Origin of the sequence: Capnocytophaga sp. oral taxon 903 (genome assembly GCF_013394785.1) — a bacterium.
Lineage (GTDB): Bacteria > Bacteroidota > Bacteroidia > Flavobacteriales > Flavobacteriaceae > Capnocytophaga > Capnocytophaga ochracea.
Genome location: NZ_JABXYW010000002.1, coordinates 893,529 through 951,199 on the forward strand (window position 1 = coordinate 893,529; position 57,671 = coordinate 951,199).

General features: G+C 39.2%; 49 protein-coding genes and 1 other RNA gene (2 of these 50 cut by a window edge). 18 read left to right on the forward strand and 32 right to left on the reverse strand.

The window, feature by feature from the left end; all coding sequences use genetic code 11:
* Nucleotides 1-1,409: the 5' portion of a multiheme c-type cytochrome gene (locus HW279_RS03760; protein WP_178958016.1), read on the reverse strand. Its footprint begins 547 nt before the window's first position; only the first 1,409 of its 1,956 coding nucleotides appear in the window; the start codon lies at nucleotides 1,407-1,409; its stop codon lies off the left edge, out of view.
* 195 nt (nucleotides 1,410-1,604) lie between these two features.
* On the opposite strand from HW279_RS03760, the gene HW279_RS03765 reads away from it, so the two are divergent.
* Both HW279_RS03765 and HW279_RS03770 read left to right on the forward strand, forming a co-directional pair.
* The gene (locus HW279_RS03765) at nucleotides 1,605-4,661 is read left to right on the forward strand and encodes a SusC/RagA family TonB-linked outer membrane protein (RefSeq protein WP_178958017.1); all 3,057 of its coding nucleotides are present in this window, start codon (nucleotides 1,605-1,607) and stop codon (nucleotides 4,659-4,661) included.
* 12 nt (nucleotides 4,662-4,673) lie between these two features.
* Complete coding sequence (locus HW279_RS03770) at nucleotides 4,674-6,209, forward strand: RagB/SusD family nutrient uptake outer membrane protein (RefSeq protein WP_178958018.1); 1,536 nt, start codon at nucleotides 4,674-4,676, stop codon at nucleotides 6,207-6,209.
* A 101-nt stretch (nucleotides 6,210-6,310) separates the two neighbouring features.
* Here the strand turns inward: HW279_RS03770 and HW279_RS03775 are convergent, their stop codons facing one another.
* The 8 genes from HW279_RS03775 to HW279_RS03810 all read right to left on the reverse strand — a co-directional run bounded on the left by HW279_RS03775 (nucleotide 6,311) and on the right by HW279_RS03810 (nucleotide 13,502).
* Nucleotides 6,311-7,681, reverse strand: a complete 1,371-nt coding sequence (locus HW279_RS03775) for an SLC13 family permease (protein ID WP_178958019.1) — start codon at nucleotides 7,679-7,681, stop codon at nucleotides 6,311-6,313.
* Nucleotides 7,682-7,720: 39 nt separating this feature from the next.
* Nucleotides 7,721-8,251 carry a mechanosensitive ion channel domain-containing protein gene (locus HW279_RS03780; protein ID WP_178958020.1) on the reverse strand — a complete coding sequence of 177 codons (531 nt, stop codon included), beginning with the start codon at nucleotides 8,249-8,251 and terminating at the stop codon, nucleotides 7,721-7,723.
* A 6-nt stretch (nucleotides 8,252-8,257) separates the two neighbouring features.
* Nucleotides 8,258-9,826, reverse strand: a complete 1,569-nt coding sequence (gene rny / locus HW279_RS03785; protein WP_106096176.1) for a ribonuclease Y — start codon at nucleotides 9,824-9,826, stop codon at nucleotides 8,258-8,260.
* 233 nt (nucleotides 9,827-10,059) lie between these two features.
* A complete protein-coding gene (locus HW279_RS03790) occupies nucleotides 10,060-10,350 on the reverse strand; it encodes a cell division protein ZapA (protein ID WP_002674145.1) in 291 nt (96 codons plus the stop codon).
* Between the two features lie 2 nt (nucleotides 10,351-10,352).
* Complete coding sequence (locus HW279_RS03795) at nucleotides 10,353-10,646, reverse strand: hypothetical protein (RefSeq protein ID WP_106096175.1); 294 nt, start codon at nucleotides 10,644-10,646, stop codon at nucleotides 10,353-10,355.
* A gap of 366 nt (nucleotides 10,647-11,012) precedes the next feature.
* Nucleotides 11,013-11,759 carry a ThiF family adenylyltransferase gene (locus HW279_RS03800; RefSeq protein ID WP_178958021.1) on the reverse strand — a complete coding sequence of 249 codons (747 nt, stop codon included), beginning with the start codon at nucleotides 11,757-11,759 and terminating at the stop codon, nucleotides 11,013-11,015.
* A 168-nt stretch (nucleotides 11,760-11,927) separates the two neighbouring features.
* Nucleotides 11,928-12,350 carry a ribose 5-phosphate isomerase B gene (gene rpiB / locus HW279_RS03805; RefSeq protein ID WP_009422432.1) on the reverse strand — a complete coding sequence of 141 codons (423 nt, stop codon included), beginning with the start codon at nucleotides 12,348-12,350 and terminating at the stop codon, nucleotides 11,928-11,930.
* A 21-nt stretch (nucleotides 12,351-12,371) separates the two neighbouring features.
* On the reverse strand, nucleotides 12,372-13,502 hold the full coding sequence (locus HW279_RS03810; RefSeq protein WP_178958022.1) for a DUF4434 domain-containing protein: 1,131 nt from the start codon (nucleotides 13,500-13,502) through the stop codon (nucleotides 12,372-12,374).
* 789 nt (nucleotides 13,503-14,291) lie between these two features.
* Between HW279_RS03810 and HW279_RS03815 the strand changes: the two genes are divergently transcribed.
* From HW279_RS03815 to HW279_RS03835, 5 genes are all read left to right on the forward strand, one after another.
* Nucleotides 14,292-15,242 (forward strand): PhoH family protein, encoded by a 951-nt coding sequence (locus HW279_RS03815; protein WP_178958023.1) that lies wholly within the window; start codon nucleotides 14,292-14,294, stop codon nucleotides 15,240-15,242.
* A 322-nt stretch (nucleotides 15,243-15,564) separates the two neighbouring features.
* Nucleotides 15,565-17,883, forward strand: a complete 2,319-nt coding sequence (locus HW279_RS03820) for an outer membrane beta-barrel protein (RefSeq protein ID WP_178958024.1) — start codon at nucleotides 15,565-15,567, stop codon at nucleotides 17,881-17,883.
* A gap of 652 nt (nucleotides 17,884-18,535) precedes the next feature.
* A complete protein-coding gene (gene cysD / locus HW279_RS03825) occupies nucleotides 18,536-19,435 on the forward strand; it encodes a sulfate adenylyltransferase subunit CysD (protein WP_002674358.1) in 900 nt (299 codons plus the stop codon).
* Between the two features lie 108 nt (nucleotides 19,436-19,543).
* Nucleotides 19,544-20,038, forward strand: a complete 495-nt coding sequence (locus HW279_RS03830) for a TlpA family protein disulfide reductase (RefSeq protein WP_178958025.1) — start codon at nucleotides 19,544-19,546, stop codon at nucleotides 20,036-20,038.
* A gap of 67 nt (nucleotides 20,039-20,105) precedes the next feature.
* A complete protein-coding gene (locus HW279_RS03835) occupies nucleotides 20,106-20,771 on the forward strand; it encodes a DUF4377 domain-containing protein (protein ID WP_178958026.1) in 666 nt (221 codons plus the stop codon).
* A 74-nt stretch (nucleotides 20,772-20,845) separates the two neighbouring features.
* Here the strand turns inward: HW279_RS03835 and recA are convergent, their stop codons facing one another.
* The 18 genes from recA to HW279_RS03925 form a co-directional block, all read right to left on the reverse strand.
* Entirely contained in the window at nucleotides 20,846-22,015 is a 1,170-nt protein-coding gene (recA, locus tag HW279_RS03840) for a recombinase RecA (RefSeq protein ID WP_009410503.1), read from the reverse strand.
* A 68-nt stretch (nucleotides 22,016-22,083) separates the two neighbouring features.
* Nucleotides 22,084-22,410, reverse strand: a complete 327-nt coding sequence (locus HW279_RS03845; RefSeq protein ID WP_009422344.1) for a nucleotide pyrophosphohydrolase — start codon at nucleotides 22,408-22,410, stop codon at nucleotides 22,084-22,086.
* Nucleotides 22,411-22,514: 104 nt separating this feature from the next.
* Entirely contained in the window at nucleotides 22,515-23,414 is a 900-nt protein-coding gene (gldN, locus tag HW279_RS03850; RefSeq protein WP_178958027.1) for a gliding motility protein GldN, read from the reverse strand.
* A 13-nt stretch (nucleotides 23,415-23,427) separates the two neighbouring features.
* A complete protein-coding gene (gldM, locus tag HW279_RS03855) occupies nucleotides 23,428-25,008 on the reverse strand; it encodes a gliding motility protein GldM (RefSeq protein ID WP_178958028.1) in 1,581 nt (526 codons plus the stop codon).
* A 36-nt stretch (nucleotides 25,009-25,044) separates the two neighbouring features.
* Nucleotides 25,045-25,710: a gliding motility protein GldL gene (gene gldL / locus HW279_RS03860; RefSeq protein WP_009420586.1), complete on the reverse strand. Its 666-nt coding sequence runs from the start codon at nucleotides 25,708-25,710 to the stop codon at nucleotides 25,045-25,047.
* 58 nt (nucleotides 25,711-25,768) lie between these two features.
* The gene (gene gldK / locus HW279_RS03865; protein WP_002674370.1) at nucleotides 25,769-27,145 is read right to left on the reverse strand and encodes a gliding motility lipoprotein GldK; all 1,377 of its coding nucleotides are present in this window, start codon (nucleotides 27,143-27,145) and stop codon (nucleotides 25,769-25,771) included.
* A 276-nt stretch (nucleotides 27,146-27,421) separates the two neighbouring features.
* The gene (locus HW279_RS03870; protein WP_178958029.1) at nucleotides 27,422-29,548 is read right to left on the reverse strand and encodes a prolyl oligopeptidase family serine peptidase; all 2,127 of its coding nucleotides are present in this window, start codon (nucleotides 29,546-29,548) and stop codon (nucleotides 27,422-27,424) included.
* 126 nt (nucleotides 29,549-29,674) lie between these two features.
* A complete protein-coding gene (locus HW279_RS03875) occupies nucleotides 29,675-30,268 on the reverse strand; it encodes an outer membrane beta-barrel protein (protein ID WP_009422379.1) in 594 nt (197 codons plus the stop codon).
* 1,103 nt (nucleotides 30,269-31,371) lie between these two features.
* Nucleotides 31,372-31,962, reverse strand: coding sequence for an outer membrane beta-barrel protein (locus HW279_RS03880; RefSeq protein ID WP_178958030.1), 591 nt, complete (start codon nucleotides 31,960-31,962; stop codon nucleotides 31,372-31,374).
* Nucleotides 31,963-32,121: 159 nt separating this feature from the next.
* Complete coding sequence (locus HW279_RS03885; RefSeq protein ID WP_255495765.1) at nucleotides 32,122-33,483, reverse strand: WD40/YVTN/BNR-like repeat-containing protein; 1,362 nt, start codon at nucleotides 33,481-33,483, stop codon at nucleotides 32,122-32,124.
* Between the two features lie 119 nt (nucleotides 33,484-33,602).
* The gene (ygiD, locus tag HW279_RS03890; protein ID WP_178958032.1) at nucleotides 33,603-34,400 is read right to left on the reverse strand and encodes a 4,5-DOPA dioxygenase extradiol; all 798 of its coding nucleotides are present in this window, start codon (nucleotides 34,398-34,400) and stop codon (nucleotides 33,603-33,605) included.
* A 10-nt stretch (nucleotides 34,401-34,410) separates the two neighbouring features.
* Entirely contained in the window at nucleotides 34,411-36,159 is a 1,749-nt protein-coding gene (aspS, locus tag HW279_RS03895) for an aspartate--tRNA ligase (protein ID WP_178958033.1), read from the reverse strand.
* A gap of 78 nt (nucleotides 36,160-36,237) precedes the next feature.
* Nucleotides 36,238-37,044: a type I methionyl aminopeptidase gene (gene map, locus HW279_RS03900; protein WP_178958034.1), complete on the reverse strand. Its 807-nt coding sequence runs from the start codon at nucleotides 37,042-37,044 to the stop codon at nucleotides 36,238-36,240.
* Nucleotides 37,045-37,115: 71 nt separating this feature from the next.
* Nucleotides 37,116-38,735, reverse strand: a complete 1,620-nt coding sequence (pgi, locus tag HW279_RS03905; protein ID WP_178958035.1) for a glucose-6-phosphate isomerase — start codon at nucleotides 38,733-38,735, stop codon at nucleotides 37,116-37,118.
* Nucleotides 38,736-38,993: 258 nt separating this feature from the next.
* Nucleotides 38,994-39,443, reverse strand: coding sequence for a hypothetical protein (locus HW279_RS03910; protein WP_002674390.1), 450 nt, complete (start codon nucleotides 39,441-39,443; stop codon nucleotides 38,994-38,996).
* Nucleotides 39,444-39,501: 58 nt separating this feature from the next.
* A complete protein-coding gene (locus HW279_RS03915; RefSeq protein WP_178958036.1) occupies nucleotides 39,502-40,653 on the reverse strand; it encodes a restriction endonuclease in 1,152 nt (383 codons plus the stop codon).
* Nucleotides 40,650-41,606 (reverse strand): DNA cytosine methyltransferase, encoded by a 957-nt coding sequence (locus HW279_RS03920; protein WP_178958037.1) that lies wholly within the window; start codon nucleotides 41,604-41,606, stop codon nucleotides 40,650-40,652. Before HW279_RS03920 ends, HW279_RS03915 begins: the two co-directional genes overlap by 4 nt.
* 273 nt (nucleotides 41,607-41,879) lie before the next feature.
* Nucleotides 41,880-43,169: a M23 family metallopeptidase gene (locus tag HW279_RS03925; protein WP_178958038.1), complete on the reverse strand. Its 1,290-nt coding sequence runs from the start codon at nucleotides 43,167-43,169 to the stop codon at nucleotides 41,880-41,882.
* A 658-nt stretch (nucleotides 43,170-43,827) separates the two neighbouring features.
* Here HW279_RS03925 and HW279_RS03930 point away from each other — a divergent pair.
* Together HW279_RS03930 and HW279_RS03935 are read left to right on the forward strand one after the other, a co-directional pair.
* Nucleotides 43,828-44,688, forward strand: coding sequence for a hypothetical protein (locus tag HW279_RS03930; protein ID WP_178958039.1), 861 nt, complete (start codon nucleotides 43,828-43,830; stop codon nucleotides 44,686-44,688).
* Nucleotides 44,689-44,766: 78 nt separating this feature from the next.
* On the forward strand, nucleotides 44,767-45,492 hold the full coding sequence (locus HW279_RS03935; protein WP_178958040.1) for a molecular chaperone DjiA: 726 nt from the start codon (nucleotides 44,767-44,769) through the stop codon (nucleotides 45,490-45,492).
* Nucleotides 45,493-45,519: 27 nt separating this feature from the next.
* Here the strand turns inward: HW279_RS03935 and ffs are convergent.
* Nucleotides 45,520-45,618: signal recognition particle sRNA small type (gene ffs, locus HW279_RS03940), an RNA gene on the reverse strand.
* 159 nt (nucleotides 45,619-45,777) lie between these two features.
* Here ffs and HW279_RS03945 point away from each other — a divergent pair.
* The 7 genes from HW279_RS03945 (at nucleotide 45,778) to HW279_RS03975 (ending at nucleotide 52,747) form a co-directional block, all read left to right on the forward strand.
* Nucleotides 45,778-46,257 (forward strand): CAP domain-containing protein, encoded by a 480-nt coding sequence (locus HW279_RS03945; RefSeq protein WP_178958041.1) that lies wholly within the window; start codon nucleotides 45,778-45,780, stop codon nucleotides 46,255-46,257.
* 29 nt (nucleotides 46,258-46,286) lie between these two features.
* Nucleotides 46,287-46,859, forward strand: a complete 573-nt coding sequence (locus HW279_RS03950) for a TatD family hydrolase (RefSeq protein ID WP_178958042.1) — start codon at nucleotides 46,287-46,289, stop codon at nucleotides 46,857-46,859.
* Between the two features lie 101 nt (nucleotides 46,860-46,960).
* Nucleotides 46,961-47,155: a 30S ribosomal protein S21 gene (gene rpsU, locus HW279_RS03955; protein ID WP_178958043.1), complete on the forward strand. Its 195-nt coding sequence runs from the start codon at nucleotides 46,961-46,963 to the stop codon at nucleotides 47,153-47,155.
* Nucleotides 47,156-47,686: 531 nt separating this feature from the next.
* Nucleotides 47,687-49,915 carry a ribonuclease R gene (gene rnr, locus HW279_RS03960; RefSeq protein WP_178958044.1) on the forward strand — a complete coding sequence of 743 codons (2,229 nt, stop codon included), beginning with the start codon at nucleotides 47,687-47,689 and terminating at the stop codon, nucleotides 49,913-49,915.
* A gap of 177 nt (nucleotides 49,916-50,092) precedes the next feature.
* Nucleotides 50,093-51,097 (forward strand): hypothetical protein, encoded by a 1,005-nt coding sequence (locus HW279_RS03965; RefSeq protein ID WP_178958045.1) that lies wholly within the window; start codon nucleotides 50,093-50,095, stop codon nucleotides 51,095-51,097.
* 310 nt (nucleotides 51,098-51,407) lie between these two features.
* Complete coding sequence (locus HW279_RS03970; protein ID WP_178958046.1) at nucleotides 51,408-51,959, forward strand: hypothetical protein; 552 nt, start codon at nucleotides 51,408-51,410, stop codon at nucleotides 51,957-51,959.
* A 122-nt stretch (nucleotides 51,960-52,081) separates the two neighbouring features.
* The gene (locus HW279_RS03975; RefSeq protein WP_178958047.1) at nucleotides 52,082-52,747 is read left to right on the forward strand and encodes a LysE family translocator; all 666 of its coding nucleotides are present in this window, start codon (nucleotides 52,082-52,084) and stop codon (nucleotides 52,745-52,747) included.
* Nucleotides 52,748-52,845: 98 nt separating this feature from the next.
* On the opposite strand, the gene HW279_RS03980 is transcribed toward HW279_RS03975, so the two are convergent.
* The 3 genes from HW279_RS03980 to HW279_RS03990 form a co-directional block, all read right to left on the reverse strand.
* Nucleotides 52,846-53,361: an OmpH family outer membrane protein gene (locus HW279_RS03980; protein WP_178958048.1), complete on the reverse strand. Its 516-nt coding sequence runs from the start codon at nucleotides 53,359-53,361 to the stop codon at nucleotides 52,846-52,848.
* A gap of 385 nt (nucleotides 53,362-53,746) precedes the next feature.
* Complete coding sequence (locus HW279_RS03985) at nucleotides 53,747-54,565, reverse strand: class I SAM-dependent methyltransferase (RefSeq protein WP_178958049.1); 819 nt, start codon at nucleotides 54,563-54,565, stop codon at nucleotides 53,747-53,749.
* 115 nt (nucleotides 54,566-54,680) lie between these two features.
* Nucleotides 54,681-55,013, reverse strand: a complete 333-nt coding sequence (locus tag HW279_RS03990; RefSeq protein ID WP_178958050.1) for a hypothetical protein — start codon at nucleotides 55,011-55,013, stop codon at nucleotides 54,681-54,683.
* Between the two features lie 181 nt (nucleotides 55,014-55,194).
* Between HW279_RS03990 and HW279_RS03995 the strand changes: the two genes are divergently transcribed.
* Both HW279_RS03995 and HW279_RS04000 read left to right on the forward strand, forming a co-directional pair.
* Nucleotides 55,195-55,986, forward strand: a complete 792-nt coding sequence (locus HW279_RS03995; protein ID WP_178958051.1) for a hypothetical protein — start codon at nucleotides 55,195-55,197, stop codon at nucleotides 55,984-55,986.
* A 20-nt stretch (nucleotides 55,987-56,006) separates the two neighbouring features.
* On the forward strand, nucleotides 56,007-56,714 hold the full coding sequence (locus HW279_RS04000) for a WG repeat-containing protein (protein ID WP_178958052.1): 708 nt from the start codon (nucleotides 56,007-56,009) through the stop codon (nucleotides 56,712-56,714).
* Here the strand turns inward: HW279_RS04000 and HW279_RS04005 are convergent.
* Nucleotides 56,707-57,671, reverse strand: partial view of a family 65 glycosyl hydrolase domain-containing protein gene (locus tag HW279_RS04005; protein WP_178958053.1) — the 3' end only. It continues 1,168 nt past the right edge of the window; 965 of the gene's 2,133 nt are visible here — the last part of the coding sequence; its start codon lies off the right edge, out of view; its stop codon occupies nucleotides 56,707-56,709. The two genes, HW279_RS04000 and HW279_RS04005, sit on opposite strands and share 8 nt — an antisense overlap.

The following is a 57,671-nucleotide window of genomic DNA, read 5'->3' on the forward strand; positions in this document are numbered from 1 at the left end:
TGAAGTTCTTTTTTAATAAGCGCAAAGCTCTTTTCAGAGGGGTGATTGCCCAGATAGTGAATGGCTCCCGCACGCACAATGGCGGGAGTTGTTTTGTCTTCTAACAGACTACTGAGTGCGGTGATATTCCCTTTACTTCCTTTAATAAGATTTTCGGCGAAATGCGGTTTACGCTGTTTGCCGTACCACTTGGTAACAGCTTCGGCTGCCCACCCAGCGGTTTTATCGGTATGACAAGCATTGCAAGCGTTGGGTGTGCCGTACTGAGCAGACAAATCGGGGCGAGGAACGTAGAAATTGTGGTCGTGACGCACATCGTTACCCATATAAGTGCGGGTAGGCATATGGCACACACGGCAATCGGTTTCGGCTGGGTTGCCCTTGTGGAAAGTGTGTGCCTGAGAAGCGTACTTAGGAGCGTGACACTGCAAACACACTTTGCTACCTTCGGCTTTCAGCTTGCCTGTGTGAGGCGAATGGCAAGAGGTACAGCGCACGTTTTGGTGATACATTTTGCTTTGCAAGAAAGACGAATATTTATAGTTTTCACCTAACACTTGTCCGTCGGGAAAATAAAGGTCGGTTACGGGCACTTCGGGCAGATATTCGTCCATTACCTCTGTTACCATAGCGTGGTGCTGGGTTACCTCTCCCCTACGCGTATGGCAAGGCATACAGGCATTGAGTTCTTGGGTTTGCGAGGCAAGGACAAAGGTGCGAGTTTTGCCCTTACTCTCGGCGTGCGTTTTAGCCCCTCCGTGGCAGGACTCACAACTTACGGTGAGTTCGCTATAAGTAGTGTGATAGGAGTCGGTATAAGGGTTGAGGTTTTTTTGCAGGTTGGTGCTATGGCAAGAGGCGCACATTAGGTTCCAATTCTGTCCTGCTTGCGTCCAATGCAGGTAATCATCGGGAGGAATCACCTCGCCTGCGTATTGATGAAACCACTTGTTTTGACGGCTATCCCACGACTGACGGAAGACTTGCTTTTTGCCGTTAGGAAAATCGGTAATATACTGTTGTAGGGGGTAATAACCAAAGGTATACAATACCTCATAGTCTTTGTAAGCCCCGTCTTCGCTTTGTGTATGGATAAAAAATTTGCCATTGCGCTTGAAGAAACGAGAAGTAATGCCATCGGCGGTGTAGGTAACGTTATTGAAATTGCCGAGTACGGTGCTATCGTTAGCGATTTGCATTGCCTTGTAGTGGTCGGAGAGCGTCCATTCATTATACTCTTTTAGGTGACACTGCTTGCAGGAAGCCGAACCTATGTAGCCCTGAGGAGTTTCTTTATTAATATCCTGTACGGAGGTATACATCTCCTGATTAGTAGTTTTGAAGAATAGAAAGACAATGCCCGCAAGGCATAATAGAACAGCAAGCGCTATCAATAGTTTTTTCGACATAAAGAAACATTTAGGCGGTTTTCTTACAGCGGGGCAAAGGTACAAAAACAATATTTAATATACAACGGATAAGACGGTTAAAAATACCAATAAAAGAGTGCTAAAACATTACAAATTAACAAATGTATTTACTTGTATTAAAAACTCTTGCATTATTGAAACCTTTTTACTACTTTTGCGCAAAATTAAATATAGATGACAAAACTGAGAATGTTGTACTCTTGGGCTCTCTTCTTGCTGGTAACTTTTACTGTTACAGCACAGAATATAGAAGTTTCAGGTACTGTAAAAGATGAAAAAGGTGAGCCTTTATTAGGTGTATTGGTATTAATCAAAGGTACTCAGCGCGGTGCCGCTACCGATATGGACGGGAATTATACTATCCAAACCAAAGTGGGAGAAACGTTGAGTTTTTCGATCTTAGGAATGAAGACAGTAGAGAGAAAAATAACCGCCTCCACCAAACGATTAGACATTGTTCTTAAAGAAGATGTACAAGAGCTTGAAGAGATGGTGGTTACCGGCTATGGAGCTCCTAAGCTCGCCAGCCGCACCGTTGCACAAGTCGCACAAGTACAAGGTAAAGATGTGAGTGCCGCTCCGGTAGCCAGCGTATCCGATGCCTTACAAGGACGATTAGCAGGGGTAGTGGTAACCAGCGATTCAGGTCGCCCTGGTAGCAATAGCGATATCCTTATCCACGGGTATAACAACTTCCAAGGAGCACTACGAGGTGAAAGAACCCAAGAACCTCTCTATATAATGGACGGAATAGCCGTAAGCAGTAGTGTGATGAGCAGGTTCAACCCTAATGATATAGAGAGTATTACGGTACTTAAAGATGCAGCTTCTACCTCTATCTACGGAGCACGTGCCGCCAATGGGGTGATACTTATCACTACCAAAAAAGGACGTAATAACGAGCGTACAAGCGTAACCATCAGTCACCAACTCGGTTTTACAGCGCTTACTAATGCCAGTCGTAAGTTTTTTGACGATATGATGACCCCACGCGAGTATATGGACTTTTGGATAGAAAAAAATCCTGAAGCAGTAAACTTGGCTGTAGGTAAGTTCAGTTCAAGCAAGGATGTAGCGAGACAGTCAGCAGAAAAAATCTTAGCCGATAATCCTTACAATACGCGTTGGGATAAGGTTTTCTTCAGAGATTTTGTACCGTTGATACGTACTGATGTCTCTATTTCAGGAGGTACTAATAATAGTACTTATTATTTGTCGTTTGGGCACTTCAGCCAAGAGGGTTCTACAGCACCTCGCAGCGATTACCGTCGTTATACTGTCAATGGTAGTATCAATACCCAAATCACTAAATGGTTAAAAACAGGCTTCTCATTTGCAGCAGGACATACCGAGCGCGAAGGAGGTTCCACCCTCAACACCCCTAAGGTGATAGCTTTGCCACTTTACAGTCCTACCTACGAAGATGGTAGACGCAAAAACTATATCCCTGGCATCACCAGTCGTTCAGCTGGTTTCTACCACCCCGACTACTATGCCGAAACACACCCTAGCAACTCTTTTTCCGATGACTTCTTGCCTTCGGGATTCGTCTCTATAGAGCCTATAAAAAACCTCATATTCAAAACACAAGGAGGAATACAATACGGGTATGGCGAATCAGAACTAAAAGAGTTACCTTCGTTTATAGATTATAAGTTTTTTGATGACCCTAATCCTTACACTTCAGTGTCTAACAGTCGTACACTCAGAAAGACAATTACTAACACGTTAGAATATCGCTTCCTGTTAGGAGAAAGCAGAAAACATAGCTTCAATGTGTTATTAGGACAAGAGTCGGTTGAAAATAGCAGTAAACAATTAGATGCTACTACTTTCGGACAACCTTCAGAAGGGCTAACAATGCTCCGACACGGTAGTAAAGATAAAAGAATAGAAGACCAAAAGACTGTAAGTACTTTCAATTCTTATTTCGGAAGAGTAGAATACTCTTATAACACTCGTTATTTCGTAGACCTATCAATGCGCCGTGATGGTTCGTCAGCTTTTGGTAAGAACAACCACTACGGTAACTTCTGGGCAATAGGAGCGATGTGGAAACTCAAACAAGAGAACTTTTTGAAAGATGTAAAATGGCTTTCAGACCTCAATTTGCGTTTCAGCACAGGGCTTTCAGGAAATGCTTTAGGAGGCTACAAACATATCACTACCGTAAAACCAGATAATTTCTATCAAGGTAAAACAGCTTATACAGTAGGTAGCTTGGGTAATCCTGATCTACGTTGGGAAGAGCAACGCAAAACTACTGTAGGGCTTAATATTGTGATTGATAGAGGTACTTCTTTCAATATCGAGTACTACGACCGCGAGACTTACGATATGATTTCAAGCCGTGAACTCAATAGTACTTCAGGGCAAAATCAATTCTTTGACAATGCAGGGGGTATGCGCAACCGTGGGATAGACTTCACTTTCTCATCAGTAGTGTATAGAAGTAAAAATGAAGACCTGAGCATTCGTCCTTACTTCAACGTAAACTATAACAAGCAAGAAATAACCGCTCTTTTTGGCAATAAAACCTCTAATGTAGTTCCTTCTTCTGAAATAGGGTATAAATTAGGTCGTGCCCTTGAATGGGCTGCCGTTATCCCCAAAGGCGTAAACCCTACTACCGGACAAATGGAGTATTACATACCAGGTGATGACCGTATGGAGCAAGTAACTGATGATGATAGAGTAACAACTACTTACGACTCTAGTAAATTAGGACAAACCACAGGCAAGAAAATGCAAGCCCCTATCAATGGTGGATTCGGTTGGAATATCAGCTATAAAACATTCTCGCTCGATATGGCATTCTCTTTTTCGTTGGAAAAATATAAGTGGAACTACGATATGAAGTACACCGAAAATCCTGATCAGTTTGGCGATCACAACCTAAGTAGAAAGATTTTGGATTATTGGAAAAAACCAGGTGATAACACCCGTCACCCTAAGATAAACACTACCACTTTCGTAAATTCATCGGATGCGCGTATGATACAAGACGCCTCATTTATGCGTTTGAAAAATATTACCCTTAGCTATAGCCTCCCAAAAGAAGTTATCAAACAATTGAATTTCTTTGAAGGAGTACGCTTATATGCTACCGCCCGCAATATCTTTACGCTTACCAAATACGAAGGAGCAGACCCTGAGTACAATAATGCTATTTCATCAGGTGGCTATCCTCCTTCTCGTCAATTTACCTTAGGGGTAGATGTTAATTTTTAAAAGTATAAAACAATGAAAAAGATTTATAAAATAATAACTTTAGTAGTAGCTCCTCTGTTCTTTACCGGCTGTTTCAACCTCGACCAACAACCTTATGAAGATTTGAGCCAAGCTAACTCTTTTAAAACCGTACAAGATGCTCAATCTTGGGTGAATGGTATGTATGGTAAGTTGCGTACAAACATATACGGAAGTGCGATGTATGCTACCGACTTGCAAGCTGATTTCCTGAATATGGCCTTAAGAGACGGTACTAACGAAACGATTACAAACTTTCAAAACTGGACGTTGTTTACTGTCAATAATGCAGCTACAGCAACTATTTGGCAACGCTATTGGGGGGCAATACAAAATATAAATATAGGTTTAGAGGGGATTCCTACTATTACTATTCCCCAAGAAAATTACCGCACCGATGCGGCACAGATAAAGCACAATATGGGCGAATTGTATTTGGCACGTGCTTATTACTACACCTATCTGCTTACGCATTATTGCCCTACCGACGAGGCTTCGGCTTATGGATTGCCTTTGCTAAGTGGGCCTACTATCAACAATTTTCCTAACAGAAGTACAGTAGGACAGACTTACGACTTTATTTTAGCCGATATAGCACAAGCCGAAACTCGCCTTAGTGATGTAACAGGTGCTTTAGGGTCAGAGAAGTTTACCAAAGATGCAGTTGCAGCACTCAAGGCACGTGTATTGCTTTATAGAGGCAAGTGGGCAGAGGCTTATGCCGCAGCTACTTCAATTATTGGTAGTCGTTATAGCTTAGTGAGTAGTAGTAGTGATTTAGAAAAGGTATGGAAAGATGATGATACTGCAGAAAGTATCGTACAGCTCTATGCTAAATATGATATAGGGAATACTGCCGAATTGCCTTCAGCTAACGATGTCTATTTAGGATACCAAAGAGAATGGAACTACAGATTGCGTAGATTTGAGATAAAGTATTTGCCAAAAGCAATACCTACTCAAGATTTCGTAGATTTGTACAATGATAGCGATTATCGTAAGTCTATTTATATCAAAAAACTTTTCGCTAACTATGGTAGTGCTACTTTCAACGATTTGTATTTGGTGAATAAATATCCCGATAACCCTTTGCTAAAACAAACACCCAATGGCTATTCTACTTATATGCATCGTCCTAAGGTATTTCGTATTGCTGAGATATACTTAATAGCAGCCGAAGCCGCTTATAAAAACGGCGATCAAACTAATGCTAAAACCTACTTAGACAGATTGCGTACCGCTCGTGGTATTGGTAGTGTAACCTATACCGACCTTTGGACAGAGATTCAAAACGAACGCAACCGCGAACTTGCTTTCGAGGGCTTCCGTATGGCAGATATCAAGCGTTGGAATTTAGGGGTAGTACGTGGTACTCCTCAGAATCTCAGTGCTATTGTTTCAGATCCTGCTGACCAGTATTATCAGCTTAATATCCCTGCAGGGAATTATAAAATGGTTTGGCCTCTTTCTCCAAGTGATATTCTCTATGAACAAGGTAGAGCCAACTGGCAACAAAACCCAGGTTGGTAAAACAATGATTAATGCTAATACAATAAAGAGATTTAAAATATGTTTAAAATAAAGAAAGCGGTCTTAGTAGACCGCTTTTTTATTATCATTAATCTTAACTATTATCTCCAAAAGTAGTAGGCTACTACTGATATAAAGATAATACAAAGAATATTCAATACAAAACCTGCTTTTATCATATCGCGTTGACTTACCTTGCCCGTGCCGTAAGCTATGGCATTAGGAGGCGTAGCTACAGGCAACATAAAGGCACAAGAGGCTCCTATACCTATAATAAGTGAAAGACCCAAAGGATTAACTCCTAAGTTTTCGGCTACCGAGATGAAGATAGGCACTAAGAGAGCTGCACTGGCGGTATTGCTGGTAAATTCAGTTAGGAAAATGATGAAGGCAGCTACCATAAGTCCTATTACAAAATAGTTGCTATCAGCGATGAGAAACTGCACAGAGTCTACCAATGCCTTACTCGCTCCCGATTGTGTAAGGATAACACTTAGTGAGAGTCCGCCTCCGAAGAGCATTAGCACACCCCAATCGGTGTTTTCTTGTATTTGTTTCCATTCGGCCACACCAAAGAAACACACGAACACGGCAGCAATCATTGCAACCACTGCATCAAAGTCTTTGATTTTCTCGATGCCTATAAAAGAAGTGGACGTTTCGTTAATCAGGTCGCTAAATATCCAGCAAAGGGCTGTGATAAGGAAGATAAGAATGGTAAGGTACTGCTTGCCGTTGAGCTTATCTACTACACCTTCAGTAGAGGTGATTTTAATGTTTAGTTTCGGACGGAACACTACATACAACGTACCTATCATCAAAGGCATTAAACCTAAGACTGTAGGCATACCATAGCGCAACCATTCTGAGAATGTGATATTCAGTTGAGAGGCGACAATGGCATTCGGTGGACTACCTACCAAAGTACCCATACCTCCTATACTCGCACTATAAGCAACCCCAAGTATTACAAAGGCATACGTACCTTTATTACTTTCGTAGTCGATGTTTTTAAGCAAACCCATTGCCAAAGGGATAATCATTGCAGCAGTAGCTGTATTACTGATACCCATAGAGAGCAAAGCCGTAGCCAAAAAGAGGAAAAATACCGCCAACAGGAAATTACCTCTGGCTATAGCAATCACCTTATGAGCGATGTACTTGTCAAGCTTTTGTACGCTCAGGGCAGTAGCAATAGCGAAACCTCCAAAGAATAGGAAGATTGTAGGGTTTGCAAAAGCTTGTAGGGCACTTTTGGTACTCTCTAAGCCCAAGAGTATTGCCAATACAGGAACTAAGAGTGCTGTAACGGTAATGTGTATGGCTTCGGTAAGCCACAAGATAGCTACAAAGGCAAGGAGTGCCAAGCCTTTATTAGTAGGCTCTTCATAAGGAAGCAACCCATAGAGCAAAAAGCCTACCGCCAATGCGATGGCTATAATCACGGAACGTTTGATGTAATTGGTCAGCATATATTAGGGTTTTTGTTATTAGCAAAGCACGTAAGCAATTTACGGTTTTATCTTCACCGCATATTTCTTTTCCGAAACAATTACAATCCCTTTTTGGAGCAAAAGATTATTCGGCAAACTTATCTGTTCGCCTTCTGCTGTTTTCAAAAGAGTATAGAAAGATTTTATATCGATTATTTTAGCCTCGATAGGATAATCTTTATCTAAAATCTTAATCGTATCACCTATTCTAAACGGAGAAGAGAAAAACACGATAATCCCCGCTGTAATATTGCTCAAAATCGACCATTGGGCAAAAAACGCTACCCCTATTACGGTAAGTATCGAAGTAACAAAAAGGAAGAGTTGTTCTGTTTTTATTCCCCAAATAGAGACAATGGTAAGGATAGCTAGCGCATAAATAAAATAGTCTATATACTTCTTTACCAAATGAGTACGACTCTCTCCGAACTCCACTTTTTTTCCGAACTTATTGATGATAGAGTTCACCAAGTAACGCAAAGCAATAAAGACCACCAATGTAATGGCAGTAGCGATAATTTGATATAGGTAGTCTTGTATATAGTTCATATAACTTTACTTCGCGATATTCACAGCACGAGTTTCACGTATTACCGTTACTTTCACTTGACCTGGGTAGGTCATATCGGTTTGAATTTTTTGCGATAAGTTGAATGATAGTTCTGCGGCTTTATCGTCGGTTACTTTTTCGCTTTCTACGATTACACGCAACTCACGACCTGCTTGGATTGCATAGGCTTTCTTCACACCTTGGAAAGTGAAAGCAGCATCTTCGAGGTCTTTGAGGCGTTGTATATACGAATCGAGTACTTGGCGACGTGCTCCTGGACGAGCCCCACTAATAGCATCGCATACTTGTACAATAGGCGAAAGCAAGGAGGTCATCTCAATCTCGTCGTGGTGTGCCCCGATAGCATTGCACACTTCGGGTTTTTCGCCGTATTTCTCTGCCCATTCCATACCGAGGAGAGCGTGAGGAGTCTCACTTTCTATCTGCGGTACTTTACCGATGTCGTGCAAGAGTCCGGCACGTTTGGCGAGTTTAGGATTTAAGCCTAATTCGGCTGCCATTACTCCGCAGAGTTTGGCTACCTCGCGTGAGTGTTGCAAGAGGTTTTGACCATAAGAAGAACGGTATTTCATACGTCCTACACATTTTACTAACTCGGGGTGCAATCCGTGGATACCGAGGTCAATCACGGTGCGTTTACCTATTTCTACAATTTCTTCTTCTATTTGTTTGGTAGTTTTTTCTACGACTTCCTCAATGCGTGCAGGGTGGATACGCCCGTCGGTTACGAGCTTGTGCAAAGAAAGACGTGCGATTTCGCGACGTACCGAGTCGAAGCAAGAGAGAATAATCGCTTCGGGGGTATCGTCTACAATGATTTCGACCCCAGTAGCTGCTTCGAGGGCACGGATATTGCGACCTTCACGACCGATGATGCGACCTTTCACCTCGTCAGACTCGAGATTGAATACCGATACGCAATTGTCTACTGCTTCCTCAGTGCCTATACGCTGAATGGTGTTGATGATGATTTTGCGCGCTTCTTGGTGAGCAGTGAGCTTGGCTTCCTCAATGGTATTTTGAATATAAGCCATCGCGTCGGCTTGGGCTTCACTGCGCAATGAATCGGTGAGTAGTTTCTTAGCTTCTTCGGCAGACAAGCCTGAAATAACCTCTAATTGTTGTACCTGACTTTTGTGTAGGCGGTCTATTTCTTCTTGTTTCTTGTCGAGAGTTTGCAAGCGAAAGTCGGCTTCTTCTGTTTTCTTTTCCAACTCATCTTTTAGGCGCTTATTTTGTGCCAATTCATTAGACACTTGCGACTCTTTATCGCGTATACGCTTCTCAGCCTCTGCCATTTTTTTATCTTTGGCGGAGATTGTTTTTTCGTGTTCAGCTTTTAGTTCAAGGAACTTCTCTTTTGCTTGGAATATCTTGTCTTTTTTGATATTTTCAGCTTCGGCTTTAGCGTTTTTCAGAAGAACGTCGGCTTCATTCTTAGCGTTGAGAATGATTTTAGAGGCGTTCTTCTTTTCCAGCGATTTGGCGATAGCGAACCCTATGAAAAGGGCAATGATAAAAACTGCAATACTTATAATAACTGTACTATCCATCTTTGTTGTTTAAAAAATAAAATATTGATATAAAAAATGCCTATATTGATTAATAAGTTTCACGTAAAACTCTGAAAAACAGGTTTAGGGATACTCAGTGGGGCAAGTATCCGGCAACTGAAGACCGGCGCGCTTTAGCCGCTGTAACTCTCCCTTTTGTGAAATGTTAATGTTGAGTTTACCGAAAGGACAATCAATATAGGCAGTAAGTTTTCTATGTAAAGGAACGTGTTTTAACCTATTTGGTTTAAGGCGTTGTACACCTGTGCTAAGGCTTCTTTGAGGGATTCATCTTCGTGCGTTTCGTTGAGTTTGGCTTGTTCTATTTCTCTTGCCAAAGCGATAGCGCACATTGCTAAGCCATCTTGTTTATCGCGCAGTTCATAAACGGTTTCAAAATCTTGAATCATATCGTTTATCTTTTTAGCGGCTTTTCTAAAACCCTCTTCCTGTTGTGGAGCAATGGTTAAAGGGTATAACCTATCGGCTACCGAAAGTTTAATTCTCAATCCGTCCTGTTCCATTGCTATTGTTTAGTGAGCTGAGTGATACACGCATCGATTTCGCGAATGAGCGTATTGAGCTTCAATTTAGTTTCTCTTTTACTATCTTTACTGCCTAATATACGGTTGGCTATGGCGAGTGTTTCGTTCTTCTCTTTCAGTGTAGTGATAGTGCTTTCAAGCGACTGTTTCTCACTGCGAAGTTCTTCAATGGTTTGTTTTAGCTTGCCATTTTCTTCCCTAAGACTATTGAATTTGCTCTGTAAGACAATGGCTTTCTCTTCTAATAACGCTACCAACTTTTTTAAATCACTCATCAAACAGCGAACTTTGTATATTTGGGGCAAAAATACGCTTTCTTTTTAAAAAAAGCAATTTTTTTAGAAAATAAATGAAACTGAGAAATGTAAGATTTTCATAATCAACATAAAAAAGGATTTTTAAGTTTTAAAGAAAGTCATACCTCAGCGTTATTATAAATGAAAATCACTTGATTGTATTATAAGTTGATGATTTTCTTTGCTTAGTTTTAACAAAGGGTTGAATTAACTTATTGATTATAAACCTCCCCCCTTTTACACATACCCAGCTTTCGCTGGCTTCCTCCAAAGGGGGAGATGTGATGCAAAAGCGACTATGAAATTGTAAATCAGAGACAATCATTTCTCAAATATTGATTCACATTATAAATTAACATTTTCTTTATTTTGTTGTTTTGCTAATAGGTAATTTACCGCAGTAGCAGCAGCGTGTAACCCAAAAGCGGCTGGCATAAAGCTAATGGTTCCATAGAAAGACTTTTTATAGTCGAGACCTTCGGTGCGTTGCATAGAGTCCTTGGAAACTATTTCGGAAGAGAATACGGCTTTTATACCTGAGTGAATACGCTCGTTTTTGAGCCGTTTGCGAATAAACTTTGCCAACGGACAGTTATACGTTTTCATCAGGTCGGTTACTTTTATTTGGGAAACATCGGTAGCACCTCCGGCGCCCATACAACTCACGAGCTTTATGTGTTTGCGTTTAGCTGCAAGAATAAGGTTCAGCTTAGGGCTAATACTATCGATACAGTCGATGACATAATCGAAGTCGGGCGTTACGATTTCCCAAGCGCGCTCAGGGGTGAGGAATTCGTGAATGACGGTGAGTTTCAGCTCGGGATTGATATCCAAAAGACGTGCTCTCATCACTTCGGTTTTGGCTTGTCCTATCGTAGAATGAAGGGCGGGCAACTGGCGGTTGATATTAGAGAGGGAAACGGTATCAGCATCGACAATAGTGAGAGCTCCTACGCCTGCACGAGTTACAAATTCGGCAGCATAAGAGCCTACGCCCCCTAAGCCTGCAATGAGGATATGGGCATTTTGCAAAGTGGTAATACCTTGTTGTTTAATTAAAAGCTCTGTACGTTCTAACCAATGATTATTCATATTATTTTTGGTCTTCCGCAAATTATGCGGATAGGACGGATTGCGTAATGCTTCTTTTTAAATTTGAGAGCTACGCTTCTGTTTTTAAGGAGAAATCTTTTATACGTTGTAAACTTTGCCAAAGGGGCGAGTCGTACCTTTGGCAAAGTGTAGCGATGCAAATGCGATTTAAATCTTCTTTATTCTTCTTTCGTGGCGACCGCCTTCAAAAGGGGTGTTGAGAAAGGTATTGGCTATATCTACAGCTTGCTCAATGGCGGTAAAGCGGGCGGGAATGCTCAGTACATTGGCATTGTTATGGGCACGAGCAAGAGCAGAGAGCTCTTTTGTCCAGCAGACTGCACAGCGGATGTGAGGGTGCTTATTGGCGGTCATTGCAATGCCGTTACCACTACCGCAAATCACAATACCAAGGTCGGCTTTGTTTTCTTCTAAGGCTTTGGCTACGGCGTGACCAAAATCGGGGTAGTCTACACTTTCAGAAGTATCGGTGCCGTAGTTGAGTACTTCTATTCCTTTACTTTCCAAAAAAGCTACAATGGCTTTTTTATAATCGACTCCTGCGTGGTCGTTTCCTATGGCTATTTTCATTTTTTATAGTTAATTTTATCGTTATTTGTTTTTTATATATTGTTTATAAGCTTCACGTAGAGCATCGGCTTGGGTTTTATTGGGGCTTTGGGTGTACATATCGTCAAAATATGCAAAAGATACTACTTTGGTTACTTTGGGAATGGAGAAGGCGGTAGTGAGTTGTTGTTTGACTCTATCGAAAGTAGCGGGATGAAAAGGTACCTGACCATTAGGAGAGGCAAAAGTTTCGAGGTCTGACCAAAATACTCCTTTATAGTTTTTGTTTTCCTGAAATAGTCCGCGCTCAGCCGCTTGGTAGTACTCAGCAAGGCGGTTGAGGGTTACGTGTTGTGCCCCTACCCCATCTTGTAACATAATGATTTCTAAATTACTCTTAGCGAGTTCAGCCATAAAGTGTTGCAACTGTTCGGGAGACGAAAGTGCACTATTCCAAAAGGCAGCAATTGAAACGGGTTTGTTATTCAGCTGGTGCAAACGATTAGAGATGCGGTCGATAAATTTCTCTCTGAAAAGAGCTATCTTATCATCGGTATTATAAGCATAAGGCTCAGGTTCGTGTGGAATATACCACCCTTTGAAGGCTGGGTGAGTACCAAACTGGCGTTGGATATCTTCAGCAATAGCAATACAATAATTGGCTTGAGTTTGTAGCCACGACGCATCGGTTTGGTGTTGCCAATAACTTTCATCAAAGAGCAAGCCTATGTGCACTTCTATGCCTTTACGCTGAGCTGAGGCAAGGATTCGTTGTAGGGTAGGTTTAATTTTGGTGGTAGTAAAGTTATTGTTTGAATCGAACCAAGTGAGGTTATTAGAAGGATTTATATATCCTATGTATTGCACGATGAGGGTGTTCATACCCAAGTCTTTAATTTCGCCTAAAAAATTGTCCCATTGAGCCTCGCTCCAATCGCCTTTGTTAAAGAGCTGTATGAAGGTACCTGTAAGTATCTTTTTATCGGAAGGGGAAGGGGTAGGTGGATTAGGTTGTGGATTGGGCTGCGGGTTAGGTTGCGGGTTAGGGTTGGGTTGTGGAGTAGGAACAATAGGGTTGTTGGGATTGGGGGTTGGTTCATCGGAGTTGCTTTTGCTACAAGAGGCTGATAGCAAAGCACCAAAAATGGTAAGGAATAAAACTAATTTTTTCATCTTATTTAATATTTTTTGCAAAGGTAAGAAGTAATTAGGAAATGAGAAAATTGGAAAATGAGAAAATTGGAAAATGAGAAAATTGGAAAATGAGAAAATTGGAAAATGAGAGAATTAGGAAATGAGGAAATTAGCAAATGGGGTGCGAGCTACAAGAAAAGTGCCAGCGGAGGGGATTAACTTTGGCAAAGGTGCGAGCCACACGGGCAGTCGTAGCACGACAGGCGGGGAAAAATTAGCAAATTAGCAGATTAGAGAATGAGAAAATGTGGAGGGTTGGAGTATTCGGAAGGAAACGGAATTTTTCAGAAGGAGACTAAGGGGTCTTTTGGTGAAAAAAAGCTGTAAGATGGGTGGGCTTAGCTTATAGAGAGCTTATAGGAAGCTTATACGAATCTTGGACGATTGGTATAGAAAGGGTATATAAGTAGTTGACTCATAGTATAATACAACGATGCAAAAAATGGTAAAAACAGGGTTTCGAGGCGAAAGAAAGAGAATCCTCACCCCTTCCCTCTCCCAAGGAGAGGGGGAATGTAGTGACGGAAAGAGAATCCTCACCCCTGCCCTCTCCAAAGGAGAGGGGGAATGTTGTGACGGAAAGGGGATAGTGAGCCACACGGGCAAGTGAAAAATTAGAGAGAGACTCAGGGAGAGCTGTCGGACAGGGGAGAGGGGGTGGACTTATCTAACGACTGATTTGCTTATTAACAAATTGGCTAATTGACAAATTTTTCATATCTTTGCCAAAACTTTTAACTCATACCTCTTAACTGATAACTAAATAAAGTGAACGAATTAAACTTAGAACTTACTGACGTGAGCGCCCAAGTGTTTTGTGGCGAAGACGAAAATAATATCAAATACATCAAAACGCTCTTCCCGAAGCTAAAAATCGTAGCACGGGGGTCTAAACTTATTGCCTTTGGCGAAGAACATTTGCTAAAAGATTTTCAGAAACAAATGGAAAAGCTTATTGCCTATTGCGCGAAATACAATCGCTTAGACGAGCGCTCTATCGATAGTATTCTTTCGGCTACTAATACTGAGAAGAGCGAAAAAGTGCGCGAAGAGGACGTTATTGTGCACGGCGTGAATGGCAAAATCATACGTCCGCAAACCCCAAATCAGGTAAAATTAGTAGAGCTGATGCATAAAAACGATATGGTATTTGCCGTAGGACCTGCCGGTACGGGTAAGACCTATGTGGGCGTTGCCTTAGCCGTAAAAGCTCTTAAAGAAAAACAAGTGCGTAGGATTATCCTTACTCGTCCGGCAGTGGAAGCAGGCGAGAACCTCGGTTTTCTTCCTGGTGACCTCAAAGAGAAGCTCGACCCCTATATGCAACCCCTCTACGATGCCTTGCGCGATATGATTCCCCACGAAAAGCTCAACGCCTTTATTGAGGCAGGAATCATAGAGATTGCCCCCCTTGCCTTTATGCGCGGGCGCACCTTAGACAACGCTTTTGTAATCCTTGACGAGGCACAGAACACCACTCACGCCCAGATGAAGATGTTCCTCACCCGTATGGGGCGCAATGCCAAGTTTATGATCACTGGCGACCCTGGGCAAATAGACCTACCTCGCAAAGTTTCCTCTGGACTTAAAGAAGCGATGCTTATCCTTCAAAAAGTACAGGGTATCGCCTTCCTTCACTTAGACGACAGAGACGTTGTGCGTCACCCACTGGTACGCAGTATCATCGAAGCCTATAAAACCATAGAAAACAACGAATAGTCGTAGCACGGCAAGCATTTTTTGCAGTATAAACTTTGAAGTTTGAAGTAGCTTGTCGTGCTATGACCTTTGGCAAAGTTTTTTACTTCTTATTCCAACCTTTTTGAAAATTCTTCGTTTATAGAGCAGAAAGTGAAAGATATTAGCGCTCTTCTTTAAAAAATAATCAAGAAAAGATAATTGATAATCAGCGTAATGAAAAAATAATGACATAATAAAGTTATTTTTATGGTACTTTGTATTGCATAATACTTTTATTTGTTATATCTTTGCGCCGTGAAATTAATTAGTTTACATTTAGTAACCAAAAACCATACAAACAATGAAAAAGATTATTCTATCACTGCTATTAGCAGTAACGGTAAATGGTTTTGCACAATCTTCTTTTAAAGGAACCTTGTTGAATACTGAAAAAAAGCCTGTGAGTGCTGCCAATGTACTCCTAATGACTCTCCCCGACTCTACCCTCGTAAAAGGGGCAATAAGCAATCAGCGAGGTGTTTTTGAACTACCCAATGCCGCTGAGGGGAAAAAGGTGGTTATCAAAATTACGCATTTGGAATATCAAACGGTGGTATTTACGCCCTCGGGGAGTAACTTGGGCACCATTGTTTTGACCCCTGCTACCAATCAGTTGGGCGAGGTAGTGGTAACGGCACATCGCCCTATCTTAGAACAGAAGGGTACGCGCATCAGTACTAATGTGGCGCAATCGACCTTGCAGAACCTCCCCAAAGCCGAAATGCTTATCAACTTCTTGCCTGGGGTAAGCACTTCCTACACCGGTGGAGGTTATGAGGTGTTTGGCAAAGGAAATCCTATCTTCTACATTGATAACCGCAGGGTGCGCAATTTAGATGAGGTGAATCAGTTATCGCCCAAAGATATTGAGAGCATAGAGCTGGAAACCCAACCTGGTGCAGAACACGACAATACGGTGGGTGCGGTAATTTATATCAAACTGAAAAAGAAACAAGGCGATGGACTGAGCGGCTCTGTAGATAGCGATGTTTACTTAGTAAAAAAGGGCTCTTCGACAGAGAGTTGGCTCAACCTAAACTATCGCAAAGGCAAAACCGACTGGTTTACTACCATTGGCAACTTCAACAACTTCAACAAGAAAAATGCCGACCTCTATCAGGATTTGCAAGTACATACCCAAAGTAATGATTGGCGCGTAACGAGCGACGAAACTAACGAAAGTAATGCCAAAGGAATAAATGCTAAAATAGGGGTAGCTCACGAGATTTCGGACAAACATTCCATAGGCGCAAGTGTGAGAGGGAGTGTAGAACCTTGGGTAGGACATAGGTTTAGCACCCAAGAAACCGCTACCTTCAAAAATAACCTCCTTACTGCCAAAGGGCTCAATGAATACGACCGCTTTAGCCAAGATAAAAAGTTAAGCATTAATGCTTATTACGAAGGTAAACTTACCGACAAACTGAAACTGCAAACCGATGTAGATTATATCGGTCAGCGTTCCGATAACACTTCCGATGTTGTGGAGCGCAACCTCCTAAGTGCTACCTCTCGTAACGTGCACACCCATTCCGATGCTGCTTCCGATTGGTGGGGACTCAAAACTACTTTCTTGCAAACCCTTGGCAAGGGCGCTATAAACTATGGCGTAGAGGCAAGCGACCTGCATCGCACTGAGGACTATACCGATAATGTGCTTTCGGCTTCGGATATTAAGAATACCGAAACGCGTTCGGCTGGTTTTGTGAGCTTCTCTTACCCTATTAAAAAAGTGAATTTGAAACTCGGTACGCGTTACGAGTACGCCGACTTTGGTTATTACGAAAACGGACAAAAAAGCCCCGTAAAAAGCAAGACCTACCGCGATTGGTTACCCAATATTTCTATCGCATTCCCTTGGGATAAAACTCAACTGACCTTTAGTTATGCACGCAAAATTAAACGTCCGGCTTTTTATGAACTCAGCGACTACAACACTTATATTTCTCCTTTCTTGTACAATCGCGGAAACCCATATATTGTACCTCAGCTTACTGATGAATGGAATGCCTTGGCTACTTATGGTCCTATTTCGGCTTCGGTAAGTTATTCGAATATTCACAAGGGTATTTATTCCGATTACCAACTCTCAAGCATCAATCCCGATGCCGTTGAAAAAACCCTTCGCAATTACGATGATTTTAGCGAACTGAAATGTGTGCTCAATGCGCAAACCCAAATAGGCAAATGGATGCCTAAACTCACGCTCACTTATAAAAAACCTTTTGCTAACAATGTGTTTTACACCAATGAAGGTAGGTTTATGGTAGAAATGATGAACCAAATTACTCCTACTGAAAACTGGTTGCTTTTGGCATTGTTTACCTATGCGAGCAAAGGTTCAAACCGAGAAGCCTACGCCTATAAGGATATAAGTGGAGTGGTTGTGGGGGTTGCCCGTATGTTCTTTCACCAATCGCTTACGGTGTATACCGTAATTTCCGACCCTTATAACGGTCTCAATGAGCACACACGCGTACAAAATCCGTACATTAGCAATAGTACTGCTCAGAATTACGGCAATATAAGTTTTAAAGTAGGACTGAACTACAATTTCAACACCACCCAAAGCAAGTATAAAGGACAAGGAGCGGGAGAAGAAGAGAAGAACCGCTTGTAATGAGGAAATGAGGAAATGAGGGTGCGAGCCGCACGGGCGGTGAAAAATTAGCAAATTAGAAAATTTGGAAATGAGAAAATGTGGAGGGTTGAGGGGTTCGGAAAATATCGGAAGAGTTCGGAAGAGGGGAAATGGGATTTTTGGTGAAAAAAGGGTGTAAGATGGGTGGGGTTAGCTTATAGAGAGCTTATAGGAAGCTTATACGAATCTTGGACGATTGGTATAGAAAGGGTATATAAGTGATTGATTCATAGTATAATACAGTGACACGAAAAATGGTAAAAACGGGGTTTCGAGGCGAAAGAAAAGGAATAGGCACTAGGCCTTAGGCCATAGGCAATAGGGGGGAGTATGACGGAAAGGGGAAGAAATGACGAATGAAGATTGAAGAGTGGCAAGTGACGATGTGGATTTCCTTCAAGGGGGGAATGTAGCGACGGGAAAAGGAGAAAAGAGCAGAAAACAATTGTTAAAAGGTAGTATATTTTTGAAATCAAAAAAAATGTACTACCTTTGTGCTTTCTAAGTTACGTTAGTTATCATAATAGTATTTTTGCTGATAAGGGAAATAAAGACGGCTATCGTACACGAACAAGAATATTTATAAAACATATATTAACCCTTAATTTGGGGTTCTAACTAATCAACAATCGTGAATAAAGAACATTTAAAACAATTAGAAGCTGAAAGTATTTACATAATGCGGGAAGTAGCCGCGCAGTTTGAGCGTCCTGCCTTGCTTTTTAGTGGTGGTAAGGACTCTATTACCTTGGTGCACTTGGCAATGAAAGCCTTTGCTCCTATGAAGATTCCTTTCCCTTTGGTACATATCGACACGGGTCATAACTTCCCCGAAGCACTTGAATACCGCGATGCTCTTGCTAAACGCATAGGTGCGGAACTGATTGTGCGACAAGTAGAAGACACCATTAAAGCGAAAGGACTTACCGAGCCCAAAGGTAAGTTTGCTTCTCGTAACTGGCTGCAAACACACACTTTATTGGACACTATTGAGGAGTTTCACTTCGACGCCTGCATAGGAGGGGCGCGTAGAGATGAAGAGAAAGCGCGTGCCAAAGAGCGCTTCTTTTCAGTAAGAGACGAGTTTGGTCAGTGGGACCCTAAGTTGCAACGTCCGGAGCTGTGGAACATCTACAACGGTCGGATACAGAAAGGCGAAAACGTGCGTGTGTTTCCTATCTCGAATTGGACGGAATTAGACGTGTGGAATTATATTCAGCAGGAGAAAATAGCACTTCCTTCTATCTATTTTGCGCACAATCGCGAGGTGATTGAGTACGAAGGTAGACTTATTGCGGTGTCGCCTTTTATCCAGATAGATGAAAATGATACTATCCTAAACAAGCGTGTACGCTATCGCACGGTAGGTGATATGACCTGTACTGCTGCCGTAGAGAGCAATGCAGCGACTCTTGAAGAGGTGGTAAATGAAATTACTGCTTCGCGTATTTCGGAACGCGGTGAGACCCGCATAGACGACAAAGTAACGGAAGCGGCAATGGAAGACCGTAAAAAAGGAGGATATTTTTAATGATTAGTAGTTAGTGGTTAATTCTGATATGAAGAATTGCTTGTCGTGCTACGACTTTGGTCAGGTTTTTGTATGAGCAAAGACAATAACTAAAAAACAAGATTACGAATGAGAAAAAGATTTTTATTTACAGCCTTAGTGCTTTTCTTTTTGGCAACTGCGGAATCCTTTGCACAAGCGTTGCAACGCCATAACCTTGTACCTGAAATTAACTTATCACAGCCTAATGGTGAAAAGTTAGCGTTATCTTCATTACGTGGTAAATATGTGCTGGTAGACTTTTGGGCTTCGTGGTGTATGCCTTGCAAGAAGGAAAACAAATACCTCAAACAAGCGTACAAAGAGTTAAAAGGGAAGAATTTTGTAATTCTATCAGTATCGATAGATAGACCTAAGGATAAAGACGCTTGGCAGGACGCTATTAAAATAGAAGGAATGGTGTGGCATAATGTGTGGGACAACGATGGTAAAACCGCTGAGAAATATGGGGTAACGAGTATCCCTGCGCCTTTTCTCATAGACCCCGAAGGAAACTTATTGTCGCAAGGAGATAACCTAAGATCTAATGATTTAATGAAAACGCTGAAGAAATACATCAAATAGTTGTAGCGCGACGGGCGTTTTTTGTTATATTGAACTGACGTTAAAAAAATATATAAAGATTTTTACAATGAAGAAAATCAAGTTTATGATGCTACTGAGCGTAGCCATAGGATTGGGGAGTTGCTCTACCAGTACCCAAGCGGTATATTGGGTAAATAGCTCCCAAGTAGAAAGCAGTGCAGGAGATAGCAAAATGCAGTGCTTGCAAGTGTACAAAGGCGATAATCTGAGTAAAGCACAATGGGAGTCTTTTTGTGCTCCTATTGAAGGTTTTACCTTTGAAGAAGGCTACTTTAAGAAGATAGAAGTAAGCGAAAAACCGCTGAAGGACGTCTCCGCCGGTGCGCCAAATATTGCTTATACTTTGGTGCGCGAAATAGAAAAGGTGAAAGACTCTCGGTTTGATTTGCAAGGCGAATGGAAACTGGTGAGTATGGGAGAAATGGCTATCACTCCTGAGGCACAGCCTACATTAAAGCTCAATATCAGAGAAATGAAGGTAAACGGCTCTGACAGCTGTAATACCTTTATGGGAAGTATTAAAACCCTCACCGATAAAGAACTTGTATTTGGTGATTTAGCTTCTACACTAATGCTTTGTGCAGAAAAAATGGAGGTTGCTGATGCTTTTGGTATGGCTATGCAAAAGGTAAGACAATACCAGCTAAAAGGTGACCAACTGTTGCTTACCGATGAGCAAGGAGGCGTACTCCTTACTTTTGCAAAGAAATAGTTATTTCAATTATTAAAAAATAAAGGCTGTGCAGAGCGTTCTGCACAGCCTTTCTTGATTATATTGGTGTTTAACTAATCATCTTCTTCGTCATAGTTGTCGGCTTCATCGTATTCCTCTTCAGAATACTCGGGCTCTACTGCCTTTTTATCTTTAGCCTTAGTACTCTTTTTACCTTTTTTAGGATTAGAAGAGAGTTCATTATGTTTAAGCCATTCGCGTAGTTCTACTTCTATTTGTTCAGCTATTTCTGGATTGTCGTTAAGCATTGCAATAGAGGCATCACGTCCTTGACCTAATCGGGTGCCTTTATAGCTATAAAAAGCACCGCTTTTATCTACAATATCAGCCTCAACGCCTAACTCAAGAAGTTCAGCAGACTTAGAGATACCTAAGCCAAACATAATATCGAAAGTAGCGGTTTTAAAAGGCGATGCTACTTTGTTTTTGACTATTTTCACCTTGGTTTTATTACCTATGATTTCGCCATTGCTGTCCTTAATAGCAGCGCTTCCTTGAGGTCCTCCGTCTTTACGGATATCTATACGCACAGAGGCATAAAATTTAAGTGCATTACCCCCTGTAGTTGTTTCGGGGTTTCCAAAAGTAATACCTATTTTATCACGCAACTGATTGATGAAAATAACGATACATTTTGCTTTGCTAATACTACCAGTGATTTTGCGTAAAGCCTGAGACATTAGTCGGGCGTGAAGCCCCATTTTAGAGTCTCCCATTTCGCCATCAATCTCACCTTTGGGAGTAAGTGCTGCCACCGAGTCGATTACTACGAGGTCTACTGCATTGGAACGAATAAGAGCATCAGCAATTTCAAGAGCTTGTTCACCACTGTCAGGCTGAGTAATCAATAGATTTTTAACATCTACACCTAAGCGTTGTGCGTAAACAGGGTCGAAAGCGTGTTCAGCATCGATAAAAGCAGCTGTCCCTTTAGCTTTTTGTACTTCGGCGATAGCGTGCAGTGTAAGGGTGGTTTTACCAGAAGATTCAGGCCCATAAATTTCGATTACGCGCCCTTTAGGGTATCCACCAACGCCTAAAGCGGCATCGAGCCCGATAGAACCGGTAGAGTAAACTTCTACGTCTTCGACAGGATTATCGCCTAAGGCACGTACGGTTCCTTTGCCATAGGTTTTGTCTAATTTTTCTAAGGTGAGTTTTAGAGCTTGTTTTTTAGCCTCTTCTACACTCATTTCCTTGTTATCTTTTGTTGTTTTAGCCATTTTATACTAGATTGTTTTAATAGGGCAAAGATACAAAATCAAATGATAAATACAATAATGTAGCGTAATTATTTTAGTTTTTCATTATTGTGATGACGGTCGTGGTCACGTTGTGTTTTTTTTAGCATCTTCTTATCGAAAGCCTCTTGCAAGTCAATCCCTGTTTGATTGGCTAAGCAAAGTACTACAAATACTACATCAGCGAGTTCCTCGCCTAAATCTTTGTTTTTATCACTTTCTTTCTCGGACTGTTCTCCATAACGGCGAGCAATAATACGGGCAACCTCTCCTACTTCCTCAGTGAGCTGTGCCATATTGGTAAGTTCATTAAAATAGCGAACACCGTGTTCTCTAATCCAATTATCAACTGCTAATTGCGCATTCTTGATATCCATGTTTACAAATTTATTTTCTATTAAAAAACTGCTTTAAAAGAGCATTGCTTTTGATAGCAACGCTCTTTCAAAGCAGTTTAAAGAATATTTCTGTGAATTTAAAATTAGTTTGTCCACATATCTTGCTCTCTGTCGCGAATTTTCTCTTTAATTTTGTCAGCTTCTAACAATTGGAAGAGTGCATTATCAGGGAGGTATTCCTTGATTTTTCTGTCGCCGTATACATTCGCTTCTTTAAATATCACGGAACTGAACATTCGTGCATTTAAAACGTGGTCGAAAGACACAGGACGAGCATCATTCTTCCTATTAAAGGTTTTCGCTTCGTGCAAAATATCGCGTACTTGCGGATAGAATACCCAGAATAGAGGTACTAATGCCGACATAGTAGAGTCATCAGAATCTATAAAGTTTACGTCGGGAGCTACAGGAGCTAACGCGAGCAAACGATATTTTAATTCACCTTGGCGTTTGTCGAAATACCAAATACCTCTAATGTGGTACTGAGCGATATCTGCAGACTCTAAGTTTCTATGAGTTACATATTCAGGAGAAAGAGCTTCACCTGCGTTAAGTTGCTCATAGCCTACATCTAAAGTATCTACCTTTGATAGTGATGCTTCTATTGACTCAGCTGTTTTTGTTTGAGTAAAATAAGAATCTACATAGATATCTTGAATTTTACCATTTTTGATGTTCTTTAGAAGTACATCATACAATGAGCGACGATAAGCATCTATTTCCAAGGTATCGGTAGGGAAAAGGAGGGGAAAGTTAGCTCTCTCGTTGAGGTCGATTACTTCCCATACCTCTACTGACCAAAGGATATCGCGGTCGTCCACATAGCCATAAGGTAGTGGTTTGTCATTATCAGCTTCTATTCGAGCTTCAGATTTAACACCTATATCGCTTGCTACTTTTGCGTTTAAGATGTTTACCTGAGCTTTGGAGAGCTGAAATGCAAATACTGAAAGCAATAATAATATTATATTTTTTACGTGCATAATAATGTTTATCTTAGTTTGTTATTTCAACTACGATTGGTGATACAGGAGGCAATCTGAGGTCAGAGTTACCAATGATACTTGCTTTCACGTCAAATATCTGGATTTTATCACCACGTTTAGCTCTTAGAACAGCTGCTCTTGCTTGTTCGTTCATTCTGCTACCTTTCACGTATACACTTGGTTGTCCTGGAATGAACACTTTAAATTCGTTTACTTGTAGTTTCAAGTCGAAGTCGAAGTCTTCCAAAACAGCCATCACAGGCATTACAGATACGTTTGCTTTTGGTAATTTAGCGTTTCCAATTTGTCCGCCCAAGCTGGTTACAGCACGTGGGATATTTTTAATACGGAACATTTTAGAAGAGCTGAATTTTTGTCCTGCAAGCTCACCTGTTACGTGAATAGTAACTTCTCTACCTTGTCCTGGACGCATTACCCAAGCACCACTACCACTCGCTTTAGATAAACCAGGTGCTGATGCTGAAATTTTGTTATCAGGAACACCAGGCATAGAGATAGTGATAGGGTTAGCAACACCACGATACACCACGTTCATCTTATCAGCTGAAATAACTGCTGAGTTTGGTTTAGGAATTACAGAGAAAGATTGTGCTACAGGTACAGCAATACGTTTTCCGTCTTGGTCGAAGTACAAGTTACCTGTGATTTTGTGGTCACCTGTATTACCTGCTGAAATGTTTAATTTCACACGACCATCTTCAATGGTGTATTCACTTGTTCCTAACTTTCTACCGTCGATAGCAATGTCTACTTCATTAGGACGTGTAGTAGCGTCTTTTCTACCCAATACGATAGAACCATCGAATTTCTCACCTTGATAATACGCTCCTTTACTTTGCTCAAGTAAAGTTGTATAGTTAGTCATTGAAACTTGTGATTTCAAGCTACCTGCCAAAGCAGTATCGAAAAATTCTTGTTGAGTAGTTAAGATGTCTGACTGCATCATTGAGAGTTTTGCTAAAGTTGCAACGTAAGGGAACCCTTCAAAGTTAAAATTTAACCATTTTACGGTTCTGCCTTCTCTATTCTTTACATCGTCAGTATTAAAGTTTACGCTTACTTTATCGGCCAAAGCTTTATAAGCTGGATTATCTCCCAATACTTTTAATACTCCTTCGCGATAGGTTTTCATTTTTTCAATGAATTCACTTGCGTGAGCTTTAGCTTGTGCTCCCTCAGCAAAGAAATAATTGTCAGTAAAATCTGACTGATCCATTGCCTGATAGTTTCTTTGATTTACAGGAATGTCTTTTTGACCAATTACATCTTCCACTTTGGTTTTAATATCTTGGATATAGCTGTACAATCCATCTGATAGTTCCTTTATTTGTTTGGATTGTTCATATATCTCACCATATTGAGCTTGATTCTCATTTGCTTTATTTGCTAATTCGGCCAAAGCATTAGATGTGCTTTCATTAGCTCTTTTGTTTGATGATTCAAACTTTTGATTCACTAACCCGAATGCATCTAGTACTTGCTTACCCATATTCAATGCGATCATTGCAAGGAATACTAAGTACATCAGGTTAATCATCTTCTGTCTAGGACTTAATTTTCCACCTGCCATAAGCTATTTTTTTAATAAGTTAATAAATAATTACTCTTATCGTGCGCCGCCCATTGCAGATAACATTCCTCCATAGATAGTGTTCAAAGATCTTAGGTTGTCTTTAAACGTAAGCATTTGCTGATTTAATGAATCTAAGTTATCAACAACACCTGCTTGTGCAGATACTTGTCTTTCTGTTCTTTCTAATTGTAGTTTGTAAAGGCTGTTCAATGACTCTAAGTTTGATGCTGCTGCTGAAAGCTCTTCACCATATTTGTGAGTAGCCACCATCGTATTAGCCACTGGAGCGATTTCTTTACTTGCTTCTGCGAAGTTTTCAATAGATCTTCCTAATGAACGCATCATATTAGCATCAATACGAGCTTCTGCTAAAATATTATCTAATTTTTGTGATAATGATTCTCTAAGAATCTTATCTTCTCCTGACTGTAAAGCCAAAGCTCCTTGGCGTCCTGATGGAGCACCACCTTTTAACTCGGGATAAACCAATGACCAATCGAACTCTTCATCTATTGGTTCAAAAGCTGAGAAGAAGAAGACGAATGCTTCTGTTCCCATCCCTACTGCTAACAATACGCCACCGCTGATACCTAAGATATCCACGTGCAAAATTTTGGCTAAGGCACCGATAATTACAACTGAGGCACCTATACCATAAACCATATTAAACAATTTCTTTGTTGATCTACTTCCTGCCATAAGACTTTTTTTTATTTGTTAAATTTATTAGTTAATTTGTTTGATTTTTCTTTTAATTCTATCTGTATCCTCTTGCTGATTTAGCCTGTTGTTTGTCGCTGATACCCATAAAATCTTGTACGGTACGGAACCCTATATAACTACGGGCTGAGTCTTGGTACTCATAATCACGGGTATTTACTTGCAACATAAAGGCAACGTCTTTCCAAGAACCTCCACGTATTACTTTACGGTGATTCTTGTCATCAAGTACGTTAGGATTCATTGTAGACATATATTCATATGAATTGGGATCATATGAGGTGTTTGTCCATTCTGATACGTTACCTGCCATATTGTAGAGGTTGTAACCATTAGGTTCGTACGACTTAGCTTCTACGGTATAGAGTGCATTATCAACAGCATAGTCACCACGCATTGGTTTAAAGTTTGCAAGGAAACAAGCTCTATCATCATAGGTATAAGGACCTCCCCAAGGATAAGTACCTCCTGGCAGACCACCACGTGCTGCGTATTCCCATTCCGATTCAATTGGCAAACGGAAAGAATTTACTGTGTAATCTCCTTTTGATTTTTGATAAGAGTTTTTGTTAAGAGTACGCCATTCACAGAAGGCTTTGGCTTGAATCCAGCTAACACCTACCACAGGATAGTCACCATAGGCTTCGTGCCAAAAATAGTCGTTGTGCATTGGCTCATTATAAGAATAGTTGAAGTCGCGAATCCACACAGTAGTATCAGGATATACTTTCACGATTTCCTCTTTGATGAAGTCTTTACGGTTACCGCGAGTACGAGCGGCTTTATCCATATCAAGCCATTGATATTTAAACTCGAACTTCTGAACGTCCATAATGCGTTTGCCATTGTAAGCTTCTTCTTCGGGCAAATACATTTTGTCCATTACTTCCGAGTAGTATTCATCTGGGAATTTATTAGTGTCCCAAATAAGTGCTACTTTCTTGTTCAATTTTCGTGCTTTTTGGTCGCCATATGTGTTTTGAAGATACTGCTGATAAGCATTCATCTTCTCGGTGTTCGCATCTAAGTATGCGTATTCACCGATACCTCCACTGCCTTGGGTCTGACCGGTTTGTTCCGCCATTTCAGCTAACTGAGTACGGATAATTGAATCGCGAACCCAATTCACGAATTGGCGATACTCACTATTTGTGATTTCGGTTTCGTCCATATAGAACGACCCCACGCTCACAGTTTTCACTGGTGCGTTAAAACTCGCAGTTTTATCATCATCGGAACTACCCATAATGAAAGAACCACTCGGAATAAGCGTCATACCGTAAGGAGCAGGCTGTTTCCAGCTCTTCCCCTTAACACCTACAAGCTCTCCTTTGCTGTCGCCACCGCCACGCTTACACGCAGCTAGTACTAATAGTACAAGTAGCATTACAAATATTCTTCTTGCCATAAACATTGTTTAAATTCACATTTAATTAGGGCGCAAACGTACGCATTTATTTTATACACACAAAATTTATTCAACAATATTTTTCAATAACCTACAAACTTTAACACTATTTTTACATTTTAACCCCTTTTACCCCTTGAAATGTAAAAAAAAAGTAAAAGAATGAGTTTACTTTTTACCCTATTTAATACTTCTTTTGTAAACACTTTTGGCTACTAAATAGTATAAAAAGCTGTGTAATATTGTTACGAAGCTATTTTCCTTTTTCCTCTCCCCTACTCTTTATCGGAGTGTTTTAATCCCCATATTCCAAAGAGTGAATGCTTGCAAATCGGCGTTTTGTTCTATAGTTTTGCTCACTGGTGTCCCTGCTCCGTGTCCTGCATTGGTCTCTATTCGTATAAGAATAGGGTTGTTGCCCGTTTGTTTTGCTTGCAATTCCGCAGCAAACTTAAAACTGTGAGCAGGTACTACTCTATCGTCGTGGTCACCTGTTGTTATAAGGGTAGCAGGATAAGCCACTCCTTGTTTTACATTGTGTAAGGGTGAATAGCCTTTTAAGTATTCAAACATTTCTTTGCTATCATCAGATGTGCCATAATCATAAGCCCAGCCTGCTCCTGCGGTAAAAGTGTGATAACGCAACATATCGAGTACACCTACTGCGGGTAAAGCTACCTTAAACAGGTCGGGGCGTTGTAACATAGTGGCTCCTACCAAGAGCCCTCCGTTAGAGCCTCCTCTGATAGCAAGATATTGGGGAGAGGTGTATTTCTCCTTTACAAGATATTCAGCAGCTGATATAAAATCGTCGAATACGTTTTGCTTTTGCATCTTAGTGCCTGCATCGTGCCATTGTTTACCATATTCTCCTCCTCCACGTAAGTTAGGAACAGCATATACACCCCCGAGTTCTAACCACACCGCATTGGCAACACTGAATGTAGGCATCAAACTGACATTGAACCCTCCATATCCATATAATAAGGTAGGATTTTTACCGTTGAGCTTGATTCCTTTTTTATAGGTAATCATCATTGGTATTTTTGTGCCGTCTTTTGATGTGTAAAACACTTGCTTCGATTCGTAGTTGTTGGCATCGAAAGCAATAGCGGGCTTCCAATAGAGTTCAGTAGCTCCTGTTGCCAAATCCATTTTGTATATTTGGGTAGGATATGCGTAATTGGTGAAACTAAAATAGGTGTGTGTTTCATCTTTTTTAGCATAAAAACCTCCCGCACTACCTATACTGGGAAGCTTCACTTCGCGAATGAGTTTCCCCTCGTAGTCGTATTGTTTTACCTGAGAAAGAGCATCTACCATATATTTGGCAAACAGGTATTTGCCTGCGGTAGTAATACTGAGCACATTCTTGGTTTCGGGGATAACATCTTGCCAATGCTCTGGCTGTGGATTTTTAAAGTCTACTTTCACTAAGCGACCGTTAGGCGCATTCAGGTTGGTTTCTAAAAAGAGGGTTGTGCCTTGGTTATTTACAAATCCTGTATCTCCATCGAAGTTGTTGGTAATAGTTACCAAAGAAGATTTAGGATTAGATAAATCTTTTACAAATAGTTTATTACCTGAGGTCGCATTGGCAACCGAAATGAACAGATATTTCCCGTCATTGGATACTGTACCCGACACATAACGATATTTCTCCGTTGGTGTGCCACCAAAAATGAGCTTATCACTCTTTTGAGATGTGCCAAGTTTGTGATAATAAAGTTTGTGCTGGTCAGTTTTTGCTGATAGCTCACTGCCTTTGGGTTTGTCGTAGCTGGAATAGAAGAAGCCTTCATTGCCTTTCCACGCTATACTACTAAACTTTATATCTACTAAGGTATCACCTATTGCCTTTTTAGTTTTCGCATCGAGCACTATCCCTTTACGCCAATCGCTACCGCCTTCTGAGATGAGATAAGCTACTAACGAACCATCTTCGGAGAAAGCGACGTCTCCTAATGAAGTTGTTCCGTCCTTAGAAAAAGTATTCGGATTTAAGAAAATTTCTTCTTTGCCTTCTTTATCTTTGCGATAGAGCACCGATTGGTTTTGTAAGCCGTCGTTCTTGTAATAATAGGTATAATCTCCTTCGGTAAAAGGAGCGCTCAGTTTCTCATAGTTCCAGAGTTTCTCGAGTTTCTCTTTTATTGCTTGTCGATAAGGTATTTTGGAGAGATAACCAAACGTAAAATCGTTTTGGGCTTTTACCCACTGAGCGGTTTCAGCAGAACGGTCATCTTCGAGCCAACGGTAAGGGTCAGACACCTGAGTGCCGAAGTAAGTATCGACGGTATTATCCATACGTGTTTGAGGATAGTTCATCTTTTCGTCGTTAGTGTTGTTAGGGTTTTGATTGCAGGCTACTAAAAGAAGTAGCGTTGCGGAGAATAAGGAATGTTTCATATTATAAATTATTAGTAATGTTTATTAAAAATATAGGTTCGCTTTTATCTATAAAAAAGGGTGCCTAAAAATATTGCTATTTTTAAAACACCCCATATTCTTAATTTAGTTATAAAATCTCTCAGCTTAGAAGAACAAAGCTACCCCGATACCAACACCGAAGTTGCCTATTCTCGTTTCTGCTTTATTGTCTTGTTTGTTCTTCAAGTTCATATAGTCATAACCTACATAACCTGTAAGAGCAGCACCTTGGTTTACAAAGTAAGCCATACCTCCTTTTACTCCTAATGCCAATCCTCTTTCTTTATCACTATTATTATCTCCTGCTGAAGCCCAAGCATATCCTACTTTTGCTCCTACAAAAGGTGCTAAGTTGCCACCGATAGGAAAATAATAATGTGCATTAGGAGCTATAACAAACGCAGAAGTTGTTCCCTTTGTTTCTGAACCTGCTACAGGTTTTACTTTGGTAGTAGTACTTTGGTACTCTAAACCTAAACCTACTGCTAAATTATTAATTACAAAATAATTTAAATTAGGTACAAACTTAAATGTATTTTGCGTTTGTACATTACCTGATGTTCCGTCATAACGAGGTGTTTCTTTAACAGAGTTAAATGAAAGAGCCAAGTCAGAGCCTACCATCCAGTTTCCTTTTTCAGTTTGTGCGTATGTAGCGCTTGCAAAAGCAACTGCTACGATTAATAAAAATTTTTTCATACTATTCTATATTTTTATTGTTATTAATAAGGCAAAGGTACAACTTATTTTCGAATGTGCAAATTTTTTTAAAGAAATTTTTCGTTTTGTCGTCGTGCTACGGCTACCCGTGTGTCCTCCCCTGTCCAACAAATCTAACCAACAAAACGTGTGACATTAGGAGATAGCAACACTATAAACTCAATCAATATTCAACTATAATTTAATTAACCTTCATTGTAGAGCCACTGTAGAGCCACTGTAGAGCCACTGTAGACCCACTGTAGACCCACTGAAAACCCACTGTAGTTCCGTTTAAAGTTTATTTAACGTCTATTAAAAATATACAACACCGATTTACAAGCACGTTTGTATCACAATCCGTGTAAATCCAGCAACGAAGTTGCCTATCCGTGTCCATCACATTTGTCAATTGTCAATTATCAATTGAAAAACTATCCGTACTATCCGTGAAATCTGTGCGAGATATTTAAAACAGCAAAGCTGTTTATTTATTTGTTTGATTTTTTTTTGAGATTTGTAAGATTTCTGTAGCGTAAGCTACACTTTTATTACACCCAACCCTCCTTAATTAACACCCGTTCAAAATCTACACCACCAATTCACAATTACGTTTGTATTACAATCTGTGTAAATCCAACAACGAAGTTGCTCTTCCGTGCCCATCACATTTGTCAATTGTCAATTATCAATTGAAAAAATATCCGTGAAATCTGTGCGAGACATTTAAAACAGCAAAGCTGTTTATTTGTCTGATTTTTCTAAAGATTTGTGTAAATCCAGCAACGAAGTTGCCCTTCCGTGCCCATCACATTTGTCAATTGTCAATTATCAATTGAAAAACTATCCGTGCTATCCGTGAAATCTGTGCGAGACTTTTTAATATTTGTTTGATTTTTTCAAAGATTTGTGTAAATCCAGTAACGAAGTTGCCCTTCCGTGTCCATCACATTTGTCAATTGTCAATTATCAATTGTCAATTGAAAGACTTTCTGTAGCGTAAGCTACACTTTTATTACATCAACTAAAAAAGGGTGTCTTAAAAAATATCTCTACTTTTTAAAACACCCCATACTTATAATTATGAAGGATTTCCTACTTATTTAGAAGAACAAAGCTACACCTATACCTACACCCAAAACACCCTCTTTTGCTTTGCGTTTACTGTTATCTGTATTTTTTAAAGAAAAATGGTCATACTCTGCATAAGCTGTAAGAGCAGCACCTCGGTTTACAAAGTAAGCCAAGCCTGCTTTACCTCCTACTACTAAACCATTCCATTCACCATTAGTACCCGGTTGGTTTTCTCTGCTTGCAAAACCTACTTTTGCTCCCACAAAAGGTGCTAAACTTCCTCCTGTAGGAAAATAGTAATGTGCAGTAGGAGCAATTATAAGGGTATTCGATTTGTTTTCCCAATTATCACCCCTTTTATCTTTTGAATGTTCATAACTCACCCCTAAACCTACTGCTAAATTATGAACCACAAAGTAATTAAAGTTAGGTGTGATTTTAAAAGTAGTTACTGTTTGATCTAATTCTGTAACTTGGTCATTTTTCACTACTAAGTTTTTAGATTGAAATGAAAGACCTAAATCGGCACCTACCATCCAGCTTCCTTTTCCAGTTTGTGCGTAAGTAATAGTTGCAAAAACAACGGCTACTACTAATAAAATTCTTTTCATACTGTTCATTTTTTGTTTTTAATTAAGGCAAAGATACGAAATAATTACAAATTACAAAATACAAATTACAAAAAATGTTTTTTCACTTTTCACTAATGGCAAAAAACTACCATATCTAATCCGTTTTTAAGACAAAAATCGATATTTTCTTTTAAGCCTATAAATTCACTATTTAAAATAGTAGCGGTATAGCAAACCATCATCGGCAAAAGCGTATAACACATTTTGATTATAGTAAAGTTTTTCAATATAACTTTCGGCTTCAAACTCTTTTTGCCAAGTATTGCCTCCATCAGTAGTTTTGTAGATAACCTTGCCTGATGATTGCCAGCCTGTATTTTCATCTTGAAAAGCTAAGGATCGTACACCAATAGGAATTTCAAAAGGTAATTTTTGCCAAGAATATCCTCCATCAGTAGATTTGTATATTTTGTTAACTGATCCTGATATTAAACAATAGCCTATTTGATTAGTAGGAAAATCTACAGCAACAGCCCATTCAAATTCATCCTCAAACACATACTCTGTCCATTGTTCATTATTACCATTACAGAATAGTATTTTAGGCTTGTGTTTTCTACTATTCTGACCTGCAATCCATATATGATTTATATCTCTTTTAAAAGCGTTCCATTGATAATCCACATTACTGGTTTCAGAAAGATTAGCTTCTCTTATAGGATAAAAATCTTTTCCGTTAGTTGATTTATAGACATCTCCACGTATTGAGACTACAATGATATTTTTCATTTCATCATCACAAATCACTCTATTGAATTGAACCCCCCTTTTACTAAAAATTCTTTTTCCACTATTAATAAAAGGGTTAGGAGTTTTTGTTCCTCCAATAGGTACTTTGTATACACCATCAAAATCTACATTCAGACCTTCGTGAGAAGGGGTAATATAAAAATCAGAAAGATAACTGAATCCACCTGTATTTGCCCATTTTTCCCAAGTGATACCATTATCTTTGCTAAAAATCACAATATTTCCAGAGGATTTATCCCATACTTGTGTACTATATATGTAATCTCCTATGATTTGGGTTTTTACATTATATAAATATTCAGCATTGGCTACATCCCATTGAGTTTTTACCCATTGTCCTACGACTTTATCAATGATACCTATTTTTTGTTCATAGTCATTGGTTACTTTGTTGTCTACCACAGTTTTTTCGCCAAAATGGAATTTTAGTTCTGGCAAATAGGTACTACTGCGGGGTAATACAAGGGTGAGTTTCTTGCCATCGGCTGAAACTGAGGTGATAGTAGCTTCAGTATCTCCAAAAGTTACTTTACATTGTTCTTTTTTAGGAAAATTTTCGCCTAAAATATCTACACTATCACCTGCATAGCCGTAGTTTTTGCTATACGAAGTGATAACAATTGCTTTTTGTTCTACGGGTGGGGTAACATTGCCGTTACCGTTCCCATTTCCGTTTCCATTGTTAGGGTTAGAATCGTCTTTGCTACAAGAGGTGAGTAGTAAGAGCACTAAGCCTACTGCTTTTAAAACTTGTTTCATATACATTTTATTTTTAGCGTTTTACATTGCAAAAGTAATATTATTTTTCACAAAAACAACAAAGGCTGTCGCAGAATTTAGTTTACGACAGCCTTTTTTATAGGTTTAATTCTTATAATCTAAGACTTTCCTCCCACGAGTACTGAGGTCATACTGATAGAGCCTCCTACGATTGAATCATTGAAAATCAGCACTTCATCATCTTCTTCTCGCAAAGCCATTACATAGAGCAAAGGCAAGTAATGATCGGGGGTGGGGACTGATAGTTTTGCGTTTTCTCCGAATTGCTCAAAATGTACTAATGCCTCTAAGTTATTATCGGTTATTGTTTGATTGATTTGATCACGAAAGGCAAAAGCCCAATCATAACCAGCATCTAAATCGTTGATATAACGAAAGTTCATCAGGCGCAAGTTATGTATGATATCCCCGCTTGCTAAAATCAATACTCCTTGTTTGCGCAACGGAGCAAGTTTTTTGGCTAAATCGGCATGCCATTGAGCAGGCTTGGTAGCATCTAAGCTCAGTTGTACTACGGGAATATCAGCCTTGGGGTACAAGAACTTTAATACCGCCCAAGCACCGTGGTCAAATCCACGTTCGGGGTCTACTTTTAGGTCAGTATCTGCAAGTAGTTCTTTCACTTGTGCTACTAACTCTGGAGAACCTTTAGCGGGATATTGCACTTCGCTGAGAGCTTTTGGAAACCCATAGAAATCATAAATCATTGGAGGGTTAGGGTTTCCCATAATAAATAACCCCTCACTATACCAATGAGCAGAAATACACAAGATAGCTTTTGGTTTATCAAAAGTCTGTGTGATTTCGGCAAACTTTTGGTTAAAAGGATTCTGCTCATCAAGAGCGTTCATAGGGTTGCCGTGTCCTACAAATAGAGCTGGGATTTTTTTAGTCATTAAAAGAATTTTAATTTGCTAATTGAATACTTAGTTCTTTGAGTTGTGCCTCATCGATAGGGGAGGGGGCATCAATCATCACATCGCGACCGCTATTGTTTTTAGGGAAAGCGATAAAGTCGCGGATCGTTTCTTGTCCGCCGAGCAGTGCTACCAATCGGTCGAAGCCAAAAGCCAAACCACCGTGAGGAGGAGCGCCGTATTTGAAGGCGTTCATCAAGAAGCCAAATTGTGCCTGTGCTTGCTCGGGGGTAAAGCCCAATAGCTCGAACATCTTGGCTTGTAGCTCTTGGTTGAAGATACGTATAGAGCCACCGCCTACTTCATTACCATTGAGCACGAGGTCGTAAGCATTGGCGCGTACGGCACCTGGGTTGCTGTCGAGTAACGGAATATCTTCAGGTTTAGGCGAGGTGAAAGGGTGGTGCATTGCAAAGAAACGTTCTTCCTCTTCGCTCCACTCCAAAAGAGGGAAATCTACTACCCAAAGTGGGGCATATTCATCTGGTTTGCGCAATCCGAGACGCTCGGCGAGTTCCATACGGAGGGCGCTGAGTTGTCCACGTACTTTGTTTGCTTTGCCTGAGAGAATACAGATAAGGTCGCCTGCTTTGGCGCCAGTGCGCTCTGCCCACGCCTTGAGGTCGTCCTCGTTATAGAATTTATCTACTGATGATTTGAAGCTACCATCTTCATTGCATTTTACATATACCATTCCGGAAGCGCCTACTTGCGGACGTTTTACCCATTCTACCAAAGCATCAATCTCTTTGCGGGTGTAGCTGTTGGCACCAGGTACGGCAATACCAACTACTAATTCGGCTTCGTTAAACACCTTGAAATCGCGGTGTTGCGCGAGGTCGTTGAGTTCACCGAATTTCATACCGAAACGGATATCGGGTTTGTCGTTGCCGTAAGTTTTCATCGCCTCGGCATAGGTCATACGAGGGAAAGCCCCAAAGTCTAAGCCTTTGAGTTCTTTGAGGAGGTGTTTTGCCAAACCTTCAAAAGTACTGATAACGTCCTCTTGTTCTACAAACGACATTTCGCAGTCTATTTGGGTAAACTCTGGCTGACGGTCGGCGCGAAGGTCTTCATCACGGAAGCACTTTACGATTTGGAAGTACTTGTCTAATCCGCCTACCATTAGCAACTGCTTAAAGGTTTGTGGCGATTGAGGCAAGGCGTAGAACTCACCTGGGTTCATACGGCTTGGCACCACAAAGTCGCGTGCTCCTTCGGGTGTTGATTTGATGAGCACGGGCGTTTCTACCTCTATAAAGCCTTGTTCGGATAGGTAATTGCGCACCATTATCCCCACTTTGTGGCGGAAAATAAGGTTATCGCGCACAGGGGTACGGCGTATATCGAGATAGCGGTACTTCATACGGAGGTCTTCACCGCCATCGGTATTGTCTTCAATGGTAAAAGGAGGGAGTTCGGAATGGTTGAGCAGGGTGAGCGCTGTAACGAGGATTTCTACTTCTCCGGTAGGGATATTAGCATTAGCTGCCTCGCGTTTGATTACAGTACCTTGAATTTGAATCACGTCCTCGCGTGAGAGGGTTTTAGCCTGCTCAAAAACTGTTTTATCAGTGCGTTCTTCATCGAATATAAGCTGGGTGATGCCATAGCGGTCGCGAAGGTCTACCCAAATCATAAATCCCTTGTTGCGGACGCGTTGTACCCATCCGCTGAGGGTTACTTGTTGTTTTTCGTGTGAGAGTCGTAGCTCTCCACAAGTATGCGTTCTGTACATTTATTTGTCGTTAGTTATAAGTTTTGTTTTTGAGTTAGTGATTCTTTTTCTAATACGGAGTCTAATATACAAAATTTATTAATTAAGCAAAAACTCGTCCTCCTCATTACTTTCAATGCCTAAGGCTTCGTATATGTACTTGAAGGTGGAGAGCAATTTAGGTTTGCCATCGATGAGGGCTACATCGTGTTCAAAGTGGGCAGAAGGCTTGCCGTCGGCGGTGAGGATTGTCCAACCGTCTTTAAGTTGGCGTATACTCTTAGTGCCTAAATTGATCATAGGCTCTATGGCAACAACCATTCCATCTTTAAATTTTTTACCACTACCGCGTCTGCCATAGTTAGGCATCTCGGGGTCTTCGTGCATTTTGCGCCCTACGCCGTGTCCTACGAGTTCGCGCACTACTCCATAGCCGTGTGCCTCACAGTATTGTTGTATAGCGTGCCCTACATCACCTACACGGTTGCCCGCACGAAACTGACGGATACCTATATACAGCGATTCTTTGGTTACACGCAATAGTTCTTTTACTTCGGGGGCTACTTCGCCTACTTCAAAAGTATAAGCGTGGTCGCCATAGTAACCGTTTTTCAGAGCCCCACAGTCTATTGAGATGATGTCACCTTCTTGTAGCGGACGGTCGTTAGGGATGCCGTGCACTACTTGCGCATTAGGACTCATACAGAGGGTATTAGGGAAACCATACAAACCCAAAAATCCTGGTATAGCCCCTTGACTGCGGATGTACTCTTCGGCGATTTTATCGAGATATAGGGTGGTTACCCCTGGTTTTACTTCTTTTGCTAATATACCCAAAGTGCGTGATACCACTTGGGCTACTTGGTGTAGTAGTTCTATTTCTTCGGCTGTTCTAATGTGAATCATTTTCAGGTGTTAGGTGTTAGAGGTCAGGTTTCAGGGGTCATATCTAACCCCTGAAACCTGATACCTGAAACCTATTTTTTGAATTGTTTTAGTAAATTGGTTGTGGAACTGTCGTGAGCAGAAAGTTCGGTAGCGGCGATGTCTTTAAGGATTTTGCTTGCCAACTGTTTACCGAGCTCTACACCCCATTGGTCGTAACTATAGATGTTCCAAATCACACCTTCTACAAAAATCTTGTGCTCATACATAGCGATAAGGCTACCCAAACTTTCAGGGGTGAGTTTGTTGATGAGGATAGAGGTTGTAGGGCGGTTTCCTGTAAATACTTTGAAGGGCACTAAGGCTTCGTTTACCTTGTCACCCATTTCTTTGCGCACTTCGGCTTCGGTTTTACCTTTTAAAAGAGCTTCAGTTTGTGCAAAGAAGTTAGCCATTAGCTTGTTGTGGTGATCGGTATTGCCGTGCAATGAGTGTTTAAAGCCAATGAAATCAGTAGGTATCAATTTAGTACCTTGGTGAATGAGCTGGAAGAACGCGTGTTGAGAGTTGGTTCCTGGCTCACCCCAGATAATTACCCCTGTTTGGTAACTTACAGGGTTGCCATCACGGTCGGTTTGTTTACCGTTACTTTCCATTATACCTTGTTGTAGGTAAGCTGCCAATCGGTGCAAATACTGAGTATAAGGAATGATAGCTTGACTTTCGGCTCCGTAGAAGTTGTTGTACCACACGCTGAGCAATGCCAAGACTACTGGAATGTTCTTGTCAAACGGAGCTGTGCGGAAATGCTCGTCCATAGCGTGAGCCCCTTTGAGCAACTTATCAAAATTGTCATAGCCTACTGATAGGGCAATGCTGAGACCTACGGCACTCCACAACGAGAAGCGTCCGCCTACCCAGTCCCACATAGGGAATACATTATCAGGGTCTATACCGAATTTATCGATTTCTTGCAAATTAGTAGATACTGCTACAAAGTGTTTAGCAATATCTTTTTTTGAGCCTGATTTGAGGAACCATTCTTTTACAGTAAGCGCGTTCGAAAGGGTTTCGAGTGTTGTGAAAGTTTTAGATACAATCACTATCAAGGTAGTTTCGGGGTTGAGGTGCTTGATAGTTTCGAGCACGTGGTCGCCATCTACATTGCTGATGAAATGTACGTTGAGGTGATTCTTATAAAATTTAAGCGCCTCAGTTACCATTGCTGGGCCTAAGTCAGACCCACCGATACCAATATTCACCACATCGGTAAAGGCTTTACCGGTATAACCTTTGCGTTTGCCACTGATGACTTCTTCGCTAAACTGTTTGATTTTGTGTTTTACAGTGGCTACTTCGGGCATTACATTCTTGCCGTCTACATTTATCACGCTGTTTTCGGGCGCGCGAAGAGCAGTGTGTAATACGGCGCGTTTTTCGGTGTTGTTGATAAGGTCGCCACCGAAGTATTTGCCAATAGCGTCCTTTAAACCACATTCCTCGGCGAGTTGCACAAGGAGTTTAAGGGTTTCTTCGTCTATGCGGTTTTTAGAATAATCTACATAGAAGTCGTGCCATTTGATGGCGAATTTCTCACCGCGAGTGGGATCTTTCTCAAATAGAGAAAGCATATGGCGGTCTTTTACTTCCGCAAAATGTTTTTGCAATGCTTTCCACGCATTGGTTTGTGTTGGATTACTATTTTTTAACATTTTTATTTATATATGTTTAATGTTGTTATTCTTTTTATAGTCAATCACAAATTAGTCTGTAAATTTTGCACCTTCCACTTTGCCAAAGTTTGAAACTTTGGCAAAGTTAATTATCTTAATAATCTGTTGTATTTTCTATTTGTTTGATTATAATCTATGTAATAGCAACTAACATCTGTCTTTTCAGGGTGCAAAACTACAAAATAATGACGCCTCACCTTTAGCTAATTTGCTAATTGACAAATTACTTAATGAAACTTACTTTTTCAGTCTTTTAAACACAAAACGGGTGATAAAAATACCAGTAGAATCATTGCTTCCTGCATTGCTCTCTACTCCACTGGTAACAAAAGCAAGTTCCCAGCCTTCTTCACTCATTGTGTTCAACTTAGAAGTGATAAGAGCATCGTTGGCAGCGATGTTCTGAAAACGAATCCCCCCGAGATTAAAGAAGTTGAGGAGTTTGGTCTCATCAAAGCCCTTTACGCGAATCTCATCACGGTCGCTTTTGTTGCGTTCGTCTCCTTCTTCCGAGCGCGTAGTAGTAAATTCTTTATAATTGCGTGTTTCATTAGCTGAGATAAGGCGCGAACGTCCTGCTCCCGAAGGTACCACCGATTCAATAGCGGTTACTACCTTAAATTCATATACTTGTGCTGAGGCGGTAAAGCCCACAAGAGCCAATAGATAAAAAATAAACTTTTTCATTGAAATAATATTTTAAACGTTTTTCTGATATTTAAACTAATCAAACCATTTTCTCTTCTTATTCTTCATTTTCGACAGAGCTCCCATTGATAAAAACTTCATAACTATCAAGTCTCGCTTTATCTATTTTGTAATTCTCTTCGTCTTCCTTAATAATGATAATACTATCAAATCCTAATTCATTCATCTTCTCAATAGTTAAAAGCTCTCCTTCTTTTACCTGAAAAACTTTTCTTAATAACCAATCTGAAAGAGCTTTATTAGGATTTGTCATTAATGCTTTTGAGTTATCTTGGCAAACTTTTGCACTGAGAATCTCTCCTGTGGGAACTTTAAGTTTAAACTGTACATCTCTTTTAGGAAAGAAATTAGGAAACTGTTTATGAATTTCAATTGGTATAGGGATATATATTTCTCCTAAATCTCTTTTTCTCCCTCCAGCATTCCACTGATTGAGTCCACTTTTCTCAAAAACATACTTTCTCTTTTGCTTTCTGCCGTACAAAGGAAGTATCACGTAGTTTATACCTTTAATTAATTTATCTTTAGCAGGTTTAAAAACTTTATCTCCAAATAATTCTAAAAGTAATTGATAAGGGTCTTCTATAATTTCTACTGGTAAATGAAAAGCATTTTGCGGAATATAAAATTTCCTAAAAAGAGTACTTTTCGAATAATTAAAATTATACTGATTTTTACCATCATCAAATTGTAGACTTGCTTTAGTGTCTTTTATAGAATGAATATTATTTATATCTATCTTATCATAGTCTGTCTCAAACAGAATTAATTCCTTTTCTCGTCTCGCTACTATATGATATAGTGAGTTATTAATGTTATAAAGTCTATTGGCTAAATCTATTCTTTCATTACGAAATTTTGCAAGTTTTAGTGCTAATTCTTTTCCTTTCAAAGGTTTTAATATTGTTGATAAAGAATTAAATTCAGCCACTTTTTCTATACTACTATTTGAAGGACAAGTAAAGGTTTTTAATCCTACTCCAATAGATTCGTAATTTGCATCAAAAGCAGTGTCTGAACGAGAGAGATTTTCAGCATCAAAACTTTTACAAAAAACATTTTCAACTACCCTATAATTAATATAGGGAATTATACTTTCACTGAAAAGTCCTGATAACTTAGAAACCGCAGAAAGTAATTTCAAGTAATTACCTTTCTTTTCTCTATCTATTTTAGCAAATGACTTCATAACACTTTCAAAATTTGTTCACTTACTCTTTGAATTAAAGGCATTGTCACAGAGTTCCCTGCCTGCATATATAATTTTGATATAGCTATTTCTTTAGAAAGTATAAAGCCTTTCGGATAACCTTGAAAATTAAAACATTCTCGTGGGGTTAATTTCCTAATACCAAAATTATCTTTAATAATCGGTACATTATGTCCCCCTGTACCCATATTAGCTGTTAAAGTAGGACAAACATTGTTCTTATTTTCTCGAACATACACACGCCTCCATTGATAAATAGTATCTTTACGTGTTACGGTTTTAATAAGTTCAGGACTGTATTTGTGAGATAGCTGATAATAAAAATAATCATTCTGTTTTCCTTTCTCTAAAAAGCTATGAATCGTTTTAGTAAGTTTAATTTTTTCAGGAAATTGGAACTCTTTATAATTAGGAACTTGTTTAGGATCAAAAGCTACTATAAAAATACGCTCTCTATTTTGTGGAATATTAGCATATTCCATTGTATTGAGAATTTTATAAAATATCTTGTAACCTAATTTCTCTTCTAAGATATTCGTTATTACCTTAAATGTTTTACCCTTATCGTGACTCACTAAGTTCTTTACATTTTCTAAAAAAATAACCTTAGGACGATGCTTTCTTGCTATTTCTTCTATCTCAAAAAAGAGTGTTCCCCTAATATCTTCAAAACCTTTTTGATATCCAGCTATAGAAAATGCTTGACAAGGAAATCCTGCGCAAAGTATATCAAATTCATTAGGAATATTATCTTTCGTTTCTTGTAAAGTAATATCGCCAAAAGGAACTTCTCCATAGTTTAGCTTATAGGTCTGCTGAGCGAACTTGTCCCATTCTGACGAAAAGACACATTCAGCCCCTATATTCTGCAAAGCATAGCGGAAGCCCCCTACCCCTGCAAATAAATCTATGAATTTAACGCTTTTTCCCATATCCAAAAAACTCTTATTTTTCTCTCTAAAGTCCTAAATAACCCTTTCTCAAAGGCGTATCCTTGATTCTCTTTTAATTTTAAAAACTAATTAGTTCCTATTTTGGAAGTACAGCATCACTCGTTTACATCAAGTTCTCATTAAAAGCAATTAAAATTGCTTTATATAATCACCTATGTAACTCGTGCTTACCCGTCGTGCTACGACCTTCTATTATAATAAAATTCCGTATTTCTGCTCAATTAACCATTAATCACTAATCATTAACCATTGTTACGACACCGTTTGCTTTTGTACATTCGTTACCTCCTCTTCCATTTCAATAGGGGTCGCTTTTAGCGCATCAAGCTGTTCTTTTAGTGGCGCAATCTCCTTCAAATATTTAGCTTTAAGTCGCGCATCAATAGGCACCGATTCTGGTAACTTCTCTCTGAGTGGGTCTACTTGTCTTCCATTCTTCCAGAAACGATAGCACACGTGAGGACCTGTTGCCAAGCCGGTACTTCCCACAAGTCCAATCACCTGTCCTTGCGATACGTGTTGTCCTCTGCGTGCCAATATTCTCGACATATGCAAGTACTGTGTTGTATACATATTGTTGTGGCGCACCTTCACGTAGTTACCATTACCCGAACTATAGCCCGCCTCAATCACCGTTCCTGCTGCTGTCACCCGTATAGGCGTACCCGTAGGTGCTGCATAGTCGGTTCCAAAATGTCCCTTCATACGGTGAAGCACAGGGTGAAAACGCATTCCAAATTTAGACGTAATGCGAAAGATATCCAAAGGCGATTTCAAAAACATTCGCTTCATCATATTCCCTTTTTCGTCGTAATAGCCATTTGTGCCTTTTGCCGAATCGATAGTGAAGTTAAAAGCGTAATAAGGTTTCCCTTGCCACTCAAAATAAGCCGCTTTCACTTTCTCAACTCCTGCAAAAATAGTGTCGTCCACATAACGTTCCTCATAAATAATCTTAAAATTATCACCCTTTTGCAAGCGGAAAAAGTCAATAGTGTAATCAAAAATCTGTCCCATTTGGTAAGTAGCATTCGCACTGATACCCGCCGCAAGCGCATCAACTGTAAGATTGCTGTTGATATTTCCTGCCAATGCTTTTTCCACAATCGTTACTTTGCGTTGCGCTTTGTAAGCGTGAACCGAGTCTCCAAGACGCACCACTACGTAATCTGTAACGTTCGGCTGATAGATAAAGCTATGGGGTTTCGAGGGGTCTTTTTTATCGTACAAAAAAGCGTAAACCTTACCCGTACGTATATTCTTAGGGTTAAACTCTCCTTTGGTTTTTTGGGTGATATTATGAATATCCACCGCTCCTATATTGTTCTCTTCTAATAGTTTACCAAAGGTATCACCCTGCTTAATCGTATCTTTCACTATCGTGTAATCATTTAGGTTGAAACCAAATTCATACACCGGAGGTTTAGGTGCCTCAACAGTAGCCGAAGCGGTTGCCTTCTCAGCATTAGGGGTATCATTACAAGCCGTGAATACCGAAAGCTGAAGTGCAAAAAATGAAAAATAAAGGACTTTCTTCATCATAAGTTTTCTGTTTCTGTTTTTACATTTTTTAGTTCACAAACACCAAGCCATTTAGGGCGCAAGTGTATCAAAAAATCTTACAAAGGTGCAAATAAAAAATGAACTACGCAAATAAAAAAACTAAAAAAACTGCGTATACCTCCTTTAATTTATTCATAATTAATGTATTAAGCTGTATACCTCAACTCTCGCAAACTGCTTCTATGTCCTCTTTTTCAACACTTTTACTACTACCCTTCACCTTATCTTTTTCTTAAATTCCAGCCATACCCAAATGCCCTCTCCCCTACTCAGTACATTTTTCTGCCCTACAAGCCATATAAGTAGTACATTTTTCCACCAAAACTCCATTTCACAAAATGCCTCCTCCCAAAAAAGTGCCATCTATCGTCCAACATTCGTTCAAGGTTCGTTTAAGGTTCGTCCAAGCTACCTATACAATAGTAAATTTTTCTTTTTGAAAATCCTTATTCCTATTTCTCTTAAAAACTATCTGTGTGGCTCACTTTCCCGAGTCTCCCCGAGAGCTCCTAACCAGACTCTTCTTCATTTTCTCATTTTCTCATTTCCAAATTTTCTAATTTTCCAATTTTCCAATTTTCCAAATTTGCTCATTTGCTAATTACCTCCTATCTTTGCCCCCATAAAACAAATTATTATGAAATATATTTATACTCTCATTGCCCTACTAACAGCTACTAGTACCTTTGGGCAGAACATATTTTTGCTCAAAGAACTCTTTTTAAAAGGAAACGTAAAATCCGTGCGCGTTATCCCTTATCAAGTAAAAGAAAACAAAAAACACCGCATTCAAAAAACAGCTGTAAAGAAATTCTATTACGATGAAAATCTGTTTCTCTTAGCCAATGAGCAAGGATATGTTGTCCAACAAATTATGTTTGCCGACCGAAATGTGTTCAACCTTAAAACAGAAGTAACTTACGACGATAATAACCGAGAAACAAACTTAAAAGTATACGATGAAACCGATACTCTATTGCGTGAGTACACCCTTACTTATGACGATAAAGAGAAAAAAATGCAGAAAACTGTCTACTTCCCTAAAACAGGTAAGGAATATTTAGTACTTTCAAGTGATACAAACAAACGCAGTTACCCTACCTATGCTACTTATTACAACACCGATGGAAGTATCAAAAACTACTCTTCATATAAGTACGACAAAAGGGATAACCAACTCGAAACAAAAATCTACAATCCCGATAAATCAGTAAAATACACCAAGAAGACAAAGTATAATAAAAACGGATTCGTTACCTACCAAATAACCAAATCCAACGAAAAAAATAAAAGCCTCGAAACAGTATATACCTATAAAAAAGAGCCTTTTCCTACTGAAATGCTCTTAATCTTCGAAAAGAAGACCCATAATAAAGCAAAGAAAATAAACTATACCTTTTCTTATCAATACGATGAAAAAGGTAATTGGATAGAGAAGAAATGTTTTTTGGAAGGCAAATTAGTATATATCGTAGAAAGAGAAATCACATATTATTAGTGTAAATTAGCTTCATATTTAATTATTAGTATTATTGGCATTTCTGGTATTATCAGCATTATTAAAATTTATTATCGTATGAGCTTATTCTCTATTCTTATATTTCTTTTTTTCTTTTGGCTTTTTAGACAACTCACCCAACAGCTACCCACCGAGCAGCCCTTTCGCAACCCATTTCAGCAAAACATATCACCCGCTACATTCGAGCTGAATCTCCTCTCTCTTTGTAGCTTAGTTATCAAAGCCAACGGACGTGTTACCCAAGCCGAATTAGATTTCGTGCGTTTGCAGTTTGTGCGTCTTTATGGTAAAGAACGCGCCAATGCCGTGTTTCGCAGTTTTAATGAACTAATAAAAGGACGCCAGATAGAAGCTCCCCGAGTAGCAATGTACGTACGCGCTCGTACTACCTACGAAACACGCTTGCAAATCCTCTATTTTCTCTTTGGTATTGCTCAAGCCGATGGAGTAGTAAGCCAAGACGAAGTACAACAAATAGAGCAAATAGCCTATTACTTCCAGATAGAAAAAAGTGATTTTATAAGCATCAAAGCAATGTTTGCTAACACTTATGGTAGTAATAGTTATACCCAAACTCCCAATGAAAATGCTTATGCTATTTTAGGTATAAGCCCCCAAGCTACCGATGCCGAAGTAAAACAAGCTTACAGAAATATGGCAAAAAAATATCACCCCGATAGAGTGATTACAGAAGATGAAGCCATAAAAAAAGGCGCCGAAGAAAAGTTCAAACAAGTACAACAAGCCTATGAACAAATCGCACGCCAAAGAGGAATGAACTAACCTAATAGCTTACCCCTATAAACAAAAAAGTGGCAAGCTACCTACATCGCACCGCTACAACCGAATACCTTTGCTGTGTTCCCACCCTGGAGGATTTTTCAGGAGCTGGTCGTGTAGGACTTGCCGGCGACAAAAGTACAACTTTTTTATTACATAGCAAATTTTTTCTATTTTTTTCTTGCTTAGTAGTTCTATTTTTATTACTTTTGCACCAAAAGTGTTGTACAACAACCTTTCAAAATCTAGTTAAAACAGTTAAAGAACAAAGAAAAATATTAAATATCAATGATGAAAAAACTATTCTTTTTATTCTTAGCGCTCCTATCGCTACAATGTAGTAAATCACAAGATAGTGAGACCACAGGTTTGAACTCTGAAAAGATGCTCACCCTTATCAATCAGCAACGACAAAAAGGCTGCAATTGTGGTAGTAATTATTATAAACCCGTACCTCCTGTAAAGAGAAATAAAACAATAGAAAAAGTAGCCAAAGCCCATAGTGACGATATGCTTAAACGCAACGAATTAACTCACTATAGTAAAAACGGACAAGGTCCTAAAGAAAGACTTATCAAGGCAGGCTATAAATGTACTATGTTTGCTGAAAATGTAGCTATGGGACAACAAAATGAAGAAGAAGTGATGAAAAGTTGGCTTGAAAGTCCTTTACACTGCGCTAATATTATGAATGCCCAAGTTACTGAAGTTGGTGCTGCTCGTAGCGGTAAGTATTGGACGCTACTCTTCGCTGCTCCTCTTCCTTAATTTTTAACTGCTTCCTAACTCTTAAAACAATGTATCTCGACGTTCATTCGCATACCCAGCACTCAACTTCCGATACTTTGGTGATTCGCAATCAGTATCCACTTACCGCCGATACCAGCGAACCTTTCTCAGTAGGTATTCACCCTTGGTTTTTAAACGATTTTGAGGCGCAGTGGAATGCACTCATACCCTTAGCCCAGCACTTCAATTGTTGGGCTATAGGTGAATGTGGCCTCGATAAGAACGTTACCTCTCCCCTATCCTTACAACAAGAAATCTTTTTAAGGCACATAGAATTAGCCGAAAGTTTAGAGCTCCCACTTATCATTCACTGTGTGAAAGCTTATGCCGAGGTAATACAACTCCGCAAGCGCACCCACTCACAACAGTTATGGATATTGCACGGCTTCAGAAAAAACCTAAAAGTAGCACAAGAGCTCATCGTTCACGGCATTGCTATTTCTTTTGGCACTCCCCTACTCTATTCTCATCAATTGCAAGAAGTCTTTAAGAAAATCCCCCCTGAATACCGGTTTTTTGAAAGTGATGACAGTATTCAACCATTAGTTATCAAACAAGTCGAACAAGCCGGACTTATCTAAGGTCTAAAACTTAAATCTAAAATTTTCTACTTAAAAAATTTGCTCGTTTGCTAATTACTTCATATCTTTGCGCCCTGAAAATTGAAAGGGGGTGTATCTTTATGTTAATAATTCCTTTAAAAGACGGAGAAAGCATCGATAAAGCTTTAAAACGTTATAAACGCAAATTCGACCGTATAGGTGTAGTACGTGAACTACGTGAAAGACAACATTTCACTAAACCTTCTGTACGCAGAAGAGCCGAAATCCAAAAAGCACAATACATTCAGCACTTGAAAGATCAAGAAGAAGTATAGTTCATTGTGGAGATATTCAATTTTTTTTAAAGTAGGAACGGATAATATTCGTTCCTATTTTTTTTATTTAAGTGTTGTTCATTATCCTTATCGGTATTGTTCATTGTCCATTCTTAAATTGTGCATAACTTGAGGAAGAAAAAACACTAAAATATTTGCTCTTTTATGTTTTCTGTGTATACAAAAATGAAGATGAAAAAAGCAAATTTATTTCTTATAAAATATCCACTACTTTTTGTCAGTTATGAACAATCTGCCCAATGAAAAGTTCTCAACAAAAAGTTGTGCATAATATCAAAAAGAGTTATCAACAATTTTGCTTAAAATATTCATTTAAAAAACTGTAAATCACTTTTTATTGTTGATAACTAATCATAATATCCTTAAACTGAAAAAAGCAAGTTTTTCAGCCTAATTTTATCCCTCTTATGAACGTCATCATAATAATAACCCTTCTTTTTTTAGAAAGAAATCTTTTTCAATTTATAATTTGGTGATTGTTGATAACTCAAAAATATTTACTTTTGCAATATGAAAAAAACAAATAAAACTCAAAAACAAGGCAAATCAGGAAAACCTAAAAAGAATAAGAGTTTAGCTAAACGCAACAAGCAAGAGCTTATCAAAGCGATTTTCTCGGTGTTACAAGAACACCCCGAAGAGAGCTTTAATTACAAGCAAATCGCTGCCAAACTCCACATTACCGATGCACCACGTCGTGATATGTTGGTGAAACAACTCGTACAACTGAAAGAAAAAAAACGCATTGTAGAAATCGACCGTGGAAAGTACCAAGCTATCCCTATGCAACACTATTATGTAGGTACGCTTGATGTGAGTGCGCGCGGTAATGGTTATGTAATAGTTGATGGTTTAGACAACGACATTTTTGTAGCACAGAATTTTCTAAACAAAGCCCTCCACGGCGATTTGGTGGAAGTGTATGTATTTCCTCGTTTTAGAAATCGCAATAAGATGGAAGGAGAGATTAGTAAGGTGTTAGAACGTAACAAAGTGCGCTTTGTAGGTACTGTGCAAATGCACAAGAACTTTGCCTTTGTCGTCCCTACCGATGCCCGTATGTATACTGATTTCTTTGTGTTGAAAGACAAACTCAACGGCGCTCAGGACGGCGACCGTGTAATTGTACGCATAGAAGATTGGAAAGACAAAAGTGATTCTCCTATGGGGGTAGTGGAACAGATACTCGGCAAACCAGGGGAGCAAACTACTGAAATGCACTCTATCTTAGCCGAATACGGTCTGCCCTATACCTATCCAGAAGAGGTAGAAGCCTTTGCTAAAAAGTTAGACCTTTCTATTACTGAAGAAGAAATCGCCCGTCGTCGTGATATGCGTGAAACCCTCACTTTTACTATTGACCCTCGCGACGCAAAAGACTTTGATGATGCACTGTCGTTCAAATTGTTAGAGAATGGTAATTACGAGATAGGGGTACACATCGCCGATGTATCGCACTATGTGAAAGAAGGTACTATATTAGATGAAGAGGCTTACAACCGAGCTACTTCAGTATATTTGGTAGATAGGGTAGTGCCAATGTTACCCGAAATGCTCTGTAACTTCGCTTGTTCACTCCGTCCCGATGAAGATAAATATACCTTTTCAGCAGTCTTTGAGATGAATAAGAAAGCCGAAGTGGTAAATATTTGGATAGGACGTACTGTAACACACTCATCATTTAGGTTTGCTTACGAAGAAGCACAATCAGTAATAGAACAAGCCAAAGTAGGGGAGGGGTACACCATTCCTGCTGAAACTTCTATTACCGATAAAGAGCGTACAGTACCTGCCAATGTGGTAAAGGCTATTCTCACGCTCAATACTTTAGCCGAAAAATTGCGCAGTAAGCGTATGCGTTTAGGAGCTATTACTTTTGATAAAGTGGAAGTGAAATTCAACCTCGATGAGAATGGCGACCCTATAAGGGTATATTTCAAAGAAAGCAAGGAAGCCAACAAACTGATTGAAGAGTTTATGTTATTGGCTAACAGAAAAGTAGCCGAGTACGTAGCCAAAATGAAAAAGACTTTCGTATACCGCGTACACGATGAACCCGATGCTGATAAACTCCAACAGTTCAATACAATTATTAACCGATTTGGCTATAATTTAGATTTGAAAAACCGCCAAACTACTACCGATTCACTTAATAATCTCTTAGAAGAAGTAAAAGGCAAAAAAGAACAAAACTTAGTAGATACTTTGGCAATACGTTCAATGGCAAAAGCTACTTATACTACTAAAAACATAGGACACTATGGTTTGGCGTTTGAGTATTATACCCATTTCACTTCGCCTATACGCCGTTATCCCGATGTGATGGTACACCGTCTTTTGCAACTCTATTTAGATAACGCCCCTTCACAACCCGAAGCCGAATATGAAACCAAATGCAAACACTCGTCACAAATGGAGAGTTTAGCAGCCTCAGCCGAGCGTGATTCTATCAAATATATGCAGGTGAAATATATGGAAGCGCATAAAAACCAGCAGTTTGCAGGAGTGATTTCGGGTGTAACCGAATGGGGTATTTATGTAGAAATTACGGTCAACAAATGCGAAGGATTGGTACGCGCTCGCGACATCAAAGACGATTATTACACTTTCGACGAACAACAATACGCCTTGGTAGGACAAGCCACTGGCAAAACCTATCAGCTTGGCGATGAAGTAATGATACGTGTGAAAAACACCGACCTGATGAAAAAGCAATTAGATTTTGAACTGATTGATTAATCGTAGCACGACAAGCAGTTTTTACATCGTATACTTTGCCAAAGTTTTTTGCCCGTACGGCTCGTACCTTTGACAAATTTTACTACTCTGATAATCAATTACTTTTAGAATATGTTATGTAGGAAAGCCATCGCTGGCTGGGTATGTGCTGCAAACGTCCTTACAAATTTGAAAACAATGAAAATCAAAAAGATGATATATTTATTTTTATTGTCAGTTATTATTTTCTTAGCAATCGGTCTTCTGTGGTTGTTTCGGAATCCATCTTACGAAAAAATAGATAAAACATTCGTACAAGCATCGGATTCTGCGATTAAAAAAGAAATTCCTGCCTTTAATCTGAATTTTTTGGTAGACAAAGTAGCTTATTCCGAACTTGTTTATTTTCCTAACGGAGTGGAAACAGCCGATTTTACAGAACACTTAGAAACTATAAATTTAGAAATTCCCGATTGGAACAGAGAAGGATTATACGAGGTAAAAGCTTCTACCAAAGCAGGTGTCTTAGATCCCGCATTTTTAGTATACAAATGGGATTCAGACACTTCTAATACACTCATTTTTCATCACGGAGCATCGGAATATCCTTTTTACGGGATTTTTTCTAAGATTTTCAAAAAAGCGATACTGAACGATTTAGGTATAAACCTAATCGTAGTCCGAACTCCTTTTCACAAGCAAAAAGGGGCTTTGAGACAGGGCACAGCGAACCTATCGACCTTTATGGCAACGATGGCAACAAGTGTGAAATTGACCGAAAAGTTGATTCACACTTTACGACAAAAAGGAGTACAGACTATCGAAATTGGCGGATTCAGCTTGGGGGCTGTGATAACAAACAGGCATCGAGTGGCATATAATTCGGCAGATTTCTATGTGCCGATAGTAGGAACAGTGGCACACGAAAAGTTTTTTATTTTCCCAAAGAAAAAGGCTACTGAAAGCGAAATCGAGCGAAACAAAATCATTACACATCACTTAAATTTCTCAGCCCAATGGCAAGAAAATCAATCCCAAAATGTATTTCCGGTTATGGCTCGCTATGATTTGTTTTTACCACTTCACGAGCACGCTCCCGCTTATGGAAATCTAAAAGTAGAAATTTGGAATACAGGACATTTATCCACTGCTCTTTTCTACGACGCAATGCGGTATGTTCTGTTAAAACATCTGAAGAACTAAACTTTTTAATGGACGTTTTGCAAACGTCCACATAAATAAAACTTTTCGGACACCTTCTTGAAAGTTACAATATATTTGGAAATTATATAAAAATGATGTACTTTTGCCTCAACTAATCCTAATCTCTATGCCTATGACTGATATTGATATTATTTCCTTTGGAGATATATTTTGTTGTTTTCTTCTATAAATAAAATATAGTGAGGATTTTTCCTTAAAAATGGCTTCCCCTAACTGAGCTACGGGTTACTGTCTTCATAAAAAAGAACGTGCAAAGAAAATTAAATTAATAATTTAAAATTAAATTAGTATGAAAGGGATAATAAAAATTTCGTTTTTTGTGCTATTTTTTGTAGTAGCATTGGTGTCTTGCTCTAAGGAAAAAAATGAAGAACCATTGCAAGATTTGAAAAATAAGTCAATGACTTATAAAGAGTTCTTTGAAACTGTATCAGAGAAATCAGTAGACTTTGTTCCAAATGAGAAAGTATTACTTGTCTCATACAAATTAAACAAAGATGACAATACCATCACTTTCTTGTCAAGTATCATTGCTGAATCAAGCTGGGGTGTAGGTTTTGATGTTGCTGGCAAGTACGAAAACCAAAAAGTTTCTCGCAATCAAAAAGATAATTATACCGTATTTTATGTAAATAATGATGGTGAGGATTTAGAAAAAACTTGTAATGGAGTTAGTAATTTTAAGCAATTGCTTTCTAATTATTATACTGAGGGTATCGATAATTATTTAGTTTATGTACCTGATGTAAAAGCTTTCTATCTTTCTAAAGACCTTAAAGAATTAGTTGATTTGAAAGATGAAGAAACTCTAAAACAAGTAAATGAGGTTATCAAACCATAGTTAATAATTATCACAATACCAATAGAGTAGGGGAGAGGTACTAAAAACTTCTCCCTTATTTTTTGTGATTCAGCAGTTTTTTAGTACTTTTGTGCAATTAATCAAATTTTAGGTAGAAATAGATGTTTGCGGATGTATTGCTTGCATTACCTTTAGGCTTGTTGTTAGCTTTTACCATAGGTCCTGTCTTCTTTGTATTGCTGGAAACAGCTATTACCAAAGGATTTAGGGCAGCTATTGCTTTCAATTCGGGGGTAGTATTAGCCGATGCTGTCTTCATTCTCATTGTCTATTTCACTACCAGCAGTCTGTTGCGCGAAATTAAGGACGACCCTAAACTCTTCTTTGCTGGCGGACTTATAATGGTAGTCTACGGACTTATCTCATTTATCAAACTGAAAAAAGATTTCAAGAAAACAATGGACAATAAGGAGAATGCGCACTTGCAAGTAGCTGAAAAAGTGAACTATGTAGCCCTCTTTATTAAAGGTTTTCTACTGAATTTCATCAACATAGGGGTTTTAGGTTTTTGGTTAGGAATTATCATCGTTTTTGGTCCTAAACTCGATATGAATGCCAGTAGGATATTCGTATTTTTTACTTCTATTATTTTAGTATACTTTGGTATAGATATCGTTAAAATTCTCATTGCTAAGAAACTTAAAAACCGACTTACCGCTTTTCATATCTACAAAATCAAACGCGCGATTAGCATTATATTGTTAGTCTTTGGAGTTTTCCTAATACTCCAAGCCTTCTTTCCTAATGTATTACAATTAACTAATTAGCTATCAATAAAAAAACTTTGCCAAAGTCTTAAAACCTTGACAAAGTCTATAATTACAATTCTAATTTCTGATTCCTGTCTCCTGAAACCTGTTACCTGTTACTTCTTACCTGATTTATATTGATTGTTCAAGTATTCAGTAACTTCTTTAGTAATATCTTTGTTATCAGAACCATAGAGCACGCTACCGCCGTCGTTAGCACCAAGGATAAAGGTATAGCCTTTTTGTTTGCCATATTCTTTAATGTTTTTCTTCACTTTGCTAAGTAGAGAATCCATTTGAGTTTGGCTTTCCAATTGCAATCTTTCTTCTTCTTGTTGCAAGTGTTGTTGCAATATCTGACTCTTTTGCATCAACTCGTTGTATTTTTTCTGAGCTACGTTTTGAGGGAGGGTTTTAGCCTGAGCGTCGAAAGCACGTGCTTCAGTTTGGAACGCTACCGAAATACTATCGCGTTTTTTCTTATAGGCATCAACTTCAGTTTTCAATTTAGCCTCGATGTCTTTTTTCTCTTGGTACTCATTTAAGAGTTTGCTGTTATCCACGAAAGCCACCTTATCGGTGCAGGCAGTAAGAGTGAGGATTGCTACGCCTGTTAATATGAGTTTTTTCATTTTCTATAATGTTTAATTCAATTCAGGTCGCAAAAATAAGAAAGTTTTGTGTGTAAATGAAATATTTTTTAATTTTGTTGTTAAAAAAATAAAATACTATTTCTCGTCACTCGTCATTCGTCATTCGTCACTCGTCATTCATCTTTCATTGTTCCACGTGAAACTTCTATTTCCTAAGAATAATCATTTTCTATTTTAAAATAAAAATCTATAAAAATACTTTATTAAAACCGACTTTATTACAGCCGTTTTTAAGCGTTATTTTTAAAAAGTGATATACTTAGTTATTGATAGGGGAGAAGTATCGTAAAAACTCCTTATTTGAAGTTTTTGCTATTTTTAGCTTCAAAAATATTAAAAATAGGTAAGTCTTACCTCTTATCTCTTACTTCTTACCTAAAATGTAAATTTGTGATGAGTATTCTCCTTTGAGCCAACCGTAGTAGTTAGAACGGAGTCCGTTAAGGAATCCTTTGAGAAATGATTTCTTACCGGTTTTGTATTGTTCAGAAAGCATACTCACATAGAAGGCATCAAAAAGCATAGGGTGGGTGGCAAGCAACTCAAAACCTTCTTTGGCAAAAAGCTGTTCGATGCTATCCTTAGAAAAATGCCATAAGTGTCGGGGTACATCATAAGCTGCCCAGTACGCTCCGTAGTGCTGTGCGTCCCACGAACGATAGTTAGGTACAGCTATAACCGCTAAACCACCTTCTTTCAGTAAGTTACTGATGAGCTGTATTTCTTGTGTTACATCGGGTACGTGTTCCAATACGTGCCACATAGTAATCACATCAAAAGAGTGGGGGAGGAGGTTGCTAAAATCAGCTTCTAACAAAACTCCTTTTTCTTTTGCTTTGGTACGTGCTTTCTCGCTGGGCTCTATGCCCATAGTCTCCCAATGTGCATACTTTTTACCACTATGCACAAAGTCGCCTGTACCTGCACCTATATCAAGCAGACGAACATTTCCTTTTTTGTATTGTTTGATGAGTTTTATTTTGTGCTTTAAGTTATAACTTTTCACCCATTGGTAGAGTTTATCAAATAGTGTTTTGCGACTGTCTGTATGCGAAATATAATCCTCACTCTCATAGTATTTTTTAAGGTCATTAGGTAGGGGAGTAGTGCGGTAAAGTTTTAATACTGAATCATATACGAGGGTAAAATCCTCTTGTGATACGCTGTAATCTTTAATTGTCATTAGTTGTTAGTGTTTAGTCGTTAGTCATTACTTGTCAATTATCAATTGTGAATTATCAATTGATAATGTTCCACGTGGAACATTTCTTATATACTTACTTTTTACCTTTTACTTGTTACCTTTTACCTCGTAAGAAAGCAAACAATTTTCTCTTCTTCAAATATTCAAGGTTATAATCATTCTCGTACGCTTCACGTTCAAAGATGATATTTTGGTAAGCTCTCTTCTTATCTTTATACTTAATATATTTCAGTATGAAATCCACAAGATACCATATATAGAAAAATATCACCAAGAGTTCTCGTTGCTGAGCTAAATGTATACGTTCGTGGTTGATGAATTGTGCATCTTTTAGTAGTTTGGGATCGTTAGTAAATATAAAGGGGTAGAGGGTAATACCACTAAAACCCTTAGGTACTAAATATCTGTTTACTATAAACCGATTCATATAAGTAAAAAGTATGTGGCAAAAGTAGTGAGAAAATAGCAGATAAACAAATGAATTGTTAATTATCAATTCCCAATCGTTAATTCATAAATGTTCCACGTGGAACATTTATGAATTGAATATATAGCTTTATTTAAAAATATTTATTACCTTTGTCGGCGTAAAATAATAATATATCAGTATGAAAAAGTTTTTAATCCTGTTGTTATTTCCTTTTATCGGAATGGCACAAATTATCAATACTCCAGCTACACGTTTGGAGAAAGAACTCAATGGTAAAGTAAAAGCCCTTACCGAACGTACTTATGACGTCTTTCAAGGAAACCTTAAACAAAAACGTCTTGCAACCGAAAATTATTATGAATTTAATAAAGAAGGAAACTCCTTGCAGTTAGAACAAAAATACAGTGGTATTACTTTGCGTTACGACTATGTTTACAATGCTGAGCAAAAACCTCTACAAGTGAAAATATTGAGAGTGGCTCACGGAGGTATACAGAGTTCTACAGGACTCTATGAATATAATAACCAAGGGCATTTAGTAACATATCGTACAATGATGGAGGGTAGCGCTTCGCCTACACAAACCTATACTTTTAACAAGTGGGACGCCAACGGTAACCCTACCGAAGGTCTCTTAGTAACACCCGATAGCAAAGCGAAGGTATTCCAGGAGTTTGATAAAAATAACCAACGCACTTTGCTCAAAATGGTAACCGAAGGAAATCCACCTACCGAGATGCGCATCTCAGTGCGTTACGACCGTGAGGGTAGGGTAGTGGAACGCAGTATTGCTGAGGGAAACACCAAACCCGATGTAATGCATTATACATATGATAAAAAAGGTATTCCTACCGGCGTAAATAACCAGAAGTTTGAACATACTTTTGATAAACAAGGTAATTGGGTTACTCGCATTATATTCGTCAATGGATATATCGTAGGATTTACAGAAAGAGAAATTAAATACTAACATTAAAAATATATACACTTATGAAAAGACTATTTATTATTACTTTAGTTTTATTCTGTACGGCTTGTAATACCGATTGGCGCAGAAAATACGATGAAGTATATCCGCCTCAAAACGGAATTTCAATGGTAAGAAAAGATAATAAATACGGACTCGTAAATGCTGAAGGTACCGTCGTAGCACCTTTGAAATATGATTATATCAACATCTACCCTTCTGCCGAAATACCTTTTTATGATGTTACTATTAATAATTTATATGGGGTGATACGCCCTTCGGGTGAAGAACTCATTCCTGCTCAGTATAATTTTATTTCGTATTCCGAAGGTGTTTTTATTGTACAACTTAATGATAAGAAAAAACTCCTCAGTACTAATAACGAAACACTCACCCCTTGGTATGACGAAATAGATCTCTTTTTCGGTGGTCTGGCTCGTGCTAAGCAAGGTAATAAGTATGGTTATTTAAATCTTAAAGGTAAAGTGGTATTGCCTTTTGTATATGATGACGCTGATGATTTTAACGATAGTAAAAAGGCAATGGTGAAGTATAAAGGTAAGTGGGGAATGATTGATAATCTCGGTAATGCAATCATTCCTTTTGAATATGAACAGGCTGAACCCTATACTAAAAGCAATGAGGAATGGGAAGATTATTACTATATCCTCATAAAGAAAGGCAGAGAGGTAAATATAGATAAAGAAGGTAATCTTTTGTCATTTAAATAATCACTTCTTTTACCTCTCCTCTAAATATCACTTTAAACGACAAACGCTTCCATTGTTTAGGCAAGCGAGGCGTAAACGTTAGTACGCCGTTCTTTACACGCATACCAGCAAAGCCCTCTACAATGCTGAGCCACGTGCCTGCCATCGAGGTGATGTGTAACCCTTCGTGTACCTCCTTGTTGTAGTCGTCCAAATCAAGCCGAGCTGTACGCAGGTAGAGCGCGTAGGCTTCCTCTGTCTTCCCTAACGCCGAGGCGAGTACACTATGCACACAAGGTGAGAGTGACGACTCGTGTACGGTAAAAGGCTCATAAAACTCATAGTGCTTTTGGAGTTGTTCTTTGGTAAATCGCTCTTCAAAGAAATAAAACCCCTGTAACGTATCTGCCTGTTTGATATAAGGCGAACGCAATATTCTATCCCACGACCAATGTTGGTTGAGCGGACGTTCCTTAGTAGGAATGGCACTTACAGGCTTGAGGTCTTTATCCAAAAAACCGTCTTGTTGCAAGTATACATCATACTTTTCGCTATAAGGCAAGTACATATGTTCCACAATATCACTCCACTCCTTCACTTCTTTAATAGTCACCCATTGCTTTTCGCTCTTGTATTTCAGTGCCATAGTCGCTGCATAACTCAAACACCAAGAGGCGAGATAGTTCGTATAGAAATTATTGTTCACATTGTTTTCATACTCATTAGGACCTGTCACCCCTAAGATTACGTACTGTTTCTTTTCTTCTGAAAAATTGACCCTCTGTGCCCAAAAACGCGCAATAGCAATAAGCACTTCCATTCCATATTCTTTGAGGTACGACTCATCGCCCGTATAACGTGTATAGTTATAAATCGCAAAAGCAATCGCCCCGTTGCGGTGTATTTCTTCAAAGGTAATTTCCCATTCATTATGGCACTCTTCACCGTTCATCGTTACCATAGGGTAGAGCGCAGCCC

What these genes read in the sequence shown, in the direction of transcription:
- HW279_RS03810 (WP_178958022.1), bottom strand. Translation starts at nt 13,502, where the DNA reads ATGAAAAAATTAGTTTTATTCCTTACCATTTTTGGTGCTTTGCTATCA.
- HW279_RS03780 (WP_178958020.1), bottom strand. Translation starts at nt 8,251, where the DNA reads ATGAACTATATACAAGACTACCTATATCAAATTATCGCTACTGCCATT.
- HW279_RS03830 (WP_178958025.1), top strand. Translation starts at nt 19,544, where the DNA reads ATGAGAAAAAGATTTTTATTTACAGCCTTAGTGCTTTTCTTTTTGGCA.
- HW279_RS03870 (WP_178958029.1), bottom strand. Translation starts at nt 29,548, where the DNA reads ATGAAACATTCCTTATTCTCCGCAACGCTACTTCTTTTAGTAGCCTGC.
- HW279_RS03920 (WP_178958037.1), bottom strand. Translation starts at nt 41,606, where the DNA reads ATGGGAAAAAGCGTTAAATTCATAGATTTATTTGCAGGGGTAGGGGGC.
- HW279_RS03790 (WP_002674145.1), bottom strand. Translation starts at nt 10,350, where the DNA reads ATGGAACAGGACGGATTGAGAATTAAACTTTCGGTAGCCGATAGGTTA.
- HW279_RS03985 (WP_178958049.1), bottom strand. Translation starts at nt 54,565, where the DNA reads ATGACAATTAAAGATTACAGCGTATCACAAGAGGATTTTACCCTCGTA.
- HW279_RS03925 (WP_178958038.1), bottom strand. Translation starts at nt 43,169, where the DNA reads ATGATGAAGAAAGTCCTTTATTTTTCATTTTTTGCACTTCAGCTTTCG.
- HW279_RS03915 (WP_178958036.1), bottom strand. Translation starts at nt 40,653, where the DNA reads ATGAAGTCATTTGCTAAAATAGATAGAGAAAAGAAAGGTAATTACTTG.
- HW279_RS03990 (WP_178958050.1), bottom strand. Translation starts at nt 55,013, where the DNA reads ATGAATCGGTTTATAGTAAACAGATATTTAGTACCTAAGGGTTTTAGT.
- HW279_RS03845 (WP_009422344.1), bottom strand. Translation starts at nt 22,410, where the DNA reads ATGGATATCAAGAATGCGCAATTAGCAGTTGATAATTGGATTAGAGAA.
- HW279_RS03820 (WP_178958024.1), top strand. Translation starts at nt 15,565, where the DNA reads ATGAAAAAGATTATTCTATCACTGCTATTAGCAGTAACGGTAAATGGT.
- HW279_RS03775 (WP_178958019.1), bottom strand. Translation starts at nt 7,681, where the DNA reads ATGCTGACCAATTACATCAAACGTTCCGTGATTATAGCCATCGCATTG.
- rpiB (WP_009422432.1), bottom strand. Translation starts at nt 12,350, where the DNA reads ATGAAAATAGCCATAGGAAACGACCACGCAGGAGTCGATTATAAAAAA.
- HW279_RS03930 (WP_178958039.1), top strand. Translation starts at nt 43,828, where the DNA reads ATGAAATATATTTATACTCTCATTGCCCTACTAACAGCTACTAGTACC.
- recA (WP_009410503.1), bottom strand. Translation starts at nt 22,015, where the DNA reads ATGGCTAAAACAACAAAAGATAACAAGGAAATGAGTGTAGAAGAGGCT.
- HW279_RS03910 (WP_002674390.1), bottom strand. Translation starts at nt 39,443, where the DNA reads ATGAAAAAGTTTATTTTTTATCTATTGGCTCTTGTGGGCTTTACCGCC.
- rnr (WP_178958044.1), top strand. Translation starts at nt 47,687, where the DNA reads ATGAAAAAAACAAATAAAACTCAAAAACAAGGCAAATCAGGAAAACCT.
- HW279_RS03835 (WP_178958026.1), top strand. Translation starts at nt 20,106, where the DNA reads ATGAAGAAAATCAAGTTTATGATGCTACTGAGCGTAGCCATAGGATTG.
- gldN (WP_178958027.1), bottom strand. Translation starts at nt 23,414, where the DNA reads ATGCACGTAAAAAATATAATATTATTATTGCTTTCAGTATTTGCATTT.
- HW279_RS03980 (WP_178958048.1), bottom strand. Translation starts at nt 53,361, where the DNA reads ATGAAAAAACTCATATTAACAGGCGTAGCAATCCTCACTCTTACTGCC.
- aspS (WP_178958033.1), bottom strand. Translation starts at nt 36,159, where the DNA reads ATGTACAGAACGCATACTTGTGGAGAGCTACGACTCTCACACGAAAAA.
- gldL (WP_009420586.1), bottom strand. Translation starts at nt 25,710, where the DNA reads ATGGCAGGAAGTAGATCAACAAAGAAATTGTTTAATATGGTTTATGGT.
- rpsU (WP_178958043.1), top strand. Translation starts at nt 46,961, where the DNA reads ATGTTAATAATTCCTTTAAAAGACGGAGAAAGCATCGATAAAGCTTTA.
- HW279_RS03880 (WP_178958030.1), bottom strand. Translation starts at nt 31,962, where the DNA reads ATGAACAGTATGAAAAGAATTTTATTAGTAGTAGCCGTTGTTTTTGCA.
- HW279_RS03950 (WP_178958042.1), top strand. Translation starts at nt 46,287, where the DNA reads ATGTATCTCGACGTTCATTCGCATACCCAGCACTCAACTTCCGATACT.
- rny (WP_106096176.1), bottom strand. Translation starts at nt 9,826, where the DNA reads ATGGATAGTACAGTTATTATAAGTATTGCAGTTTTTATCATTGCCCTT.
- HW279_RS04000 (WP_178958052.1), top strand. Translation starts at nt 56,007, where the DNA reads ATGAAAAGACTATTTATTATTACTTTAGTTTTATTCTGTACGGCTTGT.
- map (WP_178958034.1), bottom strand. Translation starts at nt 37,044, where the DNA reads ATGATTCACATTAGAACAGCCGAAGAAATAGAACTACTACACCAAGTA.
- HW279_RS03770 (WP_178958018.1), top strand. Translation starts at nt 4,674, where the DNA reads ATGAAAAAGATTTATAAAATAATAACTTTAGTAGTAGCTCCTCTGTTC.
- HW279_RS03935 (WP_178958040.1), top strand. Translation starts at nt 44,767, where the DNA reads ATGAGCTTATTCTCTATTCTTATATTTCTTTTTTTCTTTTGGCTTTTT.
- HW279_RS03885 (WP_255495765.1), bottom strand. Translation starts at nt 33,483, where the DNA reads ATGAAACAAGTTTTAAAAGCAGTAGGCTTAGTGCTCTTACTACTCACC.
- HW279_RS03795 (WP_106096175.1), bottom strand. Translation starts at nt 10,646, where the DNA reads ATGAGTGATTTAAAAAAGTTGGTAGCGTTATTAGAAGAGAAAGCCATT.
- ygiD (WP_178958032.1), bottom strand. Translation starts at nt 34,400, where the DNA reads ATGACTAAAAAAATCCCAGCTCTATTTGTAGGACACGGCAACCCTATG.
- HW279_RS03995 (WP_178958051.1), top strand. Translation starts at nt 55,195, where the DNA reads ATGAAAAAGTTTTTAATCCTGTTGTTATTTCCTTTTATCGGAATGGCA.
- HW279_RS03765 (WP_178958017.1), top strand. Translation starts at nt 1,605, where the DNA reads ATGACAAAACTGAGAATGTTGTACTCTTGGGCTCTCTTCTTGCTGGTA.
- HW279_RS03800 (WP_178958021.1), bottom strand. Translation starts at nt 11,759, where the DNA reads ATGAATAATCATTGGTTAGAACGTACAGAGCTTTTAATTAAACAACAA.
- gldK (WP_002674370.1), bottom strand. Translation starts at nt 27,145, where the DNA reads ATGTTTATGGCAAGAAGAATATTTGTAATGCTACTTGTACTATTAGTA.
- gldM (WP_178958028.1), bottom strand. Translation starts at nt 25,008, where the DNA reads ATGGCAGGTGGAAAATTAAGTCCTAGACAGAAGATGATTAACCTGATG.
- HW279_RS03970 (WP_178958046.1), top strand. Translation starts at nt 51,408, where the DNA reads ATGAAAGGGATAATAAAAATTTCGTTTTTTGTGCTATTTTTTGTAGTA.
- HW279_RS03975 (WP_178958047.1), top strand. Translation starts at nt 52,082, where the DNA reads ATGTTTGCGGATGTATTGCTTGCATTACCTTTAGGCTTGTTGTTAGCT.
- HW279_RS03945 (WP_178958041.1), top strand. Translation starts at nt 45,778, where the DNA reads ATGATGAAAAAACTATTCTTTTTATTCTTAGCGCTCCTATCGCTACAA.
- pgi (WP_178958035.1), bottom strand. Translation starts at nt 38,735, where the DNA reads ATGTTAAAAAATAGTAATCCAACACAAACCAATGCGTGGAAAGCATTG.
- HW279_RS03965 (WP_178958045.1), top strand. Translation starts at nt 50,093, where the DNA reads ATGAAAATCAAAAAGATGATATATTTATTTTTATTGTCAGTTATTATT.
- HW279_RS03875 (WP_009422379.1), bottom strand. Translation starts at nt 30,268, where the DNA reads ATGAAAAAATTTTTATTAATCGTAGCAGTTGCTTTTGCAAGCGCTACA.